Raw genomic sequence first — 56,697 nt, 5'->3', positions numbered from 1 at the left:
GACAGCTACTAGTTCTACTTCGATGTTTCCTTGAGTTGCTTTTGAATATGGGCATACGCCGTGTGCTTTATGAACAAGTTCTTCTAATGCAGACTGCTCAATTCCAGTTCCCTTTACTTCTAATTGAACACCTAGTTTGAAGCCGCCATCTGAACTGTCTTTTAATAAGCTGACATGTGCTGTTACTTCACTTTCAAAACGGATACGCTCTTGTCTTGCTACCATTTGAAGGGCTGAATCAAAACATGCAGAGTAGCCTGCTGCGAATAATTGCTCTGGATTTGTTGCTTTTTCAAGTTTTTTTGCTCTTGGTGTTCCAGGCATTGCTACATCATGCTCAAGTACACCATCTGTTGAAACAACCTTTCCTTCTCTTCCTCCGACAGCTGATACCGTTGCTGTAAATAAAACGTCTGACATGAATATAACCCTCTTTCTCTCCAATAATATTTTCTACAATTGAATTGTACACAATTTAAATTGCGGAGTCAATCAATAAATACTCTTTTTTAAGTTTTCCTGTCTGAATCCTTTTTATGAGCATGTCCGAAAATTGTTAGTCAGTAAAAAAAGCCCTTTAACAAGGGCTTTTAGATCGTGTCGTGCTGCGGATTCGGTTGTTCTAGCGTATGGTTTCTGTTATCTGGGTCGGCATTTGCTGCTGCCAGCCACAATGCCATGATGGTGATGCTTGTACAGACGACTGCCCATTTTTTAAAATTCATATAAACAATCCCCTCTCTGAATATAGATTCGAGCATGTTCCGCTTCCCCATAGAACATGGAAGATTTTTCATAATCCCCCATTTCATTATAATACTTTGCGGTATCTAATGCCAGCTCCTCTATATCTGGATATGCATAGGCAGACTCTAAAAAATGGAAAATCCGTTTAATATGCTCAGCATCTTGTCTTAAATACAATGCTTCTAGAAATATGGTTTTCTGAAGATGAATGTCATCTTGAAGAGCTTCTGCTCGCTTCATACATTCTTCTCTGTAGTGTAATGCTTCATCGTGTTTTCCTTGTTTGTATAATATCTGAGCGGCTGTATAAAGAGGGTCTATAGATCGACGAAGATGATCGGATTGATTTTGATCAAATAACGAGATGGATTCTTTCATTAATTCGAGTGCGCGGCCCAAGTCTCCCATTCGGTAATAACTGTTGCCCATATTAAACAAAGAGGAGGCAATAAAACGCACATTTTGAAACTCTCTTGATCTCGCAAGTGCTCTTTCGAGATGTGGTAATGCTTTTTCATGCCTTCTCATATCATCGTAGTTACCGGCCACAATAAATTCACACTGAATCGTGCGAAGCGCATACAGTTCATGCTGAACATAAACATCCAGCGCTAGTTTAGCATGGTGCATCGAGATATGTGTTTGTTTCATGTGATAATATATTTCTGACATTTTAAAATGAAATTCCGCACGTTCAATATCATCTGATACAAAAGAAAGCTTGTGCTCTGCCTTTTGATAAGACGATATGGCAGCAATATACTCCCTCCGTCCGAATTCATACATGCCTCTAAAAAAATGATAGTAGTATTCAAGCATGCCTGTGACATGCGTTTGATGCTCATCTATTTCTTTCGAAAGCTCGGAAAAGTTGGCGCGAAGCTTTCCTTCCTTTAATGGCTTTAAATAATCGAGCATGACCTCATGCCTAAATTCCATTAAAGAAAAATAGAGAAGCAAATTCTGATCTTCTTCCATTGAATCAAGAGAGGTGCGAATTTCCTGTTTTAACTGTTCTGCTTGTTCTGAATCAAATCTGCGGATTAATTCATACCACTTGTTGATTTTCACTCCAATATCCGAAGAGGGAATGATTTTCGCCATACGTTGCCTTCTCCAATCTTCTCAAAATATAAAACATTACCATATTTTATCATACTTGACCGAAGAAATACAAAAATGAAAGGAAAAAGAGAGCCTGTTGTCACAAGACTCTCTTTTGAATTCGTTATTCTCTTATTTGTCCTTGACCACGAATGACAAATTTTTCAGACGTTAAGGCTGGCAGACCCATTGGCCCTCTTGCATGAAGTTTTTGTGTACTAATACCTATTTCCGCTCCATAGCCAAACTCAAAGCCATCTGTGAAACGAGTAGAGGCATTATGATAGACAGCGGCAGCATCGACAGCTGTTAAGAAAAGGGCTGCATGCTCATCATTTTCCGTAATGATCGCTTCAGAGTGCTTAGAGCTATATGTTTGAATATGCTGAATCGCTTGTTCTATGTTTTCTACAATTTTAATACTGACAATCGGCGCTAAAAACTCCGTTGCATAGTCCTCTGCTGTCGCTAATGCAGCACTAGGAGCAAGCGCGCAAACGGCTTCATCACCGCGTATTTCTACCCCATTTGATTGAAGAGCTTCAAATAACGAAGCACCGTAGGTTTTTGCCCATGTTTCATGAATGACAATGCTCTCGATCGCATTACAAACAGATGGTCTTTGGGTTTTGGCATTCAGCACAATCCGCTCAGCCATTTCGTTTTTCGCTGTTTCATCAATATAGATGTGACAATTTCCTGCACCTGTCTCAAGCACCGGCACAGTTGACTCTCTCACGACAAGATCAATTAAATTCTTCCCGCCGCGCGGAATGAGGACATCCAGGTATTCATTTAAGGTGAACAGCGTTTTCGCCGTTTCACGGCCAGTATCTTCAATCAATTGCACACTGTCTACTGGAATATCCGTCGTATGAAGCGCTTCATGAATCACCTTTACAATTGCTTTATTACTATGAATAGCAGATGAGCTTCCGCGCAGAATCACAGCATTTCCAGTTTTCAAGCAAAGGGTCGCAGCATCGACTGTCACGTTTGGTCTTGCTTCATAAATCATTCCAACCGTTCCAAGCGGTACACGGACCTTTTCGATGAACAGACCGTTTTCTTTTTGAATGGTTTCTAACGTTTCACCAATTGGGTCTTTTAGCTGAATGAGTTGAAGGGTCGCGTCTGCAATGGCTTCAATTCTCTCTTCCGTGAGTGTGATCCGGTCAATGACAGATGGCGTGAACTGCTTTTCCTCAGCAGCCTGAACATCCTTTTGGTTCTCCTCTATTAAATAAGCTGAAGATGCTTTTAGTGCACTCGCGATGGCGTGCAGGGCAGCATTTTTTTGTTCCGTCGTTTTTAGAAGCAGCTGATCTTTGGCTACACTTGCTTTTTTTGCTTTTTCAAGAACTTCATTCATCGTATTCCCTCCTCAGTTTTGTACATGCTGTACCCAGTGATCCCGGTGTATGACCTCAGGCTTCTCTTTTGAAAGCTCGTCACTTCGCATCCCTTTAATGCCGAGAAGCTCATCGGATGCGTACAAGGTTTGCCCCTTACCAACTAATCCGTTTGGACCGACGACTTCTACGACCTCTCCTTTAGAAAAGTCACCAGCGACATCAATGACTCCTGCCGGAAGAAGGCTTCTGCCATTATACAAAATCGCCGCTTCTGCTCCTGCATCAATCATGATTTTTCCAGAGACCGGTGAGTGGAATTGAATCCATTGACGACGATTGTTCACAGCTGATAAGTCCTGTTCACCGATATACGTTCCATCACCTTGCCCCGCAAGAATGCGAAGCAGCTTGTCTTCCCCAGTGCCTGTTCCAATGAAGACTTTCACGCCAAGTGATAGTGCCGTTTGTGCAGCAGACAGCTTCGATTTCATTCCGCCTGTTCCAACCTTTGAACCAGTGCTCTTCGCATATGAAAACAATTCTTCTGAAATGTGGGTTAATACATCAAACCGCTTCGCCTCAGGATGCTCATTTGGATTTGCATCATAAATGCCATTGATGTCTGTTAATATGATCAATTGATCTGCATGGATTAATCCACTGACAAGAGCTGACAGCATGTCATTATCCCCAAAGGTAAGCTCCTCGATCGAGACTGAATCATTTTCGTTTATGATCGGCAAAATCTTTCTTTCCAGCAGCTCCATCATCGTTGCGTAAGCATTTCGATATCTTGTTCGATCTGAAAAGTCATTACGTGTTAAAAGCATTTGAGCAGGTGTCATGTGAAACTGTGAAAAAAGCTCTGTATATTTCTGCATTAACAAGCCCTGACCAACGGCGGCAGCTGCCTGTTTCCCCTTTAAAGTCACAGGTCTTGATGGATAGCCTAAGCTGCCAAATCCTGCTGCAACGGCTCCTGATGAAATTAAAATGATTTCATGACCTGCTTCTTTGAGCTTTGCTATGGCTCTTACATGATCCTGCATCTTTTGTTCATCAATGGCTCCTTTTTGCTCTGTTAATGAACTGCTGCCAATTTTTATGACGATCCTTTGCTTTTTCATCCTTGATTCCCTCCGCTATACCTTTAGGCACAAAAAAATCCCTATTTCTCCTTATGTAAAGGACGAAAAGGGATTTTCCGTGGTACCACCTTCATTGAATAAGCATGCGATCTGCTTATTCCACTCAACTCCTGTAACGCCAGGCACGCGCTTAGATTTTTCCTCTAAGGCTCAAAGGGCAGGTTCAGCAGCTGTCTGCGGCAAATGTTTCAGCACATCATTTGCTCTCTTTACGCACCAGTTCCTGCTTACTATTCCTTTTCAACGCTCGTTAATTTTTTTATATTATCACCAATTGCTAAAGAAAAGTCAAGCGGTCAATTAAAGACAATCGTTTTATTCTCATGAACTATAATTCGATCTTCAAGGTGCCATTTGACAGCACGTGCAAGCACACTGCGCTCAATTGTCCGGCCAATATTTTTCAGGGCTTCCGCATCATCCCGGTGATCTACCCGCTCAATATCCTGTTCAATGATCGGGCCTTCGTCTAAATCATTGGTGACATAATGAGAAGTCGCACCAATTAATTTGACTCCCCGCTCATATGCCCGCTTGTATGGGTTTGCACCAATAAACGCTGGCAGGAACGAATGATGAATATTAATGATTTTGTTCGGATGCTCTTCAATGAATCCAGGCGTTAAAATTTGCATGTATCTAGCAAGCACAACCACATCAATGTCGTACTCTTCTAATAAGGCGAGCTGCTCTTTTTCAGCTTCTTTGCGAATGTCTTTGTTCGCCTTTACAAAATGGAATGGGATTCCAAGCGATTCTACTGTATCTTTTGCCGTTTCATGATTGCTGATCACAACTGCGATTTCAGCCATTAAATTTCCGCTTTGCCATTCCCACAGCAGCTCATGCAGACAATGAAGCTCTTTTGAGACAAAGATTGCCAGCTTTTTAAGCTCACTTGCACGCGACATGCTCCACGTCATTTGAAATGATGCTGCGATTGGCTCAAAACTATTTTTCAATTGATCCATATTCGCCGAGATGTCTTTCCAATCAAATTCAATTCTTAAAAAGAACCGGCCGCTTTCATGATCGGTTGTGTATTGGCTCGACTCAATGATGTTCGCTCCGTGCTCAAATAAAAAGGAAGAAACAGCTGATACAATACCAGGCTGATCTGGGCAGCTGACAAGTAATCTGCCTTTTTGCTCGTGCTTTTGTCTGTGTAATTCAAGTTTTTCTGTAATCAATGTTCTCATGTATCATGACCTCATTTACGTTTTCATTCTAATGAAATATTATACTGGACTGGAAAGAGAAAAAGCAATGAAGAGTCCATTTTTTATTGAATATTCATTCAATTCTGCACCTAGCGTGATATAATGTGAGTAGACTTTTTATCACAAAAGGAGTGATGGAGATGAAAAGCATGACTTTGTTTGGTAAAGTGAGCTTTTGGCTCGGCATCGTATGTCTGATCACAGGTATTTATCTTTTTATGGCCGGTGAGAGACTCATTCCTTTGCTCACATTTGGTGTCTGTTTTCTTCTAGTGAGTCAGCTTTACCGCAAAAATGAAAACGATTCCAATCATCATTCGATGTAACAAAAAAGGGCTAAAATGATTTTTTATTTTAGCCCTTTTTCTCCTTTTTCAGCATGATAGAAAACCTTTGCAGGCCTCTGACAAAGAATGCGTGGGTTTGTCTACATGCTGAGGCTGACAGACAGATGACAGCCTTTTTTATTCAATGATTTTTAACCCGACCGCCGCAGATAAAATCAGTGCGATAAAGAATATACGTTTTGCGTCCTTCGACTCACCGTAAAACAGCATGCCGACAATGGCTCCTCCAGCAGCTCCAATGCCAGTCCAAATGGCGTATGCCGTTCCCATCGGAATTGTATTCATCGCAAGAGAGAGCATGAGAAAGGACAGCGAAAATCCAGCGGCAATGAATAAAATCCATTTGACATGCCGGTCTTTCTGGAATTGATTCATCATGGTGACACAAAGCATTTCTAAAATGCCTGCCCCAATGAGTAAAAGCCAGCTCATGATTCAGTCTCTCCTTTCTTTTCACCTGTGGTTAGTTTAAGCCCTAATACACCGCTTAAAAGCACCATGATTAAAAGTAATTTCACTAGCTGCACTGGCTCTCCCAGTACCATACCTACTATGACAGTACCTGCTGTCCCAAGTCCGGTGAAAACGGCATAAAGTGTGCCAACTGGCAGTACAGTCGTGGCTTTCAGGAGTAAATAAAAGCTGACGACAATACAAACGATGGTTGCGGCCCATTCCAAAAGAGAGTCAGCATATTTCAACCCCATCACCCAGCCAACTTCAAAGATGGCTGCAATCAATACATTTCCCCATTTCATCCGATTCTCTTCCTTTCTGAACGATTCCAAGCAATAAAAAAAGCCCGGAAATCGATCGTTTGATCAAATCTCCCGGGCTTTTATCCCTCCGTGTCCATACGGTCTATTGTCTAGACCCTATGTGTTTTCTCTCGGTCCAGACTGCGCCACCCGCACGGAACCCTAGAAAACCAATTCTTAATAAGCAGATCTGACTTAAAGCAGATTCTGTGTGTCAAAATTGTATCACACCCCGAAATACCGGTCTACCGCTTTGCTTTCTACATGCAAATATACTTGTTCATTTTTCGAAAGAATTTTTATGGTACCGCCGTATACTAAAGGTTAGAAACAGGTCAACTGATAAAGAAGATTTGCGGGCTGTTTCGCATGCTGCGGACTGAAGGGAAATGAGCGTATATGACAATCCATTTATTTTTTATGACATTGACGATCAAGCGTAAATACAAGGACATGGAGACCGTACTTTACGAACAAGAAGTTGAAGCATTTTATGAAGAAATGAAACAGAAGCAGCTAAAATATATGAACTAAAACAGGAATGAGAAAAGGAGGAGATTGACATGTTTATGATGCTTGATTGTAAAAAGGATCTATTCCGCATTCCTTAAAGCGCGGGTACGTCAATGATCACACCGCTGATATAATGAAATCAGATTGATGTGATGAACGTTCAACTTTAGGATGATGTATTTACAGATCATCCGTCGTACCCCAAACAATGCTGAAAAACATTTTATAGAAAATGAAGAGGTGGATTCATATGATGATGACTGATGAACAAAAACATGAATTTTATCAAGCACTTGTTGACAAGAATCCGCAATATGACGGCACATTCTTTGCCTGTATTAAGACAACCGGTATCTTCTGTCATGCCACATGTACGGCCAGAAAGCCAAAATTTGAAAACTGCGAGTTTTTCTTTACAGCGGAGGAAGCACTGCTGGCAGGGTATCGCCCGTGCAAGCGCTGCACACCATTAACATACCCTAACAGCATTCCTGAAGAAGTCAAAACACTCGTTTCAGCAGTAGAAAAAAATCCTGAGAAACGCTGGAAGGAAGAGGACTTCCGCCAATTAGGGATTCACTCCGCCACAGCTCGAAGAAAGTTTAAAGACATTTACGGCATGACCTTTGTTCAATATGCAAGATCACGCCGAATGGGACTTGCCTTTAAAGAAATTTTGAACGGAAAAAAAGTAATCGATCAGCAGGTCACTTTCGGCTATGAATCTTCAAGTGCCTTCAATGATGCATTTACGAAAATCATGGGAAATCCCCCTAAAAAAGCGCAGATTCACATTCTTTATGCTAATTTTATTTCCACACCGATCGGGCGAATGATGAGTGTGACAGATGCAACACATGTGTATTTACTGGAGTTTATGGACAGGCGGGGACTCGAAAAAGAAATTGAAACATTAAGAAAGAAGCATCATGCCCGCATTTTAGTTGGAGAAACAAACGTCCATCAGCAATTAGCAAAGGAATTGGCCTTATATTTTGAGAAAAAGCTGACCAAGTTTGCTGTACCGCTTTCTTTACATGGCACCCCTTTTCAAATGAAGGTGTGGGACCAGCTCTCACGCATTCCAGCAGGCGAAACGAGATCCTATCGAGATCTAGCCACGAAACTGGGTGATCCGCATTTGGTTCGTGCCGTTGGTAATGCAAATGGTGCCAATCAATTGGCGATTATCATTCCCTGCCACCGCGTGATTCAAACAAGTGGTGAGCTTGGAGGCTACGGCGGGGGGATTGAACGGAAGAAATATTTGCTTCAGTTAGAACAGCGTGCATAAAAAAACGGCTCTGCTTAATCGGTAAGCGAGCCGTTTTCTCCGTTACGGGTGATGCTGTATACATCAATGATTTGGTCCCATTTTGAAATGGTTTTTTCTTTTTTCATGCTCATTTTTAAAGCGACCTTCACCGACGCTTCATTCTCAGGACGAATTAGGCTGACCATCCGTCTGACCTTCATTTCTTCAAATCCATAGGTAAGGCAGCCTTTTGCAGCCTCAGCAGCATAGCCATTCCCCCACGCTGCTTTCTTTAGCATATAGCCGATCTCAAGCTCCGTTTGTCCTTCGATATTTTGCAGAACAATTCCGCTTTGTCCAAGACGTTCATTTGTTTCTTTATCTTCGATGATCCATAATGAGGTGTGGTACGTGCGGTCATTTTTTTGATTCCATGCAATCCACTCTTTTGTCTGCGCTTTATCCTTCAAAGAAGGATAATATTTCATCACTTCTTCATCTTGGAACAGCTCGTCATATAAAAATGACGCATCATGTTCATTCATCGTTCTCAGTTTCAGGCGCTCTGTTTCAAGCACTGTCCTTGTTTGATAAGTCATTGATGATCCCCCTTTTTTACTTGCTAAAAATATCTCCGAACAATCCATTTGAATCTGGGGCAAAGTAATGGAAGCCCGCACCGGTTAAACTAGCAGCCAGCGCTGTCCACATCATTAAACTGACGGTCATCCACACCGCGACTTGCTTTCTTTTCGTTCCAAAGCTCATGCACATCAAGGCCGCTAAATGACTGCCGATGATAAAAGGACCAATGAGCGCTAATCCAGGCAGACCGTATCGTTCCCAAATCTTTCTCGCCCGCAGCTGCTTTTTCTCTCCTTTTTCATCACCTTTTTCCTCTTTTCTTTTTAACCACCATGCTTTAAACCGGTCGACGAACACAATGAGAAGCAAGACTGTGAGAAAGTTGCCGATGAATCCAATCACAGCCGTTGTCACAGGATGCAGTCCACTTAAGATTGCGAATGGAACGACACCAATCACTTCAAAAAAAGGCAAAGCAGCCAATACAAAAACGAGCACATATCCCCATATGATATCCAAAAACAGAACCCCTTTTCATTTTTGTCCTCTCCCCATTGTAATGAAAAATACAATTCCATTTCTACATTTTTTTAGAAAAAGAAAAGCACATCGTATGAGATGTGCTCAGTTTACATTCGTATTTTCATTTTTCTTATTTGTCCGTCGCAGGACAATGAGTATAAGCCCTATTAAAATCACAATAGATAGCAGACTTTGCAGCAAAATCACACTTGGTGACGTCCAGCCAATCCATTCGAATATGAGCTGCGGACCGAAAAAGATGATCGGAATGAATGAAACGACATTCGCCTTTAAGATTGCATTGAATACAACGATGCATAGCAGCATGAGCAGAATGACGCCCCACCTCTGGCCAGAAGTAAGGACAAGTAGTGGTGTGCCGACTTTTTGATCCAATAGTTTGATTGTCACCATCGCTGTCAGCTGAAAGATTCCTAACATCCAAAAGTAGAGAAATACCCGGCTGCTTGTTTGAAAGGCGGACACTCTAAACATCATAATGATCATGATGACATTGGCCACTAAAACGAGCGGGTATCCAATTAAAGCAAACCAAGAATACGATAAGTTTTGGCTGATTGCATCTGCTAAAATCATGTAAAAAAGCGATCCAATTAAGAAAGCACTGACAAACGGCACCCAATCTTTATGATTTCCTGTCAGCTCTTGTGCCAGTTCATCAGCATAGCTTCGCGGATCTCCGCCGAACACATCCTCACCTGTTTTCCCATCTTTTTCAGCCTCAACCGCATGTGCTGTCAGTTCGTCCATCAGCTCATCAACCTCATCCTGATTTTTTCCCTTTGATATGAGATAAAGTTGCAGCTCTAGTAGAATGTGTCGTGTTTCTTTTGATACCATAATCTCACTTCCCTTTTTGTAATAAGCGGTTTACATTTTTTGAAAGCTCATTCCAGCGGTCAATAAACTCTGTGAGCGCTTGTTCTCCCGCTTGTGTGAGCGTATAGTATTTCCTTTTCGGGCCGGTCGCTGACGCTTTTGTGACGGTGGTCACCAGCTGTTCCTTTTGCATTCGCAGCAAAATCGGATAGATACTGCCTTCACTTATTTGATCAAACCCATAATGCGCGAGCTTCTTCGTCATTTCATACCCATAAATTTCGCCCTCAGAAATAATCGACAGCAGGCAGCCTTCTAAAATTCCTTTTAGCATTTGTGTGGATGTTGTCATGATTGTTCCTCCGATTCCAGTACCTTGCATCACAAGATAGCTTTATCTTACCACACACTATCTTGCCATGCAAGATACTGGCACAGAAAAAAATCACCGCTTAAAGGGTGATTTTTACGCCCAAGGCTTATCTGTCCCAAGTGCGTCAGCAAGCGCCTTACTATGCTTTCGGCGGCTTTTCCTTTCTTCTGCCCGCTGCTTCGCTGTTTGATGAAGCATGATTTCTTCCTCTGTTTCCGGCATCACCTGCGGGACTCGTTTAGGCTTTCCGTTTTCATCTAATGAGACAAATGTCAGAAATGAAGTCGCTGCGAGTCTGCGCTCTCCAGACATCAAGTTTTCTTTAATGACTTTGACGAACACTTCCATAGAAGACGTGCCCACCCATGTGACATAGGATTCCAAGCATACTGACTCCTTTTGTCCAATCGGCTCTAAAAAGTCAACAGAATCCATTGAAGCTGTGACCGTTTCACTGCGGCTGTGTCTTGCAGCCGAGATGGAGGCAATGTCATCTATATAACTCATTAATTTCCCGCCAAATAACGTTTGGTGGTTATTCGTATCAAGAGGGAATACCCTGCTGGTTTTAACAACTTTCGATTCCTTGCAGTATTTGAAATTTTCTTCACTCATCATCATAGCTCCTTCTTGCTGTTTTCGTGAATGCGGAACGACTTTTATTAAACACTATTCTTTTAGGTTTGTCTAAACTTTTTGCTTTAGTCTTATGTGAGAGATTTTCTTTCGGAAATGTTTCAACCATGGCTAGAAGAAGGAATAATAGAACTATGAACGAACAAGGAGGCCATTTGATGGATTCTATGAGAGCAGAGCAATTATACAAAATGCCGCAATGCATGAGTGAATACGACGATTTAGAAGAAGTTCTTTTATGCAGTCCTATTTATATGGAAATCAAACAAATTATCAATGAAACCCAGAAACATTTTGCGAAAGAAAATATTTCTCAAATGAAAGCAGTTGCTCAGCATAAGCAATTGATCCAAACCCTTAAAGATCATCAAGTACGGCCCATCCTGCTCCCGGCGAATGACCGCTTCCCTGAGCAAGTCTTCACTCGGGATATTGGGTTTACGATTGGACATACACTGTTTGTTTCAAGTATGGCCGCTCCGGTTCGGCAAGGGGAAGAACAATACCTAAAAGAATGGGCACAGGCAAAAGGGTGGTCAGCTGTCACTTTGACAGACGGAACGATTGAAGGCGGCGATGTGCTTGTGGATCAGAATCGTGTGTTTGTTGGCACGAGCAAAAGAACTAGTCCAGCCGCTATCTATCAGCTCAAAAAGAAACTGCCGGATCACGACATTATTCCGATTCACCTTCCTCCTCACATCTTGCATCTTGATTGTGTGATGAATATTCTGTCTCATGACGAGATCATCATTTATCCTGAAGCGTTCAAGCAAAAGGATCTCCAGCTGCTCAAAACGTATTATGATTTGATTGAAATCAGCGAACAAGAGCAATTCACACTTGGACCAAATGTTTTATCCATTGGGCAGAAAAAAGTGATCAGCTTGCCCAGCAACCAAGAAACAAATGCTGCGTTAACCGCTCACGGATACACCGTTATTGAAGTGGACTTTTCGGAAATTATTAAGTCTGGCGGCTCTTTCAGATGCTGCACATTGCCTATTCGGCGTTCATCTATTAAAAAAGCCATCGTGTAGAACAGCTTGTCTACTTGCTGGCTTTTGTCTAGCTTGTCCTATTTTCTATTATATAAATGACAGGCGACTTCATGACCTTCTTCCACCGCTTGTAATGTCGGCTTTTTTTCAGCACACACATCCATCGCGGCAGGACATCGTGTTCGAAATACACAGCCGCTAGGTGGGTTCACTGGACTTGGAATTTCTCCTTTTAAAATAAACCTTTTGCGCTTGTCCTCTACGTCAGGATCTGGAATGGGGATTGCAGACAGCAAGGCTTGTGTATATGGGTGAAGCGGTGTTTGATATAATGCATCACTCGTCGTCAATTCAACGAGATGACCTAAATACATGACACCGATCCTGTCACTAATATATTTCACCATGGACAAGTCATGTGCAATAAATAGAAAAGTTAATCCTTCCTCTTTTTGCAGTTTCTTCAGCAGATTCACGACCTGCGCTTGGACGGAGACGTCTAGTGCAGAAATCGGCTCATCTGCCACAATAAATTTTGGCGCTAAGGCAAGTGCTCTTGCAATGCCGATTCTCTGCCTTTGCCCCCCGCTAAATTCGTGCGGATAGCGGGTAGCAAAATCATAGCTTAATCCTACCGCTTCAAGCAGTTCTTTCACGCGGGCAATCCTTTTCTTTTGACTGCCATAAAGCTGATGAATCTCCATTGGCTCCAGCATAATATCTTTCACTGAAAGTCTTGGATTTAAGGAGGAATATGGATCTTGAAAGACCATTTGCATTTGCCGGTTGAAATCAAATGATTCTTTTTTAGAAAGGTGGTGAAGACTTTTCCCTTCATATAAGGCTTCACCATCTGTTGGTTCATAAAGACGCATGAGCACTTTTCCAAGTGTGGATTTGCCGCAGCCAGACTCACCAACGAGACCAAAGGTTTCACCTTGTTTCAGCTGAAAAGAGACACCATCCAGCGCTTTTAAGGTTCTCCCTTTCGATAGATGAAAATGTTTTTTAAGGTTGTTTACTTGTAAAAGTGGTTCAACTGTCATGATCGCTCCTCCTCTCGCTTGGTAAATACCGCCTTGCACCTGCCCATTCCTTTTCATATGAAGTGCCAGAAAGGGAAAGAAGCTCAATTTGTCTGCCGGTTTTAGGCGAATGAAGCATCATCCCGTTCCCAGCGTAGATCCCTACATGTCGGACCGCTCCCTTTCCGTTATCATTTGCAAAAAACAGCAAGTCACCTTGTTCTAAATGGCTTGATGTAACCGGCGTTCCTTGAACGGCTTGGTCACTTGCGTCTCTCGGCAAAAGATATCCGCACGCTTTGTACATGCTGTAAGCAAAGCCTGAACAATCATAGCCAAAGCTGCTCATGCCTCCCCATAAATAAGAAAGGCCCATAAATTGTTTTCCTGCGTCTACGACATCTTTGCCGGTCATAGAGAAAGCTTGCGAAACTGGGCGTACATCCGCTTTGTTGATTTCTCTTATTCCTAATGGGGTGACAACATGAAATTGATCATCTGTTTCTTTGGCTGCTGCCAGCTCTGTTAAAAAGCTAATCTCCATATCAGGTTCCCCGTTTTGATAGAGTGTGGCTTTTTTCTGACAAACGATAAGAGATGCAGCTGACGCACTTCCCTCTGTTACTTGTTTTAATTGCTCAGCAGGTATATAGCCTGGATAGCCTTGCGGATGTTTCCGGCTGGCCTGCTGCGGAATGACGACTTTCATCCAGCCATCTGTCTCTTCTAATCCAATCACTCGTCCGCCGAGCAGTACTTGAGATTGAATCAAATTTTCTTCACATAAAACCAGCTTTTCTTCATATGTTTGCTGGTCAATCCATTCTTTGATGTTGATGGAGTCCTGAAGTACCTTTCGATCGATTTCTCGGGGAGACTGCGGCGCTGTCCAAACGTTAGCGACTGGAACCTTTGATTCGTATATCATCATGAGACTCCTTTCACCCCTTGAATGCCTAACCCATGATGCAGTGGTAAAAATATATCTTTTCCTTTGTACACGATTCCTCCGTCTATCATGTCCTCTTTCAGCATAAGCGGGGCATCAAAATCGCAGCGGGTGATATTCGGCTGGCTTGCGGCGAAATGTGCCGCTGCTGTAATGCCAAGCTTTGACTCAATCATACTGCCAACCATGCACTGAACACCGTAGGCTTCGGCAAGGGCATTGATTTTTAATGCTTCTTTTATGCCGCCTGATTTCATTAATTTTAAATTGATCAGATCACAACTTCTCGTTTCAAGCACCTTGATGGCATCATGAAAACTGAAAATGCTTTCGTCTGCCATGATCAATGGATCAACTGCTTCTGTCACACGGCGCAGACCTTCGATATCTTCTTTCGGCACTGGCTGTTCTACTAGTTCAATATTCAGCGCTTCCATTTTTCGAATGGCTATGATCGCTTCCTTCCACGTCCAGCCCTGATTGGCGTCGAGCCTGATCTGAATGTCCGGCCCGACTTTTTCTCGAATCCGCTTGATCCGCTGAATATCCGTGTGTATATCATCTTTTCCTACTTTGATCTTTAACGTCTGAAAGCCTTCGGCTGCGTATTGCTTCGCATCTTCCGCCATCTCAAGCGGACGGTTTACACTGACCGTATAGTCTGTTTCGAGCTGATGACGATATCCGCCAAGGTATTGATAAAGCGGAAGTCCTGCCTGCTTTGCTAAGCCATCATAAATGGCCATATCGATTGCAGCCTTTGCGCTTGTGTTGCTTGCGAGCACGCGGTTCATAGCAGAAAAGATTTGCTCATACTCTGCCAAGGAAGCCCCGAGCAAAATGGGTCTGATCACTTCACGGATGGCATAGTCGATGCTTTCCAGCGTTTCTCCTGTAATCACCGATGTGGGAACTGCCTCTCCGTAGCTGGCGTCACCTTGATCATATGTGATGATGACGATCAGAGATGCTGCGTCATACACCGTTCTTAAAGCGGTTTTGAAAGGCTTTTTTAGCGGTACACTCGTTCTGCATGTACGAACATCCACGATTTTCATTTGATCGCCTCTTTCGCTGCAACGCCTGGAGAAATGTGCAGTTTTTTCCCTGCCGCATCTAGTGCAGCCTGCACGCCCATCGGAATGGCAAAGTTCGGTGATGAATGACCGATCCGAAAGCCGCCGAGTGCAGGTTTCTTTTGCGGGACAATATAGGTTTCCCATAGCTGTTCCAAGGTTAAGGACTGGTCTTTCTTTTTTGGTTCACATTGATGAAAATCGCCAATGATGAATCCTGCCGCATCATCCAATTTCCCAGCAGAGGTAAGGTGCTGCATCATGCGATCGATTTTATAGGGCTCTTCGTCAATATCTTCAATGAACAACAACTTCCCCTTCGTATCAATTTCAAAAGGTGTGCCAAGTGTTGTCACGATGAGGGCAAGATTCCCTCCTATGATGTCACCTGAAGCGGTGCCGGGGTAGAAGGTATGAAGAGGTGACAAGTGATGCGTATACGTAAAGGCCTTCGGCGTGAACAGCTGCAAAAAGGTATCCTTCGTATACGGATGGACCTCTTCAAGTCCCACATCAGAGGAAAGCATTGGTCCATGAAAAGTCACAAGACCCGTCTGCTGCTGGATGGCCGTATGTAAAAACGTAATGTCACTATAACCCCAAAAGATTTTTGGATTCCGGCGAATGAGATCATAGTCAATGGCTTCCGCAAGTCTGCCAGTTCCGTACCCTCCGCAGGCACAAATAACTGCTTTGACTTCTGGATCTTGAAACATGCCATGAAGATCTTCCACTCTTTCATGATCACGCCCTGCTAAATATCCGTACCGGGAATCGAGATACTTCCCTTTTTTCACCTTCAGCCCGAGGCTCTCTAAAAAGGCAATCCCTTTTGCTAATTTCAATTCATCAGGCGGGCTTGCTGGTGCGATAATCCCCACCGTATCCCCTGTTTGAAGCGCCGCTGGCAGCTGGTTCATGCCAATCCCCTCTTTCTCTTTATTTCTTACAATCTATGGGCATCTTCTCCATAACATGAACAAATAAAGGAACAGACGCTTTTGTTCAAAGCGTCCCATATTGTTGACAAAGGGCTAAAATGATCTTTATTTTAGCCCTTTGTCTTCTATTCAACGTGACCTGAAAACCTTTGCAGCCCTAGGAAGGACGAGCATCGGAGCGGAGCGAATTTGACATTCGTGAGCACCGAAGCGCAGGACTGACAAAGAATGCGAGGGTTTGTCCGCGCGCTGAGACGCTTTTGTTCAAAGCGTCCGTATCCCTCATTCCCTTCAATTACTCTCCATCTACTTGTGCCCATTTCAAATCGATATACCCAACAGGGTGGCGGACAATTCCCTTCACGCCCTCTTTTTGCAAATGAACTTGGTTATAAAAATGAATTGGAATGATCGGTGCTTCTTCAATGAGAAGTGCCTCTGCATCATGAAGGATGCTGTTTCTTTTTTGTTCATCTGCTTCCTGGCTCGCCTTTTTAATCAGCTGATCATAGGTGTCGTTTGACCATCCAGTCCGGTTCATCGCATTCCCTGTTTGGAAGCTCTCTAGGAAATTGATCGGATCTGCATAGTCTGCTAAAAATGAACTTTGCGAGAATTGAAATTTCAGCGCCTTTTGATCTTCTGCAAATACATTGGCTTCCATGTTTGCAAGCTTCACGTCCACACCAAGCGCTTCTTTTAATTGCTGCTGGATGGCTTCAGCTTTTTTCTTGTTCTCAGGCTTTGTGCTATATGTTAATGTGACGGGCGGCAGCTTTGAATAGTTCTCTTCTTTCAGTCCTTTTTCTAATAGCTTCGCAGCTTCACTCGTATCTTGTTTGACAAGATCGCCGCCAGCTTCTCTGAAATCCTCACCCTTTGAATCTAGAATCCCCGGCGAAACGAAGGCGCGGGCTGGCTTTTCTTTATTCTTCGTTACATAATCCACGATATCTTGCGGGTTGATCGCCATTTGAAAGGCTTTGCGAATGTTCTTATTTTGAAAAGGTTCCATATTCACATTCAGACGATAAAAGAACAGTCCAGCCTGATCTTCAATTTGTACATCTTTATTTTTCAGCAAATTTTCACTTTGTTCTGCTGGGACGAAGGCAGTATCTAAGTCTCCCGATTGATACATTTGATAATCAGTGTTTCGATCGCTGATCATCAGCCACTTTACCTGATCCAGCTTGACTGATTTTTTGTCCCAATACGTCTCACTTTTTTCCATAGTGAAGCTCTCATCATGCTTCCATTCTGTCAGCTGAAACGGTCCATTCCCAACAAAGGTTTTGGCATCCTTTGCCCAGTTTGGATTCTTCTCTGCTACCTTCTCATTGACAGGGAAAAAGGCAGGGTTTGCGGTCATATTTAAGAACGATTTCTGCGGGTATGCCAGTGTGACCTTTAGCGTTTTGTCATTTTCAGCACTGACTTTTACATCCTCTTTCTTTCCTTTTCCGCTGTTAAATGCCTCTCCGCCTTCAATCATGTAAGCTAAGAACGATGCAGAAGAGCCTGTTTTCGGATCAAGCAGACGCTTCCACGCATATTCAAAGTCACTCGCTTTCACTGGATCACCATTCGACCACTTGATGCCGTCTCTTAAATGAAATGTGTACGTTTTTCCATCCTCTGAAATTTCCCATTTTTCCGCCATTGCAGGAGATGGTTCGTGCTTTTCATTCAGTCTTGTTAATCCCTCCATTAAGTTATTCAGACCTTGCCACGATACATTATTAAAACCAATCGGCGGGTCAAATGACGTCGGTTCGTTTTCGTTATTTAAGGTTAATACTTTCTTTTCATTCTTGTTGCTCGATGATCCTTTACCTGCTTGCTCATTGGCTGTACATCCTACGAGCAGCATGATGATGAACAAACAAACACTAATGATCCACCCTTTTTTCCTCATCAAAAACTCCCCCTTTGTGTTGAAGATAACATCGCTTGGTTCGCTCGCCCATCCTGGAGCCAGCAATGCACTGTATGAGTAGGTGACCGCTGCGTTTCGTGCGGCATGATATGATCGCACACTTTCATGGCAGCCGGGCAGCGATCGGTATACGGACAGCCCTTTGGCGGTGCAAATAAATCAGGCGGGCTTCCTTCAATCGGAATCAGTTCATCTTTCATATCAAGTCTTGGAACGGATTGCAGGAGCCCTTTTGTATAAGGATGCTGCGGACTGTAAAAAATATCTTGCCTTGTTCCGGTTTCAACCATTTTCCCTCCGTACATGACTGCTACCCGGTCGGCAACTTGGGCTACGACCCCTAAGTCGTGTGTGATTAAGATAATGGTAACCCCTGTTTTCCTCTGAATCTCTTTAAACAGTTCTAAAATTTGTGCCTGTATGGTCACATCCAGCGCCGTCGTCGGTTCATCTGCGATCAGCACCTTTGGCTCACAAATCAGTGCCATGGCAATCATAAGCCGCTGCCTCATTCCCCCGCTGAATTGGTGCGGGTATTGCTTTAATCTCTCCTTCGGCTGCGGAATACCAACCAAATCAAGCATCTGTATGGCGGCTTCTTTCACTTCTTTTTTCGTCAGCTTTTGATGCTCCTTCGCCGCCTCCATCAGCTGATCTCCTATTGTCAAGGTTGGGTTGAGTGCTGTCATCGGATCTTGGAAGATCATCGAAATATCGACACCTCGTATGGCGCGCATTTCTTTCTCGGATAATGACAGCAAGTTGCGGTCTTGAAACCAGATTTCTCCCTGATCGACTTGCGCGCTGTATGCAGGCAGAAGCCTCATAATGCTTTGTGATGTCACACTTTTTCCGCAGCCTGATTCTCCCACAATGGCGAGGGTTTCTTTTTCATATACATCGACATTCACTCCGCGTACTGCTTGAACTGAACCGCCGTATGTCCGAAAACTGACGTGCAGATCGATAATTTGTAGAACTTTTTTCAAAGCGCTTCACCTCTTCATCTTTGGATCAAGCGCATCTTGCAAGCCATCACCTAAATTGTTAAAGCAAAACATCGTGAGTGAAATAAAAAATGCCGGGAAAAATAAACGCCACCAATGTCCATTGTCTGACAGCACAGTCGGCAAAGCGTCATTAGCCATCACGCCCCAGCTTGCAAACGGCGCTTGAATACCTAAACCAAGAAAGCTTAGGAATGCTTCAGCAAATATCGCGGTCGGTACAGTCAGGGTCATTTGGACGATAATCGGCCCCATCGTATTCGGAAGCAGGTTGCGGCGAATGATCCGCAGGCTTTTGGCACCAAAGGTCTTTGAGGCAAGGACATATTCCTGGCTTTTCAGCTGAAGAACCTGACCTCTCACAATTCTTGCCATTCCAATCCATCCGGTGACAGTGAGCGCTACAATAATGGTGACAAGCCCTGGCCCCATCAGCACCATCAATAAAATGACGACGAGTAAATAAGGAAGTCCGTAGAGCACCTCGACAATCCGCATCATGACATGGTCGTATTTGCCTCCCTTATAGCCGGCTATGCCCCCATAAATTACACCGATGGCAAAATCAACCAAGGCTGCCATGACACCCACAAATAATGAAATACGGGCTCCGTACCAAGTACGTGTGAACACATCTCGTCCAAGCTCATCTGTTCCAAACCAGTGAGCAGCCGAGGGCGGCAGATTTTGCATCGAAAGACGCTGCTCTGTCACACTATTTGGCGCAAGCAATGGGCCTAAGACTGCCATGACAAAAAGAAAAATCAGAACCGATAGGCTAAACATCGCAAGCTTATTTTGCTTCAGCCTCCTCCATGTATCTGCCCAATAGGAAAGAGAGGGTCTTTTAATGGCATGGGCTTCCTTTTTCTTTTGCTCTCGTGGAGAAAACCATTCGTCCGGCACTTCAGGATGCCTGTTCGATGGATCATGCTGAAGGTGTATACTCATGCCTTTCCTCCTTTCTGATGCAGCTGAATCCTTGGATCAAGAAGACGATACGCCACATCGACAATGAAGAGAAGTGTGATTAAAATAATGCTGTAAAAAACAGTGGTTCCCATGATGACAGGATAATCACGGTTGTTAATACTCTCGACAAAGTATTTTCCCATTCCAGGAATGGCAAATATTTTTTCAATGACAAAACTTCCTGTTAAAATACTTGCGACAAGTGTTCCAAGAATAGTTACAACGGGTAAAAGTGCATTCCGAAGCGCATGTTTAAATACAATTTTAAAGGGAGAAAGTCCTTTTGCTTTGGCCGTACGGATATAGTCTTGCGACAGCACTTCAATCATGCTCGATCTCGTTAACCTGGCGATAATGGCCATTGGGCTGACAGCAAGGGCGATTGTAGGCAGCACCATATGCATTGGACTTGTCCACATCGCTGTAGGAAAGAGCTGCAAATTGACAGCAAGCTGCTGAATTAATAAGGTAGCAAAGATAAAGTTTGGAATGGATATACCGAATACAGCAATCGTCATGGCGATGTAATCAATCAAACCATTATGCCGGAGGGCAGCCATAACCCCTAGCAGGATGCCAGAGATAACAGCAATCAATATTGAGATAAGACCAAGTTCTAATGAGACTGGGAAGCCTCTCGCCAATAGATCATTGACACTTTCAGAAGGCTTTTTAATGGAAGGACCAAAATCAAAGGTAACAATGGATTTTAAATAGATGACATATTGAACATAGAGTGGTTCGTCTAAGTGATAGTAGCTTTCGAGGTTTCGCTGGACGGTTTCGTTTGTATTTCGTTCTTCATTGAAAGGCGATCCTGGGATGACCTTCATTAAAATAAACGTTAAAGTCGTAATCGTTAAGATCGTAGCAATCATCGCAATAAAACGCTTGAGCAAAAAGCTGGCCATCTGCTGTCTCCCCCTCGCTTAACAAAATGTTGTACGTGCGGCAAGCTCTGTCATGACAAGCATCGCTTGATAGGCTTCTAATATATTGTCTGCTTGGTACGTCACCGTCGTTGTTCCTTCTATGATGGCAGTACCCGGCATTAAATTCGCCCATTCAGCTTGTCCATAATTGGCAAACTCAATCTTAAGCAGCGGCTGATCAGGAGGCGTCAGCGGCTTCATTTGATCAATCTGTTTCATCGCGGCTTCCACTTGCTGTGAGATTTGTTTATTGACTTTGGCTGGAGATAAGCATTTCACAGCAGATCTTGAGATGGTCTCTTTCACTGCCACTGTTTTCACACCAGGCATCAGCTTTTCTGCCTCACGTGCTGCTTGATCATCTCCGCAAACAAGAATCACCGGCACACCATAGTAGCCTGCAACATACGCATTAAAGCCCATTTCGCCAATTGGATGATCATTTATGTAAAAATGTCTGACCCCAAAAATCATACTGTGTGACATCACACCTTTCATTGATGCCCTTGCATGATAGCCTAAAAAAACAGCTGCATCATAGGTTTGATCCAATCCTTGCACCATTGAATAAGGCTTTACGTCACCTGATATGAGAACTGCCTCTTCATGCAGCTCTTCGATCAAAAGATTATTCATTTTAGAATGACTGTCATTCACCAAAATGTCTGTGGCACCATGCTGGACAAGCGCCTCTACACAGGCGTTCACTTCACCGGTCATAATGCGTCTGCCACGCTCGTAGTTATGCTGTTGTGAATCAACAAATGTATGATCAGCTAGACCAGTAATTCCCTCCATATCGACAGATAGATAGAGCTTCATTCCCATCCCCCTTTAATTAAACATAAAATTTGTGTATATTTTTCTAAATTTTCTAAAAAATTATATGAGAACTTGATTGATTTTTCAATACAATGTCCGAAAATAAGGAGTTTAGACTTAGATAATACAGGTCAAAAGACTTTTTTAGAAAGGATTTTTTTAACAAATAAAACACCACTAACTATGTCTTTAGTGGTGTTTATCCGCTTCGTTGATCTGAGATTTCAGCTGTTCATATTTCTTTATGGTTTGTGTAAATAAATCATCAAACATCTGAGGTGCCTGCTGTTGAATGACCTCAGCACCTTCTCCTGTAATTCCCCCTTTTGTCGCCACTCTATCGACAGTTTCAGCAAAGGTTAGGCCTCGTTCTACGAGAACCTGGCCAGTTCCTAAAAGGGCATACGTTAAAAATTCATTCGCTTCCTCTAAGGAAAGATCACTATTTCTCACAGCCGCTTTCGCCATTTCTTCAAAAAGAGCAGCGATAAAACCAGGAGATGAGCTTGTCAAATTGCTCGCCGCATCAAATCGGTCTTCCTCTACCTCCCTGACGATACTAAAAGCTGAAAGCAGCCGGTGCAAGCGCTCCTTGTCCTCACGTCCTGCGGCTGCACCATGCGCAACAAGGGATACGCCTGTCCCAACAGCTGACGTGAGCGTTGGGATGTATCTGGATACTGGCTGTGTTGTATGCGCCTGTAACTTTTCTAATGTTACAGCTGCTGCTACTGACACAATATGTACCGCTCTCCCTTTAGAAGGCAGCTGATCCAGAACATTTAGTACAGCAAGCGGCGGCACGCAGACAAACAATATATCACATGACGCAGATAGTTCCTCTAATGAACAAATGTTGATTTCTTGGTGCTTTTCTTTGAGCTGATGAAGGCGCTCCGTTTCACTTCTTGTATGGATCATGATTTGATGAGCATCCAGCACCCCATTTTCCAGCCACTTTTGCACCATCATATCAGCCATACTTCCATATCCAATGATTCCAATTGTCTCCACAGTTTAATCTCCTCTATCTTGCTTAGATTCACTACTTATTTTAACAATTTCCCACAATGTTTTCATTTTTATCCCACACTTTTTTCATACGATAAAGTCAGTCCCCACCACATACGGTAAAACACCCAAACACATACATGAAAAAATCATTGAAAGAGAGTGATTGAAATGACACAGCACAAAGATGACAAACAAACAATTGAACAACCTCAAAAACAGAAAAAGCCAAACGGCTGGTTTAAGCCATTTGTCAGCGGTGTTGTAGGCGGTACATTAGCGTTAGGTGTCTACGTTCTTACGCCATATGCTCAGCATTCATCAGACAGCACCGCAAATGATTCGGCAGCAAAAACAGAAGCAGTATCGACAAATCACACAAATTCGTCAAAAACAACAGCCGTCCAAACATCAAATTCATCAAGCAGCATCTCCAGCATGGTCGAAAATGTATCACCAGCTATTGTCGGCATTACAAACTACCAAGCGCAAACTCAAACAGACACGAGCTTTGGCGATTTCAATACGCCTTTTGATGAATTACCGCAAAACAAAAGCAGTCAAGAGGAAAAAACCGGTACAGGCTCAGGAGTCATTTTCAAAAAATCAGGCAATAAAGCCTATGTCTTAACAAACAACCACGTCATTGAAGGGGCAAACAAACTAACCGTATCCTTACACGATGGCAAAACCATTGAAGGAAAACTGGTTGGAGCTGATCCGCTCACTGACTTAGCCGTTGTGGAAATTAGCAGCAGTCATGTGACAAAGGTTGCGGTATTAGGCAATTCCTCCTCACTGCGTGCTGGAGAAACCGTCATTGCAATCGGAAACCCGCTTGGTGAAGATCTTTCAAGAACGGTGACACAAGGAATTGTCAGCGGCGTCGACCGAACAGTCTCTATGAACACATCAGCAGGCGAAAGCAGCATTAATGTCATTCAAACAGATGCAGCCATTAACCCAGGTAACAGCGGCGGCCCGCTTCTGACGACAGACGGAAAGGTTGTGGGGATCACAAGTATGAAAATATCTGAAACAGGTGTTGAAGGCATTGGGTTCGCACTGCCAATCAATGATGTCAAACCAATTGCTGATCAGCTTCTCGCAAAAGGAAAAATTGAACGTCCATATATCGGCATCAGCATGCTGGATCTCGAACAAGTTCCAGATGTGTATCAGAAAGAAACTCTCGGACTCAAAACCAGTCAGCTCGATAAAGGCGTGTACGTCAAAGATATCGCCGCAGGTTCACCTGCCGCCAAAGCTGGCTTAAAGTCAGAGGATGTCATTACCGGCATCAATGGGAAACAAATCAAAACTGGCAGTGAATTACGTCATGAGCTATACACGAATGCAAAAGTAGGGGACACCGTGAGCATCACCCTCATTCGAAACGGAAAACAAGAAACAAAGCAGGTCACATTAACACAATCTGAATCTAAGCAGGTCAGTTCCTAATAAAAAAACAGCTCAGTTGATGAGCTGCTTTTTTTATGACGACTGAATTGGCGTTAATCTTTGTTCAATTTCTGCTCGTTTATGCTCTAGGAACGGAGGAAGGGCTAATTGATCACCAAGTTCGTCCACCCCTTCATCCACTGTAAACCCAGGGCCATCTGTTGAAATTTCAAATAAAATACCATTTGGCTCTCTAAAGTAAAGAGCTTTAAAGTAAAAGCGTTCTACAACACCAGAGTTCGTAAAGCCTGCTTTTGAGATTTTTTCATACCATTTTTCAAGCTCCTCTGCATCCTTCACGCGAAATGCGACGTGATGCACACTTCCTCTGCCGGAACGTTCAGAAGGCCCTTCTGTTTTTTCGATCACATGAATTTCTGTTCCAGCACCTCCATTTCCTGACTCAAAAATGGTCACGATCTCACCATTATTTGATTGTTCACGTGCTCTTTCAGTGAAACCAAGGATGTCCGTTAAAACACGGATCGTCTTGTCAGCTTCTGCAACGGTTAATTCAACTGGACCTAAACCTCTAATCGCAAACTCTGCCGGAATATCGTCATGCACTGGCGGTGAGCCTGCCTCTTGCGTATTCGGTTCTACTGTTAAAAACAGCTGCTGCCCTTCTGGGTCTTTAAAACGCAAAGCAGGTCTTCCGCCTCTCAAAGAAGCTGTTTCTTGCTGCACGCCTTTATCTTCAAACCGCTTTTCCCAAAACGTGAGTGCCTCTTCAGAAGAAACGAGAAGACCTGTGCTTGTGATCGCATTCGTCCCTTCCAAACGGCGGGCAAGCATTGGAATTTCAAAGAATGTAAGCTCTGTTCCTGGTGAAGCGACCTCATCTCCATAAAACAAATGATACATAGACGGGTCATCCTGATTGACTGTTTTCTTTACAAGTTTCAAGCCAAGGATTTGGCGGTAGAAATCAACATTTTTCTGAGCATTGGCTGTTAACGCAGATACGTGGTGAATCCCATTGATTTTCATTATTTTCACTCCTATTTTAAATTATCTCGAATTCGAGATAATATCCTTATGAATAAAATAGTTCATTTTTCAAGAAAAGTCAACCATTTGGCTGCACGTTTACTGGATGTTCGGTTTCCGGCCATTAAATTAACATTAAATCAAAAATAAACTTTCATTGTTCGTTTTTAATACAACATTTACCCTAATATCTCCAATAAACGAACACTTTTAAATACAAATACGAAAATCAGAAAATTTTTTTAATTCTTGTTTTCCTAAAATCGTATTACAATGAACAAAATACATGTCACAGTAACGTACGAAAGTGATGCAGGAGGTCGTGTGTAATGAACAAAGAACAACCAGCGTTAAAACAAGACATCGGCTTATTTTTCGCCCTATCTCTTGTCATCGGGACCATTATTGGGTCAGGCGTCTTTATGAAGCCAGGCAACGTCCTTTCCTATTCAGGAAGCTCAGACATCGCATTATTCGCTTGGCTGTTAGGTGGAATCTTAACCCTTGCAGGCGGACTGACTGTCGCTGAAATTGGTACACAAATCCCGAGAACCGGCGGTTTGTACGCCTATCTTGAAGAAGTGTATGGTGAATTTTGGGGCTACTTATGCGGCTGGGTGCAGATTATTATTTACGGACCCGCCATCATTGGTGCACTTGGTCTTTATTTTGGTTCATTATTAGCCAATTTATTTTCTCTTTCGACTTTATGGTCTACAACGATCGGCATTATCACCGTTTTATTTTTATGTATCATTAACATCATGGGAACAAAATACGGCGGATTTGTTCAGGGGCTGACCACTATCGGAAAGCTTGTCCCAATTGCCGCTATTATTGGGTTTGGCATATGGAAAGGTAACGAAAACATCTTGATGACCGTCAACGATAGTATCGCTCAAATGAACTTCGGTGCAGCGATTTTGGCTACGCTGTTTGCCTATGATGGCTGGATTTTACTTGCGGCGCTTGGGGGAGAAATGAAAAACCCTGAGAAACTGCTGCCTCGCGCGATGGCAGGCGGAATTTTAATCGTGACGGCTTGTTATCTCTTTATTAATGTCGCACTTTTGCACGTGCTGCCAGCTGATCAAATCGTCCAGTTAGGTGAAAATGCGACAAGCACTGCTGCTACCATGCTCTTTGGACCAATTGGCGGGAAAATCATTAGTATTGGGATCATCATCAGCATCTTTGGCTGTTTGAACGGCAAGATTCTTTCATTCCCACGTGTGATTTTTGCGATGGCAGAACGAAAGCAGATTCCTTTCGCCAATGCGATTTCGCGGATTCACCCAACGTTTAAAACACCTTGGATCGCTGTATTTGTGCAAATTTTGATCGCCATTGTGTTTATGATCGTCAGTAATCCAGAGAAGCTGTCTGAGGTCTCGATTTTCATGATCTATATCTTTTATGTGATGGCCTTTTTCGCCGTCTTTAAGCTGAGAAAACAAAACAGCGGAATGAAGCGTGCTTACAGTGTACCACTTTACCCGCTGACACCGATCATTGCGATTATCGGTTCATTATTCGTTTTAATCAGCACCATGATCACCGATTGGAAAAGCTGCCTGATCTCCATGCTGATCGGGATGGCTGGACTGCCTATTTATTATTATATGAAAAAAGCACAAAAAAAAGCAGAGCACTAATCAGTGCTCTGCTTTTTTTCCTTCTTCTCAGCGTAATAGAAAACCTTTGTAGTCTAGGAAAGACGAGTACCGGAGCGGAGAAAATGTGACATTCGTGAGCACAGGAACGGAGGACTGACAAAAAATGCGAGGGTTTGCCTACACGCTGAAGCAGAGCGCTAAAAGGTCTCTGCTTCATTTTTTATATTGTTTGATCACTTTGTATGATTCGTTTAAATATCTCATCAGCCGGTATGGCTTACTAAGCACGCGGATTGGGAGCCTTGAGATAAATCCATTCAGGTTCGACTTATATTCCTGCGTGATCCGCTTTGGCTTTGTCGCTATTTTCTCGTATACTTCCTTGTAAAATTCCTTCATGATGTCGACTTGCACACTGATCTTTTGATGACACTCTGTACACTCAACGCTTTTCATCTGATCATTCACATAAACGATGCTGTGGAGGGTCTCTTCTTGGCACCGAGTACAGTGTAGGTTTGCTTCCATTTCGGTTTTCTTCAAGATACACAGCTCCTTTCTCGTTTGATGTTGCTCTTGTTATACCATTCGAACGCTGCCAGCCTTTTATTGAACGGATGCTTCCTTTAAAATGGCTGCCGCCGTTAGTTCGTCTGTCACCAGTACTTGGATGAAGCCGCCATTTAAAGCCCCTAAAATGCTCTCAGCTTTATGGGTTCCTTCTACAACAGCGATGACCGTTTTGACGCTCTTTAATTGTTCCAGCGATAAGCCAATGACCTTTTGATTCAGTTCATCTTGGACAGGTTTTCCTTCTCCATCAAAGAAACGAAAGCCAATATCACCGACAGCCCCTGATTGCCTTAAACCAGATAAGTCCTCTTCTTTTAAATAACCGACTGTTTTTAAAGTTGACCCTTTATGCGGGTTGCCAATACCGATGAGGGCAATATCCACATTTCTGCCTTCTTCAAGCACAGCTTCTATGTCCTGCATCGCCATAAGCCGTTCTTTTAATTCTTCTGTTTCTAAAATCGCAGGGGCATATAAATAGGAACACGTGCCGTTCATTTTCTTTGCCAGCTCATATGCCAGCTGATTGGCATGAATGTCGACCGCCTGCCTGCCCATTCCGCCCTCTAAAGGAATGACCTTCACATCGTTTCTTCGTTCAAACGGATATTCTTTGACAAGTTCAGCAAGCGTCGTGCCCCATGAAATACCGATTTTCTCCGCATCTTTCATGTTTTTAGACAAATAATAGGCGCCTGCTTGACCGACTGCCCGCTTCACCATCTCAGACATTGTCCCGACACTTGGGACAACGACCGCATCTGTTAATTGAAAGGTTGTTTCTAGCTGCTTTTCAAGTTCCACCGTATGAATGCTTTCGTCTTTAATGTACACTTCAACGATTCCCACATCTTTTGCTTTTTGTAAGAGCTTTGAAATGACTGGTCTTGAGACATTGAGCTTTTTTGCAATTTCCTGCTGCGTCCACCCGTCTGTATAATAAAGATGAGCAACTTTGACGAGCTGTCGTCTTTCTTCCCAATTCAGCATGTGACATCATCCTTTTAATATACTATGATTACCAGTATACCAAACATTCGTTTCCAATTGGAACAATTGTTATGAAAATGACAAAAAGAGCGATTAACTCTCCGCTCTTTTTCCCTCAGTATATTTTGGCTGATACGTTCTCCCTCCGTCTAACAGGATCATTTGTCCGTGCAAATAGCTCCCCTCGCGACGTGTGAGAAATAAAGTGAGCCCTGCGATATCCTCAGGTGTTCCTAATCTTCCGATGGGAATGAGTGATTGCAGCTGCCGTTTCTCCTCTACAGTAGGATAGAGCGTATCAAGCATTTGAGATTCAATTACGCGGGGGGCAATCACATTGATGCGTATTTGATGCGAGCCTAGTTCCTTTACGAGCGAACGCATCAATCCAAAAGCCCCTGCTTTTGATGCATAATATTGAATACCGCCGCCTGAGCCGGTGATTGCAGATCCCGATCCAATAATGACAACACTGCCTTCCTGCCGCTCACACATATAGGGTGCCAACGCTTTGATGCAATAGTAAAGACCATATAAGTTCACAGCCAGTGTCTTTTTCCAAAGTGAAAAATCGACTTCTAAAAAAGGCAGTGATTTTGTCATTCCTGCTGAATACACAAGGTGAGCAATACCGCCCAGCTCCCTTTCAGCTGCTGATATCATTTGCTGAACACTTTCCCACGATGAAACGTCAGCTTGAATAGTCAGCAGCTGAGGATACTGTGTCTTTAAGAGCGAAAGTCCCTTTTCGTCTATATCTGACACGGCGACTTGGTGCCCTTCTTTTAAAAATCGCTCAGTAATTTCTTTTCCGATCCCTTGGGCTCCGCCAACGATGAGAACTGGTTTTTGAACATTAGCCAGCACTCTCACCCCCATCAAGCATAATCGCCACGCCATCTGTAAATGCACCATAGGAGGTACTGAGGAACACCGTCATATGGGCCACAGTCTCCTTGATTTGCTCTGTATCAGGAAACAAATGGAGAGGCGGCGGCAGCAGCGCAAGCACCCGGATACCTTTGTCTTTAAATTCTCTCGCTAACCCTTTTGTCATGGCATTCAGCATAGAATTTGATGTAGCATGCGAGATCCCGCCATCACCTGTGATACTGCCTGATGACGATATATTAATGATGCAGCCTTGCCTCTGATCAACCATATGCCATACGGCGGCCTGACTGGAAAGAAAGACGGTATTCACAGCCGATTCCACTTCACCCACCCACTCATCAGGGCTCACGTCATCAAGTTCCGCGTCCGCTCCTTGCTCTGCTTGATTGACCAAAATATCCAGTTTACCGCATGTATCAATCACTTGCCTCAGCATCCGTGTGGCATCACGCGGCGTTTCCAACGGGTTCTGAATGATACTCGCTTGACCGCCCATTTTTTGAATGTCTTCACGAATGGTTTTAGCCTTTGACTCATCATGAAACGTGTGTAAAAAAACATGTGCACCTGCCCGGGCTAAAGCCAGGCAGATGGCTTCTCCAAATCCATCTGTGCTACCTGTCACAAGTGCCGCTTTCTGATGAAGCTGGACGTGCACATGCATCTCCTCCCTATCCCTTGTTTGGCCATTATTTTCTCAGCTTACTCACGATATCAAGTGCTACTTCATAAAAACCTTCTGAGATGGTCGGATGCGGATGAATCATTTTCGCCATCTCTTCTGCTGTTCCTTCTAAATACATAAAGGAGGAAGCTTCTGAAATCATCTCTGTGACGTGCGGGCCAACCATCGTCGCACCAATCACTTCACCATAGGCTGTATCGTATACCAATTTAATAAAACCTGTTTGCTCGCCTGCCGCTAGTGCTTTACCGCTTGCCGCTAAATCAAATCGTTCTGCCCGCACGTTAAGTCCTTTGGCTTTTGCCTCTTTCTCAGTCAGACCAACACTTGCTACCTCTGGTAATGTATAAATACATCTAGGCATGATATCAGCATTCATTTTTTCAGACACACCGCAAATATTACTGACCGCAACAGCGGCCTCTGCCATCGCTGCGTGAGCCAGCTGATAGCCGCCAGCGACATCCCCAACTGCATAGACACCTTCCACACTTGTCTGCATCTTGTCATTCACTTTGATAAAAGGACCATCCAGCTGAAGGTCAAGCTGGCTGACGGCAGATACACTAGGTCTTCTTCCTACACAAACAAGCAGTCTTTCAGCCGTAAAGATATGCGTCTCTCCTTTATCGTCTGATGCATGAACCGCTTTGACTCCTTCGCTTTCCGTCACCTCTGTCACAGTGGTTTTCTTCGCGATATGGATGCCTTTTTTCTTTAATTCTCTTTCTAGCAGCTTAGATGCTTCCTCATCCTCTTGCGGAATAATAGACGGAGCCGCTTCGATAATCGTGACTTTTGATTGAAGACTCTGGAAGATACAAGCCAGCTCAAGTCCAATGACACCGCCGCCAATGATGACGACAGAAGCCGGAATATCTGGAATGTCAAAGATCGTATCACTTGTGTCAAATTGAATGTCTTTAAGGCCCGGTATTGGCGGAATGGCAGGTGAAGATCCAGTAGCAATGATGAGTTCTTTCGTTTCGATCGATTCTGCCCCATCTTGCTTTTCAATCTCAATCCGGTGCTTTGCAACAGCTGTACCTCTGCCGTTATATACATCAATCTTTCCTTGCTTTAATAAAAAGGCAATTCCGCCTCTGAGCTTTTCAATGACGTCATCTTTGCGCTTTCTCATTTTATCGAAGGAAAGGACCAAATCACCTGTTTCAATTCCCCAGCTTTTCGCCTTCTCAATTGATTCAATAACTTCTGCATGTTTGAGCAGCGTCTTTGAAGGAATACAGCCCCGATTTAAACAAGTACCGCCTAGAAAATCCTCTTCAATCAATGCGACCTTCCGTCCACGCTCAGCTGCTTGAAGGGCGGCAGTATACCCGCCAGGCCCTCCGCCAATGACTGTCAGATCATACGTTTTCGTCATCCGATTCATCTCCTACATTAGCAATTCAAATGGTTGTTCAAGCACTTTTTTAAGATCTGTTAAAAAGGCAGCCGCTGGTGCGCCATCTACTACTCGGTGATCAAACGATAAACTAACGCCCATCATCGGCCGCACCTGAATTTCTCCATCTACTACAACAGCTTTTTCTTGAATGCGCCCAACCCCTAAGATCGCCACTTCCGGCTGATTAATAATCGGGGTAAAGGTATCAATGGCATACACCCCTAAGTTACTAATGGTAAAAGTGGACCCTTTCAGCTGGTCTGGCAGCAGTTTTTGGTCACGTGCGCTTCGGCCGATTTCTTTCGCCTCTTTTGTCAGCTGTTTTAACCCTTTTTGGTTCGCATGAGAAATGACTGGAACCATTAAGCCATCTTTTACAGCGACAGCGAGACCAATGTGCACATCATCATGGAAATGGAGCTCATTTTGTTCAAACGTCATATTGATCTGCGGGTGGCGCGTGAGTACGTTGCTGACCGCATGAATGATAATTTCTGTAAACGACAGTCTGTAGCCTGTCTCTTTTTCAATCGCTGGCAATAGCTGTTTGCGTATTTCTTTCGCTTTTGTCATATCGATTTCACTTGTTAATGTCACGTGCGGTGCTGTAAAGGCACTTTGTGACATCCTATCAGCAATCACTTTTCTCATGCCAGCTAGTTTTTGTGTTTTCGCTGGAGAAGACTCTGCTGTTTGTGCAACTGCTGCCGTTACATCACTCTTCATAATTTTTCCGTGCGCACCAGATCCAGCAACATTCGCTAAATCGATTCCTTCACGAGCAGCCACTTTCTCTGCTAGAGGTGACACGCGCTGATCTTTCTCATTAGAGTGGACAGCCGCCTCGACGTCCCGCTTTTGAACTCTGCCTTTAGGTCCTGTGCCAGATACCTCATGAATCGCTACATGATGATCCTTTGCCGTTTTTCTCGCCGCAGGTGTGGCACGCACTTTTTCATTAGGTGTTTTTGGAGCTTCAGTAGAACTAGATGAAGCCGTGTCTGATGAAGACGATTCGCTGTTGCCTGGTGAATCTTCATCTGATTGTGCTGGCGGTTCGTTTGGCACCTGTTCATTTGCCTCTCCGATGTATCCAATGACAGCATTGACCGGAATTTGATCATCGGTTTCATAATATTTCTTTAGAAAAATACCATCATCATAGGCTTCCACCTCGATATTGATCTTGTCTGTCATAATTTCAAAAAGAGGCTCACCGATTTCAACCGAATCTCCTTCTTCTTTAAACCATTGAAGCAAGGTGCCGACTTCCATCGTACTGCTTAGCTTCGGCATAAATATCTCTTTTGGCATGATCTTCTCCCCTTTACTTAAGAGCGCACAAGCTCTTTTGCTGCTTCAATAATATCTGGCACTTGTGGAATGACCGCTTTTTCCAGCGTCGGGTTGTATGGTATTGGAACCGCAAGACCGCCAAGTCGTTTAATTGGAGCATCTAAGTAGTCAAAGGCTTCACTTTCCGCTATCATGCTTGCAATCTCTCCGCCATAGCCGCCTCGTTTTACCGCTTCATGAACCACGATACATTTACCTGTTTTCTTCACAGATTCGATAATCGTTTCTTCATCTAATGGGACAAGTGTTCTTGGGTCAATGATTTCAACATCGATTCCCTCTGCTTCTAGTTCCTTCGCCGCTTCTAACGCTTTGTGTACCATAATCGCTGTTGCTACAATCGTGACGTCCTTCCCGCTTCTTTTCACATCTGCTTTTCCTAGAGGAATTGAATATTGCTCTTCAGGCACTTCACCGATTGTTTTATATAAAAGCTTGTGCTCGTAGAAAATGACAGGGTTGTCATCATCCATCGCTGCTTTTAAAAGACCTTTTGCATCATAGGCTGTTGAAGGCTGAACCACTTTGAGTCCTGGAATATGGGCCATCCACGCTTCTAAGCTTTGTGAGTGCTGCGCCGCTGCACCCGTTCCCGATCCTGCTGGCGTTCTTACAACGAGCGGCACCTTCCCTTTTCCTCCAAACATGTATCGCGTTTTGGCTGCTTGGTTCACAAGCTGATCCATTGCGATTGTAATAAAGTCAGAGAATTGAAGTTCTAAAATCGGACGCATACCGGTTAAAGCCGCTCCGACTGCCCCACCTGCGATGGCAGCCTCTGAGATAGGTGTATTGCGAACGCGCTCTGGCCCAAATTCTTCAATCATGCCGCGCGTGACCCCAAAAGCACCTCCATATACGCCAATATCTTCACCTAAAATGAAGACATCTTGGTTTTCTCTCATTTCCTGACTCATAGCCTCTCGAACGGCTTCTAAATATGAAATCTCTCTCACTGTTGTTTTTGTCACGTGATTCCCCTCCTAATTAGGCGTATACATCCTCTAATAGTGTGTCGATTGACGGTTCTTTACTGTTTTTGGCGAATTCTACAGACGCTTCAATTTCCTGCTTCGCTTCTTCCTGTAAGCTTGCTGCCTGCTCTTCTGTCAAAACATTCAGTTCAATCAAGAGAGACTTAAAGCGTTTGATGCCGTCTTTTTGTCTCCACTCTGTCTCTTCTTCACGTGTACGGTATTTTTTCGCATCACTCTTAGAGTGACCCTTCCAGCGGTACGTTTTCATTTCAATAAGTGATGGGCCTTCTCCCGCTCTCGCACGGCTGACTGCTTCATCAACTGTGTTCATAATTTCAACCATGTCATTTCCATCAACTGTTTTCCCTGGCATTCCGTAGCTTTCTGCTCTTGTTGAAATATCTTCAATGTTGATCATTTCTTTCACAGGACCAGACATACCGTACTGGTTGTTTTCACAAATAAACACAACCGGTAAATCCCAAATGGATGCGAGGTTTAAAGCTTCATGGAAGCTGCCTTCATTTGTGGCACCATCTCCGAAGAAACAAAGAACAACAAAGCCTTCCTGCTTCATTTTAGATGTGAGCGCTGCACCTGTTGCCAGCGGGATACCGCCGCCAACGATTCCATTTGCCCCAAGGTTTCCTTTTTCTAAGTCCGCGATATGCATGGAGCCGCCTTTTCCTTTACAATAGCCGGTTTCACGTCCAAACAATTCAGCCATCATTTTATTGACCTCGGCCCCTTTTGCAATACAGTGACCATGTCCTCGGTGTGTGCTGACGATCTTATCTTTATCTTTTAATACGGCAATCGATCCAACAGCTGACGCTTCCTGCCCAACACATAAATGAGTGGTGCCATGGATAAGTCCTTTTGCAAAGAATTGATCGACCTTTTCATCAAAATATCTCACTAACCACATTTGTTTATATAAATCTGCTAACTTCTCATGACTAATCTGTTCAGGCAAAGTGATTTGTTTTTGCATTTCTTCTCTCCCCTTTACATTTGTTCTTATATGTTACATTTGTAATTATCATACGTTTAAGTGTCAGCGAAGTCAAGCAATTCTCTCTCATTTTTAAGCGTTTTCATCTTTTGTCAGAAAAAAAGAGAAAGGCAAAGCCCTTTTCCAAAGAACTTCTCTTTCTCTTTTAATCTCCTACACTCATTCATCTGGATACATCATGATTTTGACGCTCTCACCCTCAGGATGCCTTGCACATTCTATCGCCTGAAGCAGCTGGCTTAACGGATAACGGTGCGTCACCATCTTTTCAGTGTTGACCACTTTTGCTTTCAGAAGCTCAAGGGCTTCACGATAATGATATGGATGCGATGAATAGGCTCCTACTACCTTCACTTCATCATTGAAAAATCGTTCAGCAGGAATGGCCACATCTCCCTTTGGAAAATGAGCAAACACCAAAATCGTCCCGCCTCGCGCTACAGCTTGAAACGCCTCTTTTAAAAGCGCACTGCTCCCAACAGAAATAATAACGAGGTCTGCTCCCTTACCATCAGTTTCTTTCATCACCCGGTTTTCCACTGGCTCAGCTGCTGGATGAAAAGCGATGTCTGCACCTAAACTCCTCGCTTGCAGCAGCCTGTTCTCATTCACGTCTGTTATCATCACTTTCCCAGCCAAATAATATTTGACGAGCTGCAATTGAATACAGCCAATTTGCCCCGCTCCAAGGATCAAAACGGAATCTCCTGGATGAACAGGTGCTCGTTCAAACCCGTGCAGGCAGCAAGCAACCGGTTCTACCATCGCCCCTTGCTCATACGATACGTCTTTTGGAAGCTTGCCCATCGTGTGCTTGACATGCAAAGCAGGTACACGGATATATTCTGAAAACCCGCCCGGCTCTACATTTGTGGCTGTAAACTGCGGACACATCGTATAAAATTCCTTTTGACAAAAGTCACAGGTGAAACAAGGCACATGATGTGCCACATAGACCCTGTCTCCCGTTTGGACATTTGTCACGCGTGTGCCGGTCTCGACAATATCACCAGCGATTTCATGCCCCAGCACTGTCCCAGGAGGTACTGTCTCATGTGTTGCTTTGTAAATATCCGTTCCACATAAGCCGCAGGCTCGCAGCTTTAACAAAACTTCATCATCACCGATGACTGGCCGGTTCCGCTCCTCATACCGAATGTCCTCTGAAGAATAAAAGACAGCTGATTTCATGTAGCGGCATCCTCCTTTTCATCACCCTTCGCAAAATCCTGTAACGTTTGAACAAGCTGCTTGTACTCACTCATCTCGCTGGATATCCAGTAACGCCCTCCGAATATACGAGATGGCCCCACCCTGACATAGACTTTCCCGATATGAGGATAAGGCTTCAAAAATAGCTTTCCTTTAATATCAGAAACTGCATATGTGTGCCATCTGCCAAAAGCCCCTATCTTCAGTTGATCTTCACTAATGATGACGCTTGTCGGCTGGTTCAGTCCTGTGATACTAGACAGCATGAGAATAGGCAGTGTATAAACGCCTAACACAGCTAACGGCTCAGGTCCTGCTGACCATAACGTATAAAGAGACCAGAGAAAAAACAGACAAATGAGCACAGCCGGAAGAAAAATAGACAACACTGCAGACGTTCGGCTATAAGCGTGATGCTGCATAAGACTTCCTCCTTCAGATCACTAGAAGGAGCCCGAAAGCTCCTCCTTGAAATAGTCTTCTACTTGATATGATCGATGATTTTCTCGATATCATCTTCAATACCAAATCCAGTTAAAAAGGATAATGTTTGAATCACAGGTGTCCCTTTTGTATCACTTACAGGCGTTGTTGTCACGATTAAATCAGCACCCTCTGCTTTTTGCGGGACTTCAGATGCCTTACACTGTTCCACCACGACATCATATCCTTTTTCCTTTAACGTCTCTTCTACCTTTTTAGCGACAACCGTTGATGTTGCAACTGCCGTTCCGCATGATACTAATATTTTCTTCGCCATTAGAATCCCTCCAGCTCATTTATTGTTCTTTCTGATCTAAGCCCATTTCTTTTGCATACTGCTTTTTAATATCATTTCGCACCCAGTACCATAGAAGCCCATAAGCCAGAGCACAGATGATGGCTGCAATAAAGTAAGGGTTGCTCGGATCAAGAAGTCTCACCATGATCCAAGGAATGACGTGAGAACCAAGGTCAATACCTGAAATCATGTTTGCCCCTTCTGGGAAATCAAAGCCGACTGCTTTCCCCATTGTTGTCGCAAGCGGAGCAAGGTTCGTTGCGATAAAGAAGACAATCATTAATGTAAAAATACTGTTAATAAGGCCGCGAATAATATTTCCACGAGCGGCTGCTACTGCCCAGACAACTGTAAATGGCAGAACCGATAAGTCAGCAAACGGGAGCATGCCATTGTAAGGGAGAACAACTGCGAGCAAAATCGTAATCGGCACCATTAAAAGGGCTACCGCCATATTCGCTGGATGACCAATCACAATCGCTGTATCTAAACCAATATAGACATTTTTCCCTGGGAAACGCTTTTGAATATAAGAACGAGCGCCCTCAGAGATTGGAATGAGTCCTTCCATTAATAGCGCAACCATTCTTGGCATTAAGACAAGAACTGCCGCCATTTGAATACCGAGCGTCATCACGCCTTTTGCATCATAGCCGCCGAGAAGACCAATAATGATACCAAGTATGAGACCCATCACAAGCGGTTCACCAAAGATGCCAAAGCGTTTCTTCAATGTTTCTGGATCAGCATGAATTTTGTTTAAACCAGGGATCTTATCAATGATGCGGTTGGACGCATACATCAGCGGGGCGAAGTTGACCGTTTCAGCATGAGCCATCGATACGCCTTTTAATCCGAAATGGTGTTCAATTGTCGGCGCCGTCCAATCGGCTAATTTTAGCGTGATCGCAGAGACAATCAAGCCAACAGCAAGAGCCAAGAACATATTATGATAAGCGTAGTAAGTAACAGAGGCTGCGAAAATCAAATGCCAGAAGTTCCAAATATCCACATTCAGCGTTTTTGTAAAGTTTACAGACAATAAGATGACATTTAATAAAAGCACAAGAGGAATCATGAGCGGGGCAACGGGTGTACCAAAGGATATGGCAGCTCCAATCGGCCATCCAACATCCAAAATATCGAGCTTTAGCCCAAGGGAATTAACCATGGCTTTCGCTGCTGGCCCAAGACCGCTCACGAGCAAATTAATGACAAGATTGACACCGACAAATCCAATCCCTATCGTAATACCGGCCCTGAAGGATTTCTTAAAGCCCTGCCTTAAAATCATACCGAAAAGCGTCATAATAATCGGGAGCATAATAGTTGGTCCAAGGTCTAATATAAAATCGACGGCTTGCTTGATCATACATCCACCTCCTGAATTTTTCAGATAAAGCGCTTACATATTTTCGTGAATGGCTATTGGTTTAGTTCTTGCTGAAGCACGTCAACCGCTTCTTCATAAGATGTCATGTGTGAGAGCTTTGTCATCACTTCTTCTTTTCTAAAAAGTGTCATCAGCTTCTCCAGCATCACAAGCTGTTTGCTAGGCTCAGAGATTGCTAGGACAAACACAATTTTGGCCTGCACTGTTTCATCAGGGCTTCCCATCTTATGAAAAATGACAGGTTCCTTTAAAGTAGCTACACTAATCGCTGGTTTGTTCACATGCTCAGGATCTGTATGCGGAATCGCTACCCCAAAGGCTGCAAGTGGAAGGCCTGTAGGATATGTTTTTTCTCTTTCAAGCACTGCTGGTAAAAAGCTCGATTTAATGTACCCTCCAGCTTCTAACCGCCCTGCTAAATATGTGGTCACCTCCTCTCTCGAAGATGCTTCGAACTGCAGCTTAATCAGTTGTTCATCTAACTCAAACAAGCTGTTCAAACAACCACTCCTTTCATTTGGTATAAATATGAACACATGTAACAAAAAGAAAGAACATTTTTAAATAGAACCTTTTATAAAGCGCTTACAATTATGCGTTCTGAAAAATGTTCAATGCTGTTACCTTTGTAAAGATATTATAATATTCAAAATTATAAGTCAATGTCCCTAGGGAAATTTAAATAAAAAAAGACGCAGTGATCACCGCGTCTCTTCCTTCTAATCTTCTATACTGCTTGTTAAATGTGGCTTCCTATATCTAAAAATTCAGATACAAATAGATTGTCTGTCTGTACTGCCATTTCTTCCTTTGTGCCAATTTTTTCGATTCTTCCTTCATTCATCACCACAACACGATCAGCAATATCGAATGCTTCTTCTTGATCATGTGTCACAAAAATGGTGGTCATTTGAAAGTCACGATGGACTTTTTTCAGCCAATGCCTTAATTCTTTCCTCACCTTTGTATCAAGTGCGCCAAAGGGTTCATCCAGCAGAAGTGCCTTCGGCTGAACGGCAAGTGCACGCGCCAGTGCTACACGCTGCTTTTGTCCGCCTGACAGCTGCTCTGGATACCGCTGCTCATACTGCGTAAGCTGAACAACCTCTAAAAGCTCATGTACCCGCTCTTTGATGTCTTTTTTAGGCAGTCTTTCTCCTCTAGGTTTAATTTTCAGTCCATATGCCACATTATCAAAAACCGTCATATTTCGAAAAAGCGCATATTGCTGAAACACAAAACCGATCTGCCGTTTTCGTACTGGAATGTGTGTGTAATCCTGATCTCCGAATAAAATCTGCCCGTTATTGGCGTAATCAAGACCTGCAATGATTCTTAATAACGTCGTCTTTCCAGAGCCAGACGGTCCTAATAAAGAGATCAATTCCCCATTTCTTATCGATAAATCCACGTTTTGCAAAACCTTTGTCTGACCAAATTGTTTTGATATTTGTTTTGCGGTAATTCCCAAGACCGATCCCTCCATTTATGTTGACCGCTTGCCAAGCCGATGATCCCTCTGCTGAATGATTTGCTTAATGATTAAAGTAATGACTGCCACAAACGCCATGAGAGACGCCACAGCAAAAGCGGCTTGAAATTGGTACTCATTGTATAAAATTTCGATATGAAGCGGCATCGTATTGGTCATCCCTCGAATATGACCTGATACAACCGACACGGCACCAAATTCACCAATCGCTCTTGCCCCGGCTAAAATAACACCGTAAAAAAGAGCCCATTTGATATTCGGCAGTGTCACAAAGAAAAAAGTCTTCCATCCGTTTGCACCAAGTGTGAGCGATGCTTCCTCCTCATGAATGCCTTCATGCTGCATAAATGGGATTAATTCTCTAGCAATAAACGGAAATGTAACGAATATGGTAGCTAGGATCATGCCTGGTACAGAATAAATGACTTTCCATCCATTCGTCATAAGCCAAGGTCCTAAAAGCCCGTTTGAACCAAATAAAAGCACAAATACAAGTCCAGCAATCACAGGCGAAACAGCAAACGGGAGATCAATCACAGTCGTTAACAAACGTTTTCCGCGGAAATTAAATTTTGTGATAAGCCATGCAGCACTCACCCCAAAGATCATTTGAAGCGGCAAGGTGACGACGACAATGAAAACGGTCAATTTGATCGCCGCGAGTGTATCTGGATGTGAGATGGCCAGAAGGTATGAACCCCACCCTTTCTCAAATGCCTTTGAAAACACGGCGATCAGCGGTATGAGTAAAAATAAAATCAAAAAAGCATACACGACCGTAATCAATAGGATTTTCACCGCTTTTGATTCGGTTACAGGACTTTTATACTGAACATGGTGCCGATGACTAAGCTCTCTCTCCAATGGTTTCACCTCACGTATACTTGTTTTTTCCGCTCAACATACCACTGAATGCCGTGAATCAATAACAGGATGAAAAATGAAAGAAGCAGCATCAAGCATGCAATCGCTGCTGCACCATGATAATCATATTGTTCAAGCTTGGACATGATCATCAGCGGTGTAATTTCTGTTTTAAACGGAATATTTCCAGCAATAAACACAACAGAGCCATATTCACCTAGCGCTCTTGCAAACGCAAGTGAAAATCCAGTCATCACCGCAGGAAACAAAGCCGGCAGCAGTACGTGAAAAAAGGTCTGTCTCCTTGTCGCACCAAGAATCGCCGCAGCCTCTTCCACTTCCTGCTGCAGCCCCTCTATCACAGGCTGAACGGTTCGGATAACGAATGGAATGCCAATAAAAATCAGTGCCAAAATAATCCCAATCGGTGTGTACGCCACCTTTATATGCAGAAATTGACCAATCCATCCATCAGGAGAATAAAGGGTGGTGAGGGCAATACCCGCAACAGCTGTTGGGAGAGCAAAAGGCAAATCAATGAGAGCATCTAAGATTTTCTTTCCAGGGAATGTGTACCTGGCGAGAACCCAGGCAATCAGTACACCAAACCCTGCATTGATGAGAGCAGCTGCAAAGGAAGTCGTCACGGTCAACTGAAGCGACTTCAATACTCTTGCATCGGTAAAAACCTTCCAAATCCCCTCTGCTCCTAATGAAGCCGTCCAAATAAATACCATGGATAAAGGAATGACGACAATCGCACTCACATAAACGAGCGTCACCCCAAGGCTCAGCCCAAATCCAGGCAATATACGTTTTCTTTTATTGGCGGCTGCATGTGCTTTCTTCATCACATCGCCCCCTATTTTTGTCCGCTGTATATTTGATCAAATAAGCCGCCATCATCAAAAAATCTTTTCTGCGCCTTTCTCCACCCGCCAAACGCTTGATCAATCGTCACCATATCAATCTTTTTAAACTGGTCTTTATATTTGTTTAAGACTTCTTGATTTCTAGGGCGATAATAGTTTTTCGCCGCAATTTCCTGCCCTTTTTTAGAATATAAATAATCTAAATAAGCCTTCGCCACTTTCTCTGTTCCTTTACGTTTCACATTTTGATCAACGACCGCAACAGGCGGCTCCGCTAGAATACTAATCGATGGAGTGACAATTTCAAATTTATCTTTGCCTAGTTCATGCTGCGTTAAATAGGCTTCATTCTCCCAGGCAATTAACACATCCCCAAGTCCGCGTTCAACAAAGGTCGTTGTGGCTCCGCGTGCACCTGAATCAAGGACTTCGACATGTTCATATAGCTTTTTGACAAAATCCTTTGTTTTTTCTTCATTCCCATGAAATGTTTTATCGGCGTAGGCCCATGCAGCTAAGTAATTCCACCTCGCACCGCCGGACGTTTTCGGATTTGGCGTAATGATGGACACACCTGGCCGGATCAAATCGTCCCAGTCTTTAATATTTTTGGGATTCCCTTTCTTCACAAGAAACACAATGGTCGATGTATATGGTGTTGACTGATTTGGAAATTCTTTTTGCCAATCTTTCGAAAGCAGTCCGCGATCTGCAATCGCATCAATGTCATATCCTAAAGCCAGTGTTGCCACATCTGCCTCGAGTCCATCAATAATCGATCTTCCCTGCTTTCCTGATCCACCATGAGACTGCTTGATCGTGACATCCTCACCTGTTTTGTCTTTCCAATACGTCTGAAAGGCTTGATTGTATTCCTGATACAATTCACGTGTAGGATCATACGAAACATTTAACAGCTCAACCTTTCCCTTTTGCTTTGAAGCTTCGTTTGCGTTTGAGCATGCAGTACTCGTCACAGCCAAGACTAATATAATGGTCACGACCCAGACCCATTTCCACTTTTTCATGTTATCCCGCTCCCCCGTTATCAAAAATAGTGACACCAACCTTGCCGTTTCATACGCAAAAAAGACCCTTAGCCACCTGAAATACATCACAGTCCTGTACTTCAAATTGCCAAGAGCCTTCGGTTGTCCGATCAGCTATGTATGATTGATGTTAGTCTATATATTATTCAAACTATTCACAGGTGTCAACTCTGTTTTTTTCATTTAAACAAAAAAAGAAACGCCATCTTGAAGAGGCGCTTCTTTTCCCGGGAAATGGTTTTTAATCAGCAGATAGCTTTAAATTGACACCGACAGCGGTTCCATTTCTCGAGGAGTCAGCTACTCCTGTAAATGTCCCTGCTTTCCGATCAATGAGTAAGGCTTGCACATTTCCTATATCAATAGGTGAACTGCCAAAACGGTGACCCATATCATTTAGCTTCGTTCTCACATCAAGGGGAACACCTACTTCGTAACGGTAAGAAGTTGTACTGTTTGTATAAATCCGCGGCTCTTCCACCGCATCTTGCAGCTCCATGTCGTATTCAAGCAAGTTTAGGATCGTTTGTGAAACAGAAGCAATAATGGTCGTTCCTCCAGGTGAGCCCACAGTCATGACCGGCTCGTTATCTTTGAATATGATGGTCGGGGTCATACTGGATAATGGACGCTTATTCGGCTGGACTTCATTTGCTCCGCCTGGTCTTGCGTCAAAATCTGTTAGTTCATTATTTAAGAAAAAGCCATATTCCGGAACAAGAATCCCTGTACCAAATAACTGTTCAATGGTTGTTGTGAATGACACGACATTTCCCCACTGATCGGCAACAGTAAAATGAGTGGTCTCGCCAATGGTTTTATCTTCTGGCTGCGGGATAATTGGGGATGGATTTTTTTCATCCTCATACGCCCATGGATCTCCTTCTTTCGGGTTTTTGTTCATTTGATCTAATTGAATGAGAGAAGCTCTTTTTGAAATGTAATCATCGTCTAGTAGTCCTTTTAGTGGAACATCTACGAATTCGGGGTCGCCTGCATATGCAGCACGGTCAGCATAGGAGAGATGCATTGTTTCAGCTAGCAGCTGATATTTTTCGAATGATTTGGGGTCATATTGTGATAGATTGAAGTGATCTAGTATTTTGAGCATTTGCAGCATAAACACACCGCCTGAGCTTGGTGGAGGCATACTGGCAAGCTGGTATCCTTTATAGTCCCCCCAGATAGGCTTGTCAGTCTTGGCCTCATAACGACCAAGGTCATCAGTAGTCATCGTTCCGCCAAAATCTTGGACTGTCTTTGCAAGTGCTTTTGCTACTTTTCCTTCATAAAATGCTTTGCTTCCTTTTTTTGCAATGAGCTTAAATGTTTTCGCAAGACCTGGCTGTACAAGCAGATCACCTTCTTTGAGCGGCTGATCATCTGGAAGAAAGATTGGCGCTGCAGCCGTTTTTTTCAGCTTTTCTTGATGATCTTCAATGGCTTTTGCCAGAACAGAATCGATTTCAAATCCATCCTCTGCAAGCTGAATGGAAGGCTCAATCAATTCCTTCATCGAACGGGTTCCCCACTTATCTAATGCTGCTTCGAGACCTTTTACTGTCCCTGGAACACCAACCGCATTACCGTGTGTGGACCGCTCAGCAAATGGGATGACTTTTCCCTCATCCGTTAAAAACATGTCAGGTGTTGCGCCCTGTGGTGCTCGTTCTCTACTATTGATGATGGATGTTTCTTTTGTCTTTCCATCATAAACCATCATAAAACCACCGCCGCCAATTCCAGACATCATTGGCTCTGTCACATTCAGTGCGTACTGGATGGCAACAGCAGCATCCACTGCGTTTCCACCTTTCTTCAATACATCAGCACCTACTTCTGATGCCAGCGGGTGAGCAGTAGCCACCATGCCATCTTTACCAACAGCTACTTTACTCCCATGAGATTCGTTCGCATTGACTTGGCTGACAGGCAGAAAAAACGAGAAAACAAACAGACATATGGACAAAACAGTTAGAGAAATGCGTTTCATCAACAACACCCCTTCCATATTCTTACTTTGACCTTACCGACTTCTTGACCAGAATACAATAGATTATTCTAAAATTTCAAAAATTTTCATCCTATCATCCTACATTTCCCAAATCAAACATTGTTTTTCAAAACATATGACGCACTCACTCATTAGGAATAAAGACACATTATTTCCAACGATTCAGCTTCAAGGTATAATAAACACAACAAAGAGGGGGAAAAACATTGAACAACAAAAGCAGATTATTTTGGGAAGACTATTGGAAAAAGAAATCAGAAAAAGCACCTGCTGATGCGTTTGTTTCGGCGTGGGCATTCGGCTCAGATCCTGATCATTTGCTTGATCTTGTAAAGCAAGGAAAAAAAACAGCCACTTGTTCTGGACACCTTTTTTATGAAAAGGAACAGGAGCCGCTTCCACAACCCGGACAATATGCGGTCATTTTGGACAGCCAGGAAGAGCCAAAAGCCATCATTGAAATTACACATGTAGATATCATGCCAATGAATGAAGTCCCCGTATCATTTGCACAAGCAGAGGGTGAAGGCGATTTATCTTATGACTATTGGTACAGAGAACATAAAGAATTTTTCACAGAAGCACTCCAATCATACGGTTTAGAATTCAAAGAGGATATGCTTCTTGTTTGTGAACGGTTTAAGCTGATTCATTCAGCTTCTTAGCCTTTAAGCGGCGCCAAATATGGCCCGCTTTTTTCGTTGCTTTTCCCCTTTTAGAAAAAGGTGAGTTGAGATCACATCTTTAGGTCAGAATAAGATCAAATAGAAAAAGTGAAGAAATTTTCGACTACACCTGTTTTTTTTCGACAAAAGAATATATAATTATTTGATGTGTGCATTGTCTCATTTATACAATGGAGGGTTTTTACATGTTAAAAAGGAAAAAAGACAAGTTTTCCGTCTTGTTAACGGAAATTGCTAAAAATTTAGATGAAACTGCTGAGTATTTTGTTAGCTATAAAGTAACAAATCAAACCACTCTGAAAGAATTTTCTGACACATTGAAGGAATATGAGACAAAAGGTGATAATCATGTTCATACCATGATTAAAGAGCTGAACAAAGCCTTTATTACACCGATTGAACGTGAAGACATTCTTCAATTGACGAATAGCCTCGATGATGTTTTAGATGGAATTGAGCACTTTTCCGCAACATTAGAAATTTACTCAATTACAAGCTCTGACGAACATATCGACAAATTCAGCCACTACATCAGAGAGTGTGCGAAAGAAATTTTAATCACAATTGATCTACTAGCTGAAAATCGCTTGAAAGATATTCATCCGCACGCAATCAAGATTAAAGAGATTGAACATAATTGTGACAATCTTCATCGTAAATCATTAAAGAACTTGTTTGGAAAAGAAACAGATCCAATTAAAGTGATTCAATACAAAGAAATTTACGAAACACTTGAAGAAATCGCAGATTCCTGTCAAAGTGTTGCCAACAATCTAGAAACAATCATTATGAAGAATGCGTAACGGGGTTAGTTAAACATGGACACATTACTCATCCTTACCATACTTATTGTCATTTGTGCACTTGCTTTTGATTTCATTAACGGGTTCCACGATACAGCAAATGCCATTGCGACTTCAGTTTCAACGAAGGCATTAAAGCCTAGACATGCGATCATCATGGCAGCGTTCATGAACTTCTTAGGAGCAATGACATTTACAGGTGTGGCAAAATCCATTACAAAAGACATCGCAGATCCATTTACACTTCAAAACGGCTCTGTTGTGATCTTGGCTGCTTTAATTGCCGCTATCACATGGAACTTGCTTACTTGGTATTACGGGATTCCGAGTAGTTCTTCACATGCATTAATCGGATCAATTGCAGGTGCGGTTATTGCCTCTGCCGGTTTTGGCGCTTTAAACTATTCGGGATTCATTAAAATCATTCAAGCACTTTTGCTTTCACCTATCCTAGCTTTCGTATTGGGATATATCGTGTATACCATTATCAAAATTATATTTAGAAACAACAATCTCGCAAAAACAAATAAACAATTCCGACGTGTTCAAATTTTAACGGCTGCACTGCAATCGTATACCCATGGGACAAACGATGCGCAAAAAGCGATGGGAATTATTACGATGGCTTTAATTGCAGGTAATTTGCATACAACAGACGACATTCCTTTCTGGGTACAATTCTCTTGTGCGCTTGCAATGGGACTCGGTACTTCTATCGGCGGCTGGAAGATTATCAAAACAGTCGGCGGTAAAATTATGAAAATTCGTCCAGTAAACGGAGTATCTGCCGACTTAACGGGTGCAGCTATTATCTTCGGTGCGACGTTTATTCACTTACCTGTTAGTACGACTCACGTTATCTCATCTTCTATTCTAGGTGTAGGTTCTGCACACAGAGTCAAAGGGGTTAACTGGGGTACGGCAAAACGTATGCTTGTCACTTGGGTAATTACATTACCGATTTCAGGAACTCTAGGAGCTCTTATATACTTTGTGTTAAATGCGATTCTCTAATATCAAAGACCTGTCTGACAGGTCTTTTTTTATTTGCCCGTACACTTAAAACCCTTCTTCTGCAGGACATTTTTTCATGAAGCAGGGTTTCCAATCATATCCATAGAAATAAACAAGTATTCATCTGTCTATGGGAGAGAAGAACATGCTATTATTTTTTCAATTGACTGTATGGTTATTGCTAGGTGCTCTGGCTGTGTATGTATTTGCGGTTTGGCGCTTTGAACAAAAAGTAAAAGAAAAGATGTTTGCCATTCGTAAAACGTGGTATTGGATTTATGTAGCAGGTGCTGTTGTTTACTGGACAAATGACCCTTCTTCTATCTTCACCGACTGGATGCACTACTTGATCATTGCCGTATTTTTCGCATTAACCGATGCTTTCATCTTTCTTAGCTCCTATATTAAGAAACTCGGAAATCATGAGCTGGAAACTGACACGCATCAACTCCTTGAACAAAATAACGATCTGCTTCATTCCTACCTCAATAAACTAAAAACGTACCAATACCTATTGAAAAATGAACCGATCCATGTATATTATGGAAGTGTAGAGGCATATATAGAGGGAATTGAGCGGCTGATTTATTCTTTTGCCGACAAGATGAATATTCAAGCGGTGCTTTGTCCATACGATATGCAGGAACAAAAAGACGACCTGCTTCGGACACTTGACCAGCGGGCTCTTATTCAGGCGAAGCTTGACAGGCAGGAAGTATATTACGATGATTTCGGTCATTTAGTGCTCATCCCATTTTCTGTAGCAGATGCTCATTTTGTCATTAAGCTCACCTCCGATGAGATTGTCACGGAGTTCGACTATTTATTAATGACATCACTTACAACAATTTATGACCTAATCTTGCCTGACGAAGAGGAAGGTGATGAAGATGGACCACGCACTTCAAGGGGATAACAACAATCCTAAGAAAAACCCTTTTAAGATTTTAAAGAAAAAACGCCATATCAGTATGGCCGATTATAAGGTAAGCCCCCATACTGAGCGAATTTTTAAAAAGAATGAACAGCTTCTGGATGAGTATAAAAATAAAAAGGCTTGATTACACTAAAGGACGCGGAACGAAATCCGCGTCCTGATTCCATTTTTACATAGACTTGCATACAATACACTATACGCTGCAACGATTGAGGTGCCAAAATGAAAAAGAAAATCAAACAACTGAGATATGTTCAGTTTGCCGAATATCAGCCGTCCCCATATACTAAGCGATTAATTGAAAAGAGTGAAACAGCCATCCAATCATACAAACAGAAACACTCACTGATTTAACAGTTTAACCAGCTTCTCCTTCGTTTTAGGACCGTATATTCCATCACTTGTCAAACCGTTCACCAGCTGAAAGCGCGCTACGGCATTCGCCGTTTTTTCCCCGTAAACACCATCGATGCCTTTATCTGCAGCCGATTTATCAGGATAAAAATAAACAGCAGCAAGCGCTTTTTGGACGAGGCGTACGTGCTCTCCCTTCGTTAGAGGCGAAGTCACCTTTAAAATCCCATCTGGCAGCTCATACATCATTTTTCCATCGTTTCGATAAATTTTGAGAACCTGTCCAATTTGAATCTTGTTCGGGTCGCTAATGTTATTCCACTTCTGAAGATCTTGCACTGTGACGTCATGAGCTTTGGCAATACTCGTTAACGTATCCCCGCTTTTGACGACATACGTGATGACCGTCTCAGGGTCTCCTGCTGTTTCAATTCCTTTTTTAAATTCATCCCATGTAGCGAGAAGCAGGCGCGGACATGCTTTTCCAGACCAGTGCTGATGTGTGACCACATTCGCTAGTGGAATGTTATGTTCTTTCAGCAGCTTTTGAATGAGCCATTGCGCATGTTTGACCGCTTGCTGGAAATTTCCATCTTCATTTTCACAAATTTCAATACCGATCGACTTTCTGTTCCCATTTCCATGTCCGTCCCCTGCATGCCAGCCATTTTCATTTAACGGCAGATGTTGAAAGATTTCATGATCATCCACTGTAAAGTGCCAGCTCACTTCTGTCGTTGGTCGTTTCACATATGCCGCATGACTTTTCGCATCCGCTCCCTTTGACGTGTTTGCTGTGTTATGAACCGTCACATACATCGGTGTCATGGCGTATCCTGGGCGGTTCCCGTTTCCAACTGGAATAAAATCTTGATAAATTTCTACCATGTTCTGCACTCCCTTTTGCTAAATTGAATTGATCTTTCTCATCAATTGGTGGCGTTCGTAAGACAACTTGGGTTTGTTTTAGTGATAAGACTATGGTAAAATTTGAATTCAATCCACTCTTTTTAGTAATGGAAAACGCAAAAATGAAGAAAAAAACAGGAATTAATTCCATTTTTCCTTGATTTTATGTTAAAATTGTTAAAAATAAGCCGATATTAAAAGTAAGTAATAGCTTCATTAGCTATTTAGTCCTATATGGACTTTTCTTTTACGCCAAAAACAGAACATACGTTTGCATGGAGGTTTTTAAATGACTGGTTTTTTAACCCATTTAGAAGAAGAGATTAAACGGTTATATGCCAAATTACAAATAAGCGGTCCTGCTTATAGAGACATGCAAAGGATCGCTTCTGAATTTCATGTATGGGTTCACTATGAGGATACTGGCAGCATGATGATCAAACATCAAGGTCTTTACAGTATTATATTAAACAGATCTCTATCGTCAGAGGAACAATGGCAGGATTTTGCCCACGAGCTTTGTCATGTTCTGAAGCATGCAGGCAATCATTTCAAGATGCACAAACTCTTTCGAGAACTGCAAGAGTTTCAGGCTAAACAATTCATGTATCACTTTTGTGTGCCGACCTTTATGCTGATGCAAATGAAGCTTCCAAACCTTCGGCAGCAAGCTATTTTGCACATTGCGCAAACATTTCACGTCACCTGGGCCTTCGCTGAAAAGCGACTCGCCTTGTTCGAACAGCGAAAAGCAGGCATTCGCTTCCAACAAGAGTTTACATCTTATTTAATGAAAGCCGAGAAGGTCGCGGAAAAAGAAGCTGTTTATCAAACGTAAGCCTCTTCTGCATAGGGCGACAGGGTTTATCCATAAAGATTTAATACTTGCTTGAGTACATTTGTGTACCGATAAAATTGCTCATTTTGCGTTTCACGGCGATAGCGCCGTCTGAAGTCTTGAAAGAATGCTCTTCTTTGCGCCTGACTGATTTCAAGCTGTACACTTTTTCCGGTCAGACATTGATTATTAATATTGTGAGGATGTGTTCCAGAATAGCGATCAGATTCAGATAGCAGCACTGCGGGAAATCCATTAAGCGTTAAACGTTTCACTGTTTCTGCCGCTTTTTCTCTGTCTGTCCCGCCCACTAATGTTTGAAGCACCTCCGTTTCCCCGTAGCCATGGAGCGCAAACGTGTAATGATGGGTATGCACTAGAGAAAGGCAGACCGGCTCATTGAAACGTGTGCTTGTAATATGAAGCACATGATTGCCTTTCACTTTAAGGCCTTCAAATAAATACATAGAATCATCACTTGCGATTTCATGAATGAGCTCACTCACGCCAGATTCAATTCCCCCAGCATGAGGGGACAAAACCAAAAGCTGGTCTCCTTTCCGCTCGTGAAGAATTTGATAGTCGATTCCCTCTCTTTCATGAGCGGAAAGCTCTTCATAACTTTGATATGTATCAATGATTTGCGTCATTCCATCTTCCCCATTTCTCTATATGAGCATAAGTCTACTGATCTTAAATTCTTTTGTAAAGGGATTTCGCATGACCTATCGACTTAATACATCCTTAAATTTTCCTTATCTTTTCGGCTATCTGTTGAATTTTGAGAAAAAATGACCGATAATTGAAATGAATAGAACTTTTGGACTATATGAATCTTTTTGCATTCTCTCTCATAAATTAGAAATATTGTGATCTACATCTGGAGGAATTCATGTTAAAAAAGAAAACCACCATCACCCTTGTCATCTTAATCCTTAGCTTCGCTGGCATCATTTACTGGAAATGCTTTTCTCTTCAAGGCGTATCTCACGGAACCTTTATCCGCTCGATGACATCACCTGACGGAACATATATCATCAACACCTATCGACATAGCGGAGGGAAACTAAAGGAGAACGCAGTTAGAGCAGAGATTGAAAACAAACTCACCCGCCGAAAGAAAACGATTTACTGGAAATACCCTGATAAAGACCCTCTCATTAAATGGAAAAATGGACAGCTTGTTCAAATTGGGCATGAGTTTTTAAATGTGGTAAAGGGAGAAACATACGATTATCGCTTTGACCGGAACAAAAGAAAATAGCGTATCAAAAAAAAACGAATCCCTCTTGGATTCGTTTTTTACGTTGACATCACATGCTGCATGAATTCTTTCATTTCTTTACTTACGCTCGTTAGTCGTTCCACAATTTCACTAAACTCTGTCACAAGTAAAGCCTGCTCTGATGATGAACCTTTCATATGGTCCATACTCTCAAGTAATGTATGTATATTAGAGGAGATCCCTTGCAGTGAACTTTCAATGTTTTCTGTTGCACGTGAAGTTTCACTTGAAAGCTTTTGAACCTCACTGGCTACAACACTAAAACCAGCCCCCTCTTTTCCTGCCCTGGCTGCTTCGATTGACGCATTCAATCCGAGCAAACTCGTTTGTTTCGAAATGCCCTTAATCATTTTTGTAATATCAGATGTTTTTTTCGAGCTTTCAAGTGTTTGCTGCGTTTGTAAGGTCATTTCCTCACTTGTCGCAGAAAGCTCTTCTGAATGTGCCGCCACCACATGCACCTTTTCTTGAATACTTTGAATGATGTCATTTAATGACTCCATATATGCTTCAAGCTCTAATTGATTTTTAAGTGGATAACCTAAAGCGAGTGCGCCGATCACTTGTTGATTTTCATCAAAAATTGGCAGACCCATTGCATTTAACGGTATTCCGTAAACCGATTCAGGCACAAACATACTTGATGTCTCACCTCTGAGCGCTTTTTTCATATTTAAATCATCTGGCTTAATGAGTTCTCCGGCTCGAATTTGAAAATCCACATCTTTCGATGGCAAATACAGCAAGAATTTCTCTCGATCAATGACACCCATCGTCACTTCGTTTTTTAAAATCTGCATCATATAAGGTGCTGCTGTCACAATACTCTGTAGTATATCCAATTTCTCTACCCCCTTATATAGTTTATCGGTCGTTCTTCTTAAATTAATAGTTACTTTTTAAAAATAATGATGATGATTAGAAGAAATTCTTCATAATTACGAGTAAAAAGAAGTACTTTTCCTTTCTATATTCAAACGCATATTTGCTATAATTAATGAATCAACATATGATGAAATGGTCATGTAACCATTTTGTGTATTCATTGGAGGCGCATGTTGTGACACAACCCATGAAATATGAGCGGGCAATCGTCATTGGCGGAGGAATCACCGGGATGCTCGCTGCAAAAGTTTTATCAACATATTATCATCAAGTCTTAATTATTGAAAAGGATGAACTGCCAGACTCTCCTGAGAATCGTCTCGGCACTCCTCAAGCCTTTCATCCACATAGAATGCTGCCACTTGGCAAACAAATCGTTGAACGTCTATTCCCTGGTTATACAAAAGAGTTACTGGCAATGGACGGATTTAATACCATGCATCAAACCTCTCGATTTATCACAAAAGATGGCGAGTTAACGCTCACTGATACAGAAGAAACTGCCGTCACAAGACGCGCGATGCTAGAGTGGGTGCTGATGCAAAGAATGGTAAAAGAGGAACATGTGCAGTTTTTAGAAAAACATGAAGCCATCTCGCTTCAGTTTAAAGAGGGAACAAATCAGGTCATGGGACTCATCGTGAAGAACCGGCAAATAAAACCTGGAAGCATTCATGAAATGAAAGCAGACTTAGTGATCGATACGTCTGGAAGAATGTCCAAATTGCCAAAATGGCTGAAAGACGCTGGATGGACCTTACCAAAGACTGATGAGTTACATGTGTTTCTAGGCTACAGCACAAGATATTATCACATACCATCAGAGGCCCCACCCCTGCAATCAATGGTCGTAGTTGGCCAGCCAGACAAGCAAATTCCAACAGGACTGTTTGAACGGGTAGATCATGATTTAGTGGCTGTTCTTCTTTCTGCAGCTGGCGGTTCACATTATCCAACAACGGATGCTGATCAATTTGATTCAGAAACCGCTGCACTGACCCACCCTGCGATAGCAGAAGCCATCACCCATTTAACGCCCTTTACAAAACCAAAAGGATTTAGAGTTCCTTCTTGCGTGAGACATCACTATGAACACATGCAGGATTGGCCAAGTGGATTATTGGTGATGGGCGATGCCTTGTGTACGTTAGATCCCATTCATGGACAGGGCATGACAAAGGCAGCCCTCGAAGCACAAACACTTGACCGTATGCTCAAACAAGCACAAAAAAATGAGCGGCTGTCTTTTGAAAAGGACACATTACAACAAATGCAGCAAGCGAGTGAACTTGGCTGGTGGCTTTGTGCGATTGCTGATTTGGCGTGGAACGGCGTCAAGTTAAAAGGAGAAACAACCATACCCCACTTGACGTTCGTACAGGAATTTTTAAATCGCTACGTACAATACGCCATTGTCACAAAACAGCCTAAACGTCTTGAAGCGTATCACCGGATGCATTCTTTTTTAACAGAACCGAGAGAAATCATCAACTTAGAACAGCTGCACGACATAATTCAAGCTGACACCTCAGGAGAAACCGCCGAATGGTGGAAGCAATGGGATCAAAAGAACGATGAAGGCAACCGAGCTTTTTTCCATGAAGCGGTTCCTGACTTCCGTCTAAAGCACTTGCTGTCATTCGATTGAAACAAAAAAAAGCCCCTTTAAAGGGGGCTTTTTCATTAACGTAATAATTGAAGTACGTTTTGCGGCTGCTGGTTTGCTTGCGCTAGCATTGCTTGAGATGCTTGAGAAAGAATGTTGTTCTTTGTGAACTCACTCATTTCTTTCGCCATGTCAACGTCACGAATACGAGACTCAGCAGCTGTTAAGTTTTCAGCAGAAGCACCAAGGTTATTGATTGTGTGCTCTAGACGGTTTTGGACTGCTCCAAGAGCTGAACGCTGTTTAGATACAGCGCCGATTGCTGCGTCGATTTTTGCTACTTCGGTGTCAAAGTTAAAGCCTTCTTCATTTACTTTAATATCTTTGACAGTCAATGTTTCAGCGTCCATTTTACCAATCTTTACATTGATATTTTGCTCAATGTTCGCTCCAATTTGAAATTGGAATCCATCCTCAACGCTACCATCCAACAAATTCTTTCCGTTAAATGCTGTACGCTGAGAAATACCATCAATTTCATCAACCAAAGCAGTGAGTTCTTCTTGAATAGCTGTTAAATCTTCTGTTTGTTGAGTCCCAACGTTACCTGCTTGAACTGTTAATTCACGCATACGTTGAAGAATCGCATGTGTTTCAGTTAATGCACCTTCAGCAGTTTGAATAAGAGAAATGCCATCTTGTGCGTTTTTAGACGCCATTTCTAATCCGCGGATTTGTCCACGCATTTTTTCAGAGATCGCAAGACCTGCTGCGTCATCTCCTGCACGGTTGATACGAAGTCCAGAAGAAAGCTTTTCCATGTTCTTTTGCCCTGCTCCATTGTTGGCAGACAAACGGTTCAGTGTGTTAAGTGCTGCGATATTGTGGTTAATTCTCATGTTAAATGACCTCCATGTGTTTGAACCAATTGGACGTCCTTATCCAAAAGTTCTAAATTAGAATTTTTTTGTAAGCCTTACAATCCATTTATCGAACTTTAATGGAATATGTTTAACAAAAAAGGAATAAATAAGGATAAAGTCTCATTCACTATGATCGTTTCGCTAGAGTATGCCAAATTTAAAGGTCATTTTTCATGATTTTATCATAGGGATTTAAGAATCATAAGAGTGTGGGGAATTCGAAGAAAAAACATCATAAAAAAAAGCCCCATAAAGGGGCCTTTCATTAACGTAGTAATTGAAGTACGTTTTGTGGCTGTTGGTTCGCTTGTGCAAGCATTGCTTGAGACGCTTGAGAAAGAATGTTGTTCTTAGTGAACTCACTCATTTCTTTCGCCATGTCAACGTCACGGATACGAGACTCAGCAGCTGTTAAGTTTTCAGAAGAAGCACCAAGGTTGTTGATTGTGTGCTCTAGACGGTTTTGGACTGCACCAAGTTTACCACGTTGAGCAGATACTTGGTTGATAGCAGCATCAACGATTTTCAATTGAGTATCAAAACCAACATCTGTTGCATCTGCTGCATTATCAGCAAATTTAGTTACATCAATATCTTTTACAGATTGATTAGCTAAGATTGTTCTTCCAGTTGTATCAGCTGGATCTTTAACTCCTAGTGCATCAGTGCTCATTTTTTCGATGTTCACTGAAATTTGTTGAGTTGCATTAGCACCGATTTGGAATACTAAAGATTGCTCACCAGCAACTGGTGCTGCAGGATCAGCAGGAGCTTTAAATGTACCATCTAACAATTTCTTACCGTTAAACTCTGTACGATTTGAGATACCATCTACTTCTTCTTGTAGAGCTTTAATCTCATCTTGAATAGATTGAAGATCAGTAGTTTTATCCTGTGTACCAGTGTTTCCAGCTTGTACGACTAGTTCACGAACACGTTGAAGGATTGAGTGAGTCTCAGTCAATGCACCTTCAGCTGTTTGGATAAGTGAGATACCGTCTTGTGCGTTTTTAGAAGCCATTTCTAATCCGCGGATTTGTCCACGCATTTTTTCAGAGATTGCAAGACCTGCTGCGTCATCTCCTGCACGGTTGATTTTAAGACCAGAAGAAAGTTTCTCCATGTTCTTTTGGCTCGCACCGTTGTTTGCAGACAAACGGTTTAATGTGTTAAGCGCTGCGATATTGTGGTTAATTCTCATTTCCTATTACCTCCATGTATGTGGGACCTAACAGACGTCCTTGTCTGAAAAAAGTCCTTTATTCTAGGGCTTATCAACCCTGACAATTCTATTATCGGATTTGTTTATAGGATGTTTAGAAGATTTTTTAAAAAATATCTTATTTTTTAATGACGTTATTCCTAATTTTAACAATTTCATCAAAATAAAAGCTGCTGATCTCTTATCAGCAGCTTTACAATTTATGAATATCAGTATTGCTTGATATCAAACATTAAGATATTTTGGTACACAACGTAATCCTTCTTACTTGTGAAAGGACCTTTATTGTGTTCATCATTGATTTCATAGAAGTTCATGCCAATTCCAAAACTTCTCTCTTTATACCAGTTTAGAAAATCGTTGATTTCTTTCATTGAAAGCAAATAATCCTTTTGCAGCCCGTTTATCATGGTAATTGAAAGTATACCTTTTGTTGATTCTTCACCAGGTTTTGTCCCGTCCTGATCTTTCGGTTCTTCGGTTGAACCATCGCCAGGTTTTGTCCCGTCTTG

General features: G+C 42.7%; 62 protein-coding genes, 1 pseudogene, 1 riboswitch and 1 other annotated feature (1 of these 65 only partly in view). Of the genes and pseudogenes, 15 read left to right on the top strand and 48 right to left on the bottom strand.

Translation table 11 applies throughout. The annotated features are described in order from the left end of the window. The 6 genes from AWT60_RS03695 to purU form a co-directional block, all read right to left on the bottom strand. Positions 1-420: the 5' portion of an organic hydroperoxide resistance protein gene (locus tag AWT60_RS03695; RefSeq protein WP_024424643.1), read on the bottom strand. The gene continues 9 nt to the left of window position 1, outside the view; only the first 420 of its 429 coding nucleotides appear in the window; it begins with the start codon at positions 418-420; its stop codon lies off the left edge, out of view. A 170-nt stretch (positions 421-590) separates the two neighbouring features. Further along, the gene (locus AWT60_RS03690) at positions 591-725 is read right to left on the bottom strand and encodes a hypothetical protein (protein ID WP_024424642.1); all 135 of its coding nucleotides are present in this window, start codon (positions 723-725) and stop codon (positions 591-593) included. Further along, positions 715-1,851: a response regulator aspartate phosphatase gene (locus AWT60_RS03685; protein WP_076840931.1), complete on the bottom strand. Its 1,137-nt coding sequence runs from the start codon at positions 1,849-1,851 to the stop codon at positions 715-717. The genes AWT60_RS03690 and AWT60_RS03685 overlap by 11 nt, the downstream gene beginning before the upstream one ends. Positions 1,852-1,975: 124 nt before the next feature. Then, positions 1,976-3,223 carry a glutamate-5-semialdehyde dehydrogenase gene (locus AWT60_RS03680; RefSeq protein WP_041105982.1) on the bottom strand — a complete coding sequence of 416 codons (1,248 nt, stop codon included), beginning with the start codon at positions 3,221-3,223 and terminating at the stop codon, positions 1,976-1,978. 12 nt (positions 3,224-3,235) lie between these two features. Continuing rightward, positions 3,236-4,333, bottom strand: coding sequence for a glutamate 5-kinase (gene proB / locus AWT60_RS03675; RefSeq protein ID WP_041105980.1), 1,098 nt, complete (start codon positions 4,331-4,333; stop codon positions 3,236-3,238). Positions 4,334-4,388: 55 nt separating this feature from the next. Beyond that, positions 4,389-4,607: a binding site (T-box leader), on the bottom strand. Positions 4,608-4,650: 43 nt separating this feature from the next. Continuing rightward, on the bottom strand, positions 4,651-5,553 hold the full coding sequence (gene purU / locus AWT60_RS03670) for a formyltetrahydrofolate deformylase (protein WP_024424638.1): 903 nt from the start codon (positions 5,551-5,553) through the stop codon (positions 4,651-4,653). A 161-nt stretch (positions 5,554-5,714) separates the two neighbouring features. Here purU and AWT60_RS03665 point away from each other — a divergent pair, with 161 nt between their 5' ends. Next, entirely contained in the window at positions 5,715-5,900 is a 186-nt protein-coding gene (locus AWT60_RS03665) for a hypothetical protein (RefSeq protein WP_024424637.1), read from the top strand. Between the two features lie 138 nt (positions 5,901-6,038). Here the strand turns inward: AWT60_RS03665 and AWT60_RS03660 are convergent, their stop codons facing one another. Both AWT60_RS03660 and AWT60_RS03655 read right to left on the bottom strand, forming a co-directional pair. Beyond that, on the bottom strand, positions 6,039-6,353 hold the full coding sequence (locus AWT60_RS03660; protein ID WP_024424636.1) for a DMT family transporter: 315 nt from the start codon (positions 6,351-6,353) through the stop codon (positions 6,039-6,041). Beyond that, complete coding sequence (locus tag AWT60_RS03655) at positions 6,350-6,679, bottom strand: DMT family transporter (protein ID WP_025092310.1); 330 nt, start codon at positions 6,677-6,679, stop codon at positions 6,350-6,352. Before AWT60_RS03655 ends, AWT60_RS03660 begins: the two co-directional genes overlap by 4 nt. A gap of 67 nt (positions 6,680-6,746) precedes the next feature. Continuing rightward, positions 6,747-6,856: riboswitch (guanidine-I (ykkC/yxkD leader) on the bottom strand. 222 nt (positions 6,857-7,078) lie between these two features. Here AWT60_RS03655 and AWT60_RS03650 point away from each other — a divergent pair. Both AWT60_RS03650 and AWT60_RS03645 read left to right on the top strand, forming a co-directional pair. Then, complete coding sequence (locus AWT60_RS03650) at positions 7,079-7,213, top strand: YrzI family small protein (RefSeq protein ID WP_073204910.1); 135 nt, start codon at positions 7,079-7,081, stop codon at positions 7,211-7,213. 229 nt (positions 7,214-7,442) lie between these two features. After that, positions 7,443-8,486 (top strand): bifunctional transcriptional activator/DNA repair enzyme AdaA, encoded by a 1,044-nt coding sequence (locus tag AWT60_RS03645; protein ID WP_163115231.1) that lies wholly within the window; start codon positions 7,443-7,445, stop codon positions 8,484-8,486. 14 nt (positions 8,487-8,500) lie between these two features. Here AWT60_RS03645 and AWT60_RS03640 read toward each other — a convergent pair whose 3' ends face one another. The 5 genes from AWT60_RS03640 to AWT60_RS03620 all read right to left on the bottom strand — a co-directional run bounded on the left by AWT60_RS03640 (position 8,501) and on the right by AWT60_RS03620 (position 11,382). Next, on the bottom strand, positions 8,501-9,046 hold the full coding sequence (locus AWT60_RS03640) for a GNAT family N-acetyltransferase (RefSeq protein ID WP_163115232.1): 546 nt from the start codon (positions 9,044-9,046) through the stop codon (positions 8,501-8,503). A gap of 16 nt (positions 9,047-9,062) precedes the next feature. Continuing rightward, on the bottom strand, positions 9,063-9,551 hold the full coding sequence (locus AWT60_RS03635) for a small multi-drug export protein (protein ID WP_041105976.1): 489 nt from the start codon (positions 9,549-9,551) through the stop codon (positions 9,063-9,065). 105 nt (positions 9,552-9,656) lie between these two features. Next, complete coding sequence (locus AWT60_RS03630) at positions 9,657-10,415, bottom strand: HAAS domain-containing protein (RefSeq protein WP_218676909.1); 759 nt, start codon at positions 10,413-10,415, stop codon at positions 9,657-9,659. A gap of 4 nt (positions 10,416-10,419) precedes the next feature. Continuing rightward, the gene (locus AWT60_RS03625; protein WP_024424630.1) at positions 10,420-10,746 is read right to left on the bottom strand and encodes a PadR family transcriptional regulator; all 327 of its coding nucleotides are present in this window, start codon (positions 10,744-10,746) and stop codon (positions 10,420-10,422) included. A gap of 114 nt (positions 10,747-10,860) precedes the next feature. Further along, positions 10,861-11,382, bottom strand: coding sequence for an acyl-CoA thioesterase (locus AWT60_RS03620; protein ID WP_008346212.1), 522 nt, complete (start codon positions 11,380-11,382; stop codon positions 10,861-10,863). Between the two features lie 179 nt (positions 11,383-11,561). Between AWT60_RS03620 and AWT60_RS03615 the strand changes: the two genes are divergently transcribed. Next, the gene (locus tag AWT60_RS03615; RefSeq protein ID WP_218676908.1) at positions 11,562-12,443 is read left to right on the top strand and encodes a dimethylarginine dimethylaminohydrolase family protein; all 882 of its coding nucleotides are present in this window, start codon (positions 11,562-11,564) and stop codon (positions 12,441-12,443) included. Positions 12,444-12,481: 38 nt separating this feature from the next. Here AWT60_RS03615 and AWT60_RS03610 read toward each other — a convergent pair whose 3' ends face one another. The 10 genes from AWT60_RS03610 to proG form a co-directional block, all read right to left on the bottom strand. Further along, positions 12,482-13,450 (bottom strand): ABC transporter ATP-binding protein, encoded by a 969-nt coding sequence (locus AWT60_RS03610; protein ID WP_041116397.1) that lies wholly within the window; start codon positions 13,448-13,450, stop codon positions 12,482-12,484. Then, complete coding sequence (locus tag AWT60_RS03605; RefSeq protein WP_076840924.1) at positions 13,440-14,357, bottom strand: C40 family peptidase; 918 nt, start codon at positions 14,355-14,357, stop codon at positions 13,440-13,442. Before AWT60_RS03605 ends, AWT60_RS03610 begins: the two co-directional genes overlap by 11 nt. After that, positions 14,357-15,436 (bottom strand): dipeptide epimerase, encoded by a 1,080-nt coding sequence (locus AWT60_RS03600; protein ID WP_076840923.1) that lies wholly within the window; start codon positions 15,434-15,436, stop codon positions 14,357-14,359. Before AWT60_RS03600 ends, AWT60_RS03605 begins: the two co-directional genes overlap by 1 nt. Next, positions 15,433-16,374, bottom strand: coding sequence for a S66 peptidase family protein (locus AWT60_RS03595; RefSeq protein WP_039177981.1), 942 nt, complete (start codon positions 16,372-16,374; stop codon positions 15,433-15,435). Before AWT60_RS03595 ends, AWT60_RS03600 begins: the two co-directional genes overlap by 4 nt. 316 nt (positions 16,375-16,690) lie before the next feature. Then, entirely contained in the window at positions 16,691-18,313 is a 1,623-nt protein-coding gene (locus AWT60_RS03590) for a peptide ABC transporter substrate-binding protein (RefSeq protein ID WP_024426796.1), read from the bottom strand. Continuing rightward, positions 18,313-19,323 carry an ABC transporter ATP-binding protein gene (locus AWT60_RS03585; protein WP_024426795.1) on the bottom strand — a complete coding sequence of 337 codons (1,011 nt, stop codon included), beginning with the start codon at positions 19,321-19,323 and terminating at the stop codon, positions 18,313-18,315. The genes AWT60_RS03590 and AWT60_RS03585 overlap by 1 nt, the downstream gene beginning before the upstream one ends. 6 nt (positions 19,324-19,329) lie before the next feature. Further along, positions 19,330-20,292: an ABC transporter permease gene (locus AWT60_RS03580; RefSeq protein WP_218676907.1), complete on the bottom strand. Its 963-nt coding sequence runs from the start codon at positions 20,290-20,292 to the stop codon at positions 19,330-19,332. Beyond that, entirely contained in the window at positions 20,289-21,224 is a 936-nt protein-coding gene (locus AWT60_RS03575; RefSeq protein ID WP_041105958.1) for an ABC transporter permease, read from the bottom strand. Before AWT60_RS03575 ends, AWT60_RS03580 begins: the two co-directional genes overlap by 4 nt. A gap of 18 nt (positions 21,225-21,242) precedes the next feature. Further along, positions 21,243-22,067, bottom strand: a complete 825-nt coding sequence (locus AWT60_RS03570; RefSeq protein ID WP_076840920.1) for a M55 family metallopeptidase — start codon at positions 22,065-22,067, stop codon at positions 21,243-21,245. Positions 22,068-22,256: 189 nt separating this feature from the next. Next, a complete protein-coding gene (gene proG, locus AWT60_RS03565) occupies positions 22,257-23,081 on the bottom strand; it encodes a pyrroline-5-carboxylate reductase ProG (protein ID WP_218676906.1) in 825 nt (274 codons plus the stop codon). Between the two features lie 168 nt (positions 23,082-23,249). Here proG and AWT60_RS03560 point away from each other — a divergent pair, with 168 nt between their 5' ends. After that, on the top strand, positions 23,250-24,539 hold the full coding sequence (locus tag AWT60_RS03560; RefSeq protein WP_218676905.1) for a S1C family serine protease: 1,290 nt from the start codon (positions 23,250-23,252) through the stop codon (positions 24,537-24,539). A gap of 33 nt (positions 24,540-24,572) precedes the next feature. Here AWT60_RS03560 and AWT60_RS03555 read toward each other — a convergent pair whose 3' ends face one another. Further along, positions 24,573-25,529, bottom strand: a complete 957-nt coding sequence (locus tag AWT60_RS03555) for a ring-cleaving dioxygenase (protein ID WP_202739148.1) — start codon at positions 25,527-25,529, stop codon at positions 24,573-24,575. A 329-nt stretch (positions 25,530-25,858) separates the two neighbouring features. Here AWT60_RS03555 and AWT60_RS03550 point away from each other — a divergent pair, with 329 nt between their 5' ends. Beyond that, complete coding sequence (locus tag AWT60_RS03550; protein WP_041105947.1) at positions 25,859-27,184, top strand: APC family permease; 1,326 nt, start codon at positions 25,859-25,861, stop codon at positions 27,182-27,184. 174 nt (positions 27,185-27,358) lie between these two features. Here AWT60_RS03550 and AWT60_RS03545 read toward each other — a convergent pair whose 3' ends face one another. The 18 genes from AWT60_RS03545 to ggt all read right to left on the bottom strand — a co-directional run bounded on the left by AWT60_RS03545 (position 27,359) and on the right by ggt (position 44,702). Further along, positions 27,359-27,688, bottom strand: coding sequence for a hypothetical protein (locus AWT60_RS03545; protein ID WP_024426788.1), 330 nt, complete (start codon positions 27,686-27,688; stop codon positions 27,359-27,361). A 63-nt stretch (positions 27,689-27,751) separates the two neighbouring features. Then, positions 27,752-28,708 (bottom strand): sugar-binding transcriptional regulator, encoded by a 957-nt coding sequence (locus tag AWT60_RS03540; RefSeq protein WP_024426787.1) that lies wholly within the window; start codon positions 28,706-28,708, stop codon positions 27,752-27,754. A 93-nt stretch (positions 28,709-28,801) separates the two neighbouring features. Beyond that, positions 28,802-29,587 carry an SDR family NAD(P)-dependent oxidoreductase gene (locus AWT60_RS03535; RefSeq protein ID WP_087975559.1) on the bottom strand — a complete coding sequence of 262 codons (786 nt, stop codon included), beginning with the start codon at positions 29,585-29,587 and terminating at the stop codon, positions 28,802-28,804. After that, positions 29,565-30,266: an SDR family NAD(P)-dependent oxidoreductase gene (locus AWT60_RS03530; RefSeq protein ID WP_229137058.1), complete on the bottom strand. Its 702-nt coding sequence runs from the start codon at positions 30,264-30,266 to the stop codon at positions 29,565-29,567. The genes AWT60_RS03535 and AWT60_RS03530 overlap by 23 nt, the downstream gene beginning before the upstream one ends. Positions 30,267-30,291: 25 nt before the next feature. Next, positions 30,292-31,674, bottom strand: a complete 1,383-nt coding sequence (lpdA, locus tag AWT60_RS03525) for a dihydrolipoyl dehydrogenase (protein ID WP_087975561.1) — start codon at positions 31,672-31,674, stop codon at positions 30,292-30,294. 12 nt (positions 31,675-31,686) lie between these two features. Next, positions 31,687-33,012, bottom strand: coding sequence for a dihydrolipoamide acetyltransferase family protein (locus tag AWT60_RS03520; protein ID WP_218676904.1), 1,326 nt, complete (start codon positions 33,010-33,012; stop codon positions 31,687-31,689). Positions 33,013-33,029: 17 nt separating this feature from the next. Continuing rightward, positions 33,030-34,010, bottom strand: coding sequence for an alpha-ketoacid dehydrogenase subunit beta (locus tag AWT60_RS03515; protein WP_034281944.1), 981 nt, complete (start codon positions 34,008-34,010; stop codon positions 33,030-33,032). 31 nt (positions 34,011-34,041) lie between these two features. Next, positions 34,042-35,025, bottom strand: a complete 984-nt coding sequence (gene pdhA, locus AWT60_RS03510; RefSeq protein ID WP_039177954.1) for a pyruvate dehydrogenase (acetyl-transferring) E1 component subunit alpha — start codon at positions 35,023-35,025, stop codon at positions 34,042-34,044. Between the two features lie 180 nt (positions 35,026-35,205). Continuing rightward, the gene (locus AWT60_RS03505; protein ID WP_218676903.1) at positions 35,206-36,237 is read right to left on the bottom strand and encodes an alcohol dehydrogenase catalytic domain-containing protein; all 1,032 of its coding nucleotides are present in this window, start codon (positions 36,235-36,237) and stop codon (positions 35,206-35,208) included. Further along, complete coding sequence (locus AWT60_RS03500) at positions 36,234-36,680, bottom strand: hypothetical protein (protein ID WP_076840909.1); 447 nt, start codon at positions 36,678-36,680, stop codon at positions 36,234-36,236. The genes AWT60_RS03505 and AWT60_RS03500 overlap by 4 nt, the downstream gene beginning before the upstream one ends. Positions 36,681-36,739: 59 nt before the next feature. Beyond that, positions 36,740-37,018, bottom strand: coding sequence for a PTS sugar transporter subunit IIB (locus AWT60_RS03495; protein WP_003212259.1), 279 nt, complete (start codon positions 37,016-37,018; stop codon positions 36,740-36,742). Positions 37,019-37,037: 19 nt separating this feature from the next. Further along, positions 37,038-38,411 (bottom strand): PTS galactitol transporter subunit IIC, encoded by a 1,374-nt coding sequence (locus tag AWT60_RS03490; protein WP_041105932.1) that lies wholly within the window; start codon positions 38,409-38,411, stop codon positions 37,038-37,040. A 53-nt stretch (positions 38,412-38,464) separates the two neighbouring features. Beyond that, the gene (locus AWT60_RS03485; protein ID WP_024424952.1) at positions 38,465-38,932 is read right to left on the bottom strand and encodes a PTS sugar transporter subunit IIA; all 468 of its coding nucleotides are present in this window, start codon (positions 38,930-38,932) and stop codon (positions 38,465-38,467) included. 239 nt (positions 38,933-39,171) lie between these two features. Next, the gene (locus AWT60_RS03480) at positions 39,172-39,903 is read right to left on the bottom strand and encodes a sulfate/molybdate ABC transporter ATP-binding protein (RefSeq protein WP_052468195.1); all 732 of its coding nucleotides are present in this window, start codon (positions 39,901-39,903) and stop codon (positions 39,172-39,174) included. Positions 39,904-39,918: 15 nt separating this feature from the next. Continuing rightward, positions 39,919-40,788 (bottom strand): sulfate ABC transporter permease subunit CysW, encoded by an 870-nt coding sequence (cysW, locus tag AWT60_RS03475; protein WP_076840906.1) that lies wholly within the window; start codon positions 40,786-40,788, stop codon positions 39,919-39,921. 5 nt (positions 40,789-40,793) lie between these two features. Continuing rightward, on the bottom strand, positions 40,794-41,639 hold the full coding sequence (cysT, locus tag AWT60_RS03470) for a sulfate ABC transporter permease subunit CysT (protein WP_218676902.1): 846 nt from the start codon (positions 41,637-41,639) through the stop codon (positions 40,794-40,796). Between the two features lie 11 nt (positions 41,640-41,650). Then, positions 41,651-42,688 (bottom strand): sulfate ABC transporter substrate-binding protein, encoded by a 1,038-nt coding sequence (locus tag AWT60_RS03465; RefSeq protein WP_075622857.1) that lies wholly within the window; start codon positions 42,686-42,688, stop codon positions 41,651-41,653. A gap of 262 nt (positions 42,689-42,950) precedes the next feature. Next, complete coding sequence (gene ggt / locus AWT60_RS03460) at positions 42,951-44,702, bottom strand: gamma-glutamyltransferase (protein ID WP_076840904.1); 1,752 nt, start codon at positions 44,700-44,702, stop codon at positions 42,951-42,953. A 227-nt stretch (positions 44,703-44,929) separates the two neighbouring features. Between ggt and AWT60_RS03455 the strand changes: the two genes are divergently transcribed. The 6 genes from AWT60_RS03455 (at position 44,930) to AWT60_RS03430 (ending at position 48,517) form a co-directional block, all read left to right on the top strand. Then, positions 44,930-45,388: an ASCH domain-containing protein gene (locus AWT60_RS03455; RefSeq protein ID WP_076840903.1), complete on the top strand. Its 459-nt coding sequence runs from the start codon at positions 44,930-44,932 to the stop codon at positions 45,386-45,388. A 206-nt stretch (positions 45,389-45,594) separates the two neighbouring features. Beyond that, positions 45,595-46,212 (top strand): DUF47 domain-containing protein, encoded by a 618-nt coding sequence (locus AWT60_RS03450; protein ID WP_024426775.1) that lies wholly within the window; start codon positions 45,595-45,597, stop codon positions 46,210-46,212. Between the two features lie 15 nt (positions 46,213-46,227). After that, positions 46,228-47,226, top strand: coding sequence for an inorganic phosphate transporter (locus tag AWT60_RS03445; protein WP_017359158.1), 999 nt, complete (start codon positions 46,228-46,230; stop codon positions 47,224-47,226). A gap of 145 nt (positions 47,227-47,371) precedes the next feature. Further along, a complete protein-coding gene (locus tag AWT60_RS03440) occupies positions 47,372-48,142 on the top strand; it encodes a type II toxin-antitoxin system SpoIISA family toxin (RefSeq protein WP_024424960.1) in 771 nt (256 codons plus the stop codon). Beyond that, on the top strand, positions 48,117-48,287 hold the full coding sequence (locus tag AWT60_RS03435; protein ID WP_024424961.1) for a type II toxin-antitoxin system SpoIISB family antitoxin: 171 nt from the start codon (positions 48,117-48,119) through the stop codon (positions 48,285-48,287). Before AWT60_RS03440 ends, AWT60_RS03435 begins: the two co-directional genes overlap by 26 nt. Before the next feature lie 98 nt (positions 48,288-48,385). Continuing rightward, on the top strand, positions 48,386-48,517 hold the full coding sequence (locus AWT60_RS03430; protein WP_120207232.1) for a type II toxin-antitoxin system SpoIISB family antitoxin: 132 nt from the start codon (positions 48,386-48,388) through the stop codon (positions 48,515-48,517). Here AWT60_RS03430 and AWT60_RS03425 read toward each other — a convergent pair. Beyond that, positions 48,506-49,405 carry an N-acetylmuramoyl-L-alanine amidase gene (locus tag AWT60_RS03425; protein ID WP_076840902.1) on the bottom strand — a complete coding sequence of 300 codons (900 nt, stop codon included), beginning with the start codon at positions 49,403-49,405 and terminating at the stop codon, positions 48,506-48,508. The two genes, AWT60_RS03430 and AWT60_RS03425, sit on opposite strands and share 12 nt — an antisense overlap. A gap of 310 nt (positions 49,406-49,715) precedes the next feature. On the opposite strand from AWT60_RS03425, the gene AWT60_RS03420 reads away from it, so the two are divergent. Beyond that, entirely contained in the window at positions 49,716-50,264 is a 549-nt protein-coding gene (locus tag AWT60_RS03420; protein WP_024424963.1) for an ImmA/IrrE family metallo-endopeptidase, read from the top strand. A gap of 26 nt (positions 50,265-50,290) precedes the next feature. On the opposite strand, the gene AWT60_RS03415 is transcribed toward AWT60_RS03420, so the two are convergent. After that, positions 50,291-50,914, bottom strand: a complete 624-nt coding sequence (locus AWT60_RS03415; RefSeq protein WP_076840901.1) for a poly-gamma-glutamate hydrolase family protein — start codon at positions 50,912-50,914, stop codon at positions 50,291-50,293. Between the two features lie 242 nt (positions 50,915-51,156). On the opposite strand from AWT60_RS03415, the gene AWT60_RS03410 reads away from it, so the two are divergent. Continuing rightward, positions 51,157-51,528 (top strand): DUF5412 domain-containing protein, encoded by a 372-nt coding sequence (locus tag AWT60_RS03410; RefSeq protein WP_076840900.1) that lies wholly within the window; start codon positions 51,157-51,159, stop codon positions 51,526-51,528. A gap of 38 nt (positions 51,529-51,566) precedes the next feature. Here AWT60_RS03410 and AWT60_RS03405 read toward each other — a convergent pair whose 3' ends face one another. Beyond that, positions 51,567-52,391 carry a methyl-accepting chemotaxis protein gene (locus tag AWT60_RS03405; RefSeq protein WP_041105915.1) on the bottom strand — a complete coding sequence of 275 codons (825 nt, stop codon included), beginning with the start codon at positions 52,389-52,391 and terminating at the stop codon, positions 51,567-51,569. A 218-nt stretch (positions 52,392-52,609) separates the two neighbouring features. On the opposite strand from AWT60_RS03405, the gene AWT60_RS03400 reads away from it, so the two are divergent. Beyond that, on the top strand, positions 52,610-54,082 hold the full coding sequence (locus tag AWT60_RS03400) for an FAD-dependent oxidoreductase (protein WP_218676901.1): 1,473 nt from the start codon (positions 52,610-52,612) through the stop codon (positions 54,080-54,082). Between the two features lie 35 nt (positions 54,083-54,117). Here the strand turns inward: AWT60_RS03400 and hag (AWT60_RS03395) are convergent, their stop codons facing one another. The 3 genes and pseudogenes from hag (AWT60_RS03395) to AWT60_RS03385 form a co-directional block, all read right to left on the bottom strand. Beyond that, positions 54,118-54,939, bottom strand: coding sequence for a flagellin Hag (gene hag, locus AWT60_RS03395; protein WP_024426770.1), 822 nt, complete (start codon positions 54,937-54,939; stop codon positions 54,118-54,120). 289 nt (positions 54,940-55,228) lie between these two features. Next, the gene (hag, locus tag AWT60_RS03390) at positions 55,229-56,164 is read right to left on the bottom strand and encodes a flagellin Hag (protein ID WP_202739159.1); all 936 of its coding nucleotides are present in this window, start codon (positions 56,162-56,164) and stop codon (positions 55,229-55,231) included. 230 nt (positions 56,165-56,394) lie between these two features. Further along, a pseudogene (locus AWT60_RS03385) lies at positions 56,395-56,697 on the bottom strand (Kelch repeat-containing protein); the annotation flags it as partial.

The sequence above is a fragment of the Bacillus sp. F2HM genome, from assembly GCF_019266135.1.
Taxonomy (GTDB): domain Bacteria; phylum Bacillota; class Bacilli; order Bacillales; family Bacillaceae; genus Bacillus; species Bacillus safensis.
Note: the sequence above shows the minus strand (reverse complement) of the source record. Positions and strands in the feature narration are given on the sequence as shown.

Excerpts from the sequence above, each read along its gene's own strand:
- AWT60_RS03430 (WP_120207232.1), top strand. The coding sequence starts at position 48,386 with ATGAAAAAGAAAATCAAACAACTGAGATATGTTCAGTTTGCCGAATAT.
- AWT60_RS03520 (WP_218676904.1), bottom strand. The coding sequence starts at position 33,012 with ATGCCAAAAGAGATATTTATGCCGAAGCTAAGCAGTACGATGGAAGTC.
- AWT60_RS03665 (WP_024424637.1), top strand. The coding sequence starts at position 5,715 with ATGAAAAGCATGACTTTGTTTGGTAAAGTGAGCTTTTGGCTCGGCATC.
- AWT60_RS03575 (WP_041105958.1), bottom strand. The coding sequence starts at position 21,224 with ATGGCCAGCTTTTTGCTCAAGCGTTTTATTGCGATGATTGCTACGATC.
- AWT60_RS03535 (WP_087975559.1), bottom strand. The coding sequence starts at position 29,587 with ATGGGGGTGAGAGTGCTGGCTAATGTTCAAAAACCAGTTCTCATCGTT.
- AWT60_RS03630 (WP_218676909.1), bottom strand. The coding sequence starts at position 10,415 with ATGGTATCAAAAGAAACACGACACATTCTACTAGAGCTGCAACTTTAT.
- AWT60_RS03590 (WP_024426796.1), bottom strand. The coding sequence starts at position 18,313 with ATGAGGAAAAAAGGGTGGATCATTAGTGTTTGTTTGTTCATCATCATG.
- AWT60_RS03555 (WP_202739148.1), bottom strand. The coding sequence starts at position 25,529 with ATGAAAATCAATGGGATTCACCACGTATCTGCGTTAACAGCCAATGCT.
- AWT60_RS03500 (WP_076840909.1), bottom strand. The coding sequence starts at position 36,680 with ATGCAGCATCACGCTTATAGCCGAACGTCTGCAGTGTTGTCTATTTTT.
- AWT60_RS03690 (WP_024424642.1), bottom strand. The coding sequence starts at position 725 with ATGAATTTTAAAAAATGGGCAGTCGTCTGTACAAGCATCACCATCATG.
- AWT60_RS03685 (WP_076840931.1), bottom strand. The coding sequence starts at position 1,851 with ATGGCGAAAATCATTCCCTCTTCGGATATTGGAGTGAAAATCAACAAG.
- purU (WP_024424638.1), bottom strand. The coding sequence starts at position 5,553 with ATGAGAACATTGATTACAGAAAAACTTGAATTACACAGACAAAAGCAC.
- cysT (WP_218676902.1), bottom strand. The coding sequence starts at position 41,639 with ATGAAGAAAGCACATGCAGCCGCCAATAAAAGAAAACGTATATTGCCT.
- AWT60_RS03660 (WP_024424636.1), bottom strand. The coding sequence starts at position 6,353 with ATGAGCTGGCTTTTACTCATTGGGGCAGGCATTTTAGAAATGCTTTGT.
- hag (WP_202739159.1), bottom strand. The coding sequence starts at position 56,164 with ATGAGAATTAACCACAATATCGCAGCGCTTAACACATTAAACCGTTTG.
- AWT60_RS03505 (WP_218676903.1), bottom strand. The coding sequence starts at position 36,237 with ATGAAATCAGCTGTCTTTTATTCTTCAGAGGACATTCGGTATGAGGAG.
- AWT60_RS03415 (WP_076840901.1), bottom strand. The coding sequence starts at position 50,914 with ATGACGCAAATCATTGATACATATCAAAGTTATGAAGAGCTTTCCGCT.
- AWT60_RS03640 (WP_163115232.1), bottom strand. The coding sequence starts at position 9,046 with ATGACTTATCAAACAAGGACAGTGCTTGAAACAGAGCGCCTGAAACTG.
- AWT60_RS03435 (WP_024424961.1), top strand. The coding sequence starts at position 48,117 with ATGGACCACGCACTTCAAGGGGATAACAACAATCCTAAGAAAAACCCT.
- AWT60_RS03560 (WP_218676905.1), top strand. The coding sequence starts at position 23,250 with ATGACACAGCACAAAGATGACAAACAAACAATTGAACAACCTCAAAAA.
- AWT60_RS03495 (WP_003212259.1), bottom strand. The coding sequence starts at position 37,018 with ATGGCGAAGAAAATATTAGTATCATGCGGAACGGCAGTTGCAACATCA.
- AWT60_RS03580 (WP_218676907.1), bottom strand. The coding sequence starts at position 20,292 with ATGAGTATACACCTTCAGCATGATCCATCGAACAGGCATCCTGAAGTG.
- AWT60_RS03490 (WP_041105932.1), bottom strand. The coding sequence starts at position 38,411 with ATGATCAAGCAAGCCGTCGATTTTATATTAGACCTTGGACCAACTATT.
- AWT60_RS03465 (WP_075622857.1), bottom strand. The coding sequence starts at position 42,688 with ATGAAAAAGTGGAAATGGGTCTGGGTCGTGACCATTATATTAGTCTTG.
- AWT60_RS03420 (WP_024424963.1), top strand. The coding sequence starts at position 49,716 with ATGACTGGTTTTTTAACCCATTTAGAAGAAGAGATTAAACGGTTATAT.
- AWT60_RS03550 (WP_041105947.1), top strand. The coding sequence starts at position 25,859 with ATGAACAAAGAACAACCAGCGTTAAAACAAGACATCGGCTTATTTTTC.
- AWT60_RS03625 (WP_024424630.1), bottom strand. The coding sequence starts at position 10,746 with ATGACAACATCCACACAAATGCTAAAAGGAATTTTAGAAGGCTGCCTG.
- AWT60_RS03620 (WP_008346212.1), bottom strand. The coding sequence starts at position 11,382 with ATGAGTGAAGAAAATTTCAAATACTGCAAGGAATCGAAAGTTGTTAAA.
- AWT60_RS03655 (WP_025092310.1), bottom strand. The coding sequence starts at position 6,679 with ATGAAATGGGGAAATGTATTGATTGCAGCCATCTTTGAAGTTGGCTGG.
- hag (WP_024426770.1), bottom strand. The coding sequence starts at position 54,939 with ATGAGAATTAACCACAATATCGCAGCACTTAACACACTGAACCGTTTG.
- AWT60_RS03540 (WP_024426787.1), bottom strand. The coding sequence starts at position 28,708 with ATGCTGAATTGGGAAGAAAGACGACAGCTCGTCAAAGTTGCTCATCTT.
- lpdA (WP_087975561.1), bottom strand. The coding sequence starts at position 31,674 with ATGACGAAAACGTATGATCTGACAGTCATTGGCGGAGGGCCTGGCGGG.
- AWT60_RS03570 (WP_076840920.1), bottom strand. The coding sequence starts at position 22,067 with ATGAAGCTCTATCTATCTGTCGATATGGAGGGAATTACTGGTCTAGCT.
- AWT60_RS03600 (WP_076840923.1), bottom strand. The coding sequence starts at position 15,436 with ATGAAAATCGTGGATGTTCGTACATGCAGAACGAGTGTACCGCTAAAA.
- AWT60_RS03425 (WP_076840902.1), bottom strand. The coding sequence starts at position 49,405 with ATGGTAGAAATTTATCAAGATTTTATTCCAGTTGGAAACGGGAACCGC.
- pdhA (WP_039177954.1), bottom strand. The coding sequence starts at position 35,025 with ATGCAAAAACAAATCACTTTGCCTGAACAGATTAGTCATGAGAAGTTA.
- AWT60_RS03605 (WP_076840924.1), bottom strand. The coding sequence starts at position 14,357 with ATGATATACGAATCAAAGGTTCCAGTCGCTAACGTTTGGACAGCGCCG.
- AWT60_RS03440 (WP_024424960.1), top strand. The coding sequence starts at position 47,372 with ATGCTATTATTTTTTCAATTGACTGTATGGTTATTGCTAGGTGCTCTG.
- AWT60_RS03610 (WP_041116397.1), bottom strand. The coding sequence starts at position 13,450 with ATGACAGTTGAACCACTTTTACAAGTAAACAACCTTAAAAAACATTTT.
- AWT60_RS03650 (WP_073204910.1), top strand. The coding sequence starts at position 7,079 with ATGACAATCCATTTATTTTTTATGACATTGACGATCAAGCGTAAATAC.
- AWT60_RS03445 (WP_017359158.1), top strand. The coding sequence starts at position 46,228 with ATGGACACATTACTCATCCTTACCATACTTATTGTCATTTGTGCACTT.
- AWT60_RS03410 (WP_076840900.1), top strand. The coding sequence starts at position 51,157 with ATGTTAAAAAAGAAAACCACCATCACCCTTGTCATCTTAATCCTTAGC.
- AWT60_RS03645 (WP_163115231.1), top strand. The coding sequence starts at position 7,443 with ATGATGATGACTGATGAACAAAAACATGAATTTTATCAAGCACTTGTT.
- AWT60_RS03530 (WP_229137058.1), bottom strand. The coding sequence starts at position 30,266 with ATGCATGTGCACGTCCAGCTTCATCAGAAAGCGGCACTTGTGACAGGT.
- AWT60_RS03595 (WP_039177981.1), bottom strand. The coding sequence starts at position 16,374 with ATGAACCAGCTGCCAGCGGCGCTTCAAACAGGGGATACGGTGGGGATT.
- AWT60_RS03450 (WP_024426775.1), top strand. The coding sequence starts at position 45,595 with ATGTTAAAAAGGAAAAAAGACAAGTTTTCCGTCTTGTTAACGGAAATT.
- ggt (WP_076840904.1), bottom strand. The coding sequence starts at position 44,702 with ATGAAACGCATTTCTCTAACTGTTTTGTCCATATGTCTGTTTGTTTTC.
- AWT60_RS03615 (WP_218676908.1), top strand. The coding sequence starts at position 11,562 with ATGGATTCTATGAGAGCAGAGCAATTATACAAAATGCCGCAATGCATG.
- AWT60_RS03680 (WP_041105982.1), bottom strand. The coding sequence starts at position 3,223 with ATGAATGAAGTTCTTGAAAAAGCAAAAAAAGCAAGTGTAGCCAAAGAT.
- proB (WP_041105980.1), bottom strand. The coding sequence starts at position 4,333 with ATGAAAAAGCAAAGGATCGTCATAAAAATTGGCAGCAGTTCATTAACA.